The sequence below is a fragment of the Pseudomonas sp. MF08831 genome (assembly GCF_059862645.1).
Genome location: NZ_JCBCUX010000023.1, coordinates 1 through 56361, shown reverse-complemented (window position 1 = coordinate 56361; position 56361 = coordinate 1). Strand labels below are relative to the sequence as shown.

The 56361-nt window shown below is 59.2% G+C and carries 49 protein-coding genes, 6 tRNA genes and 1 pseudogene (1 of these 56 only partly in view); 35 read left to right on the top strand and 21 right to left on the bottom strand.

The annotated features are described in order from the left end of the window. A protein-coding gene (locus AC19YS_RS30975; RefSeq protein ID WP_119735530.1) for an AI-2E family transporter crosses the window boundary here: on the top strand, nucleotides 1-200 show its 3' end. It extends 862 nt beyond the left edge of the window; 200 of the gene's 1062 nt are visible here — the last part of the coding sequence; its start codon lies off the left edge, out of view; the stop codon is at nucleotides 198-200. Here AC19YS_RS30975 and AC19YS_RS30970 read toward each other — a convergent pair. Then, nucleotides 197-1231 (bottom strand): sensor histidine kinase, encoded by a 1035-nt coding sequence (locus tag AC19YS_RS30970; protein ID WP_106580679.1) that lies wholly within the window; start codon nucleotides 1229-1231, stop codon nucleotides 197-199. The genes AC19YS_RS30975 and AC19YS_RS30970 overlap by 4 nt on opposite strands. Beyond that, nucleotides 1231-1995, bottom strand: coding sequence for a response regulator (locus AC19YS_RS30965; RefSeq protein ID WP_106580678.1), 765 nt, complete (start codon nucleotides 1993-1995; stop codon nucleotides 1231-1233). The genes AC19YS_RS30970 and AC19YS_RS30965 overlap by 1 nt, the downstream gene beginning before the upstream one ends. 261 nt (nucleotides 1996-2256) lie before the next feature. Between AC19YS_RS30965 and pyrF the strand changes: the two genes are divergently transcribed. Continuing rightward, complete coding sequence (gene pyrF / locus AC19YS_RS30960; RefSeq protein WP_017734306.1) at nucleotides 2257-2955, top strand: orotidine-5'-phosphate decarboxylase; 699 nt, start codon at nucleotides 2257-2259, stop codon at nucleotides 2953-2955. 122 nt (nucleotides 2956-3077) lie between these two features. Here the strand turns inward: pyrF and AC19YS_RS30955 are convergent, their stop codons facing one another. Further along, nucleotides 3078-4085, bottom strand: a complete 1008-nt coding sequence (locus AC19YS_RS30955) for an NADP-dependent oxidoreductase (RefSeq protein WP_179607061.1) — start codon at nucleotides 4083-4085, stop codon at nucleotides 3078-3080. Nucleotides 4086-4313: 228 nt separating this feature from the next. Between AC19YS_RS30955 and AC19YS_RS30950 the strand changes: the two genes are divergently transcribed. The 3 genes from AC19YS_RS30950 to AC19YS_RS30940 all read left to right on the top strand — a co-directional run bounded on the left by AC19YS_RS30950 (nucleotide 4314) and on the right by AC19YS_RS30940 (nucleotide 8773). Next, nucleotides 4314-5075: an SDR family oxidoreductase gene (locus AC19YS_RS30950; protein ID WP_145164936.1), complete on the top strand. Its 762-nt coding sequence runs from the start codon at nucleotides 4314-4316 to the stop codon at nucleotides 5073-5075. A 203-nt stretch (nucleotides 5076-5278) separates the two neighbouring features. Then, nucleotides 5279-6691 (top strand): aminotransferase-like domain-containing protein, encoded by a 1413-nt coding sequence (locus AC19YS_RS30945; protein WP_500603481.1) that lies wholly within the window; start codon nucleotides 5279-5281, stop codon nucleotides 6689-6691. 114 nt (nucleotides 6692-6805) lie between these two features. Further along, nucleotides 6806-8773 carry a methyl-accepting chemotaxis protein gene (locus AC19YS_RS30940; RefSeq protein WP_500603480.1) on the top strand — a complete coding sequence of 656 codons (1968 nt, stop codon included), beginning with the start codon at nucleotides 6806-6808 and terminating at the stop codon, nucleotides 8771-8773. A gap of 39 nt (nucleotides 8774-8812) precedes the next feature. Here AC19YS_RS30940 and AC19YS_RS30935 read toward each other — a convergent pair whose 3' ends face one another. Beyond that, a complete protein-coding gene (locus tag AC19YS_RS30935) occupies nucleotides 8813-9625 on the bottom strand; it encodes an alpha/beta fold hydrolase (RefSeq protein ID WP_500603479.1) in 813 nt (270 codons plus the stop codon). A 115-nt stretch (nucleotides 9626-9740) separates the two neighbouring features. Continuing rightward, on the bottom strand, nucleotides 9741-10499 hold the full coding sequence (locus AC19YS_RS30930; RefSeq protein ID WP_234452760.1) for a hypothetical protein: 759 nt from the start codon (nucleotides 10497-10499) through the stop codon (nucleotides 9741-9743). 370 nt (nucleotides 10500-10869) lie between these two features. Here AC19YS_RS30930 and AC19YS_RS30925 point away from each other — a divergent pair. The 5 genes from AC19YS_RS30925 to gltS all read left to right on the top strand — a co-directional run bounded on the left by AC19YS_RS30925 (nucleotide 10870) and on the right by gltS (nucleotide 12697). Beyond that, nucleotides 10870-10945: transfer RNA gene (locus AC19YS_RS30925), tRNA-Glu, on the top strand. Nucleotides 10946-10948: 3 nt separating this feature from the next. Next, a tRNA-Gly gene (locus tag AC19YS_RS30920) sits at nucleotides 10949-11024 on the top strand. 105 nt (nucleotides 11025-11129) lie between these two features. Further along, nucleotides 11130-11205, top strand: a tRNA-Glu gene (locus AC19YS_RS30915). 3 nt (nucleotides 11206-11208) lie between these two features. Continuing rightward, nucleotides 11209-11284, top strand: a tRNA-Gly gene (locus AC19YS_RS30910). A gap of 201 nt (nucleotides 11285-11485) precedes the next feature. Continuing rightward, nucleotides 11486-12697, top strand: a complete 1212-nt coding sequence (gltS, locus tag AC19YS_RS30905; protein WP_119735539.1) for a sodium/glutamate symporter — start codon at nucleotides 11486-11488, stop codon at nucleotides 12695-12697. An 11-nt stretch (nucleotides 12698-12708) separates the two neighbouring features. On the opposite strand, the gene AC19YS_RS30900 is transcribed toward gltS, so the two are convergent. Continuing rightward, nucleotides 12709-13500 (bottom strand): helix-turn-helix domain-containing protein, encoded by a 792-nt coding sequence (locus tag AC19YS_RS30900; RefSeq protein ID WP_106580670.1) that lies wholly within the window; start codon nucleotides 13498-13500, stop codon nucleotides 12709-12711. A gap of 138 nt (nucleotides 13501-13638) precedes the next feature. Here AC19YS_RS30900 and AC19YS_RS30895 point away from each other — a divergent pair, with 138 nt between their 5' ends. The 3 genes from AC19YS_RS30895 (at nucleotide 13639) to AC19YS_RS30885 (ending at nucleotide 15304) form a co-directional block, all read left to right on the top strand. Next, nucleotides 13639-14742, top strand: coding sequence for a polyamine ABC transporter substrate-binding protein (locus tag AC19YS_RS30895; protein WP_500603478.1), 1104 nt, complete (start codon nucleotides 13639-13641; stop codon nucleotides 14740-14742). Nucleotides 14743-14780: 38 nt separating this feature from the next. After that, a complete protein-coding gene (locus tag AC19YS_RS30890) occupies nucleotides 14781-14981 on the top strand; it encodes a hypothetical protein (protein WP_169368594.1) in 201 nt (66 codons plus the stop codon). Nucleotides 14982-15058: 77 nt separating this feature from the next. Then, entirely contained in the window at nucleotides 15059-15304 is a 246-nt protein-coding gene (locus AC19YS_RS30885; protein ID WP_106580667.1) for a hypothetical protein, read from the top strand. A 21-nt stretch (nucleotides 15305-15325) separates the two neighbouring features. On the opposite strand, the gene pdxR is transcribed toward AC19YS_RS30885, so the two are convergent. Then, the gene (gene pdxR, locus AC19YS_RS30880) at nucleotides 15326-16807 is read right to left on the bottom strand and encodes a MocR-like pyridoxine biosynthesis transcription factor PdxR (protein ID WP_500603477.1); all 1482 of its coding nucleotides are present in this window, start codon (nucleotides 16805-16807) and stop codon (nucleotides 15326-15328) included. 78 nt (nucleotides 16808-16885) lie between these two features. Here pdxR and AC19YS_RS30875 point away from each other — a divergent pair, with 78 nt between their 5' ends. From AC19YS_RS30875 to AC19YS_RS30860, 4 genes are all read left to right on the top strand, one after another. After that, complete coding sequence (locus AC19YS_RS30875; RefSeq protein WP_500603476.1) at nucleotides 16886-18547, top strand: M24 family metallopeptidase; 1662 nt, start codon at nucleotides 16886-16888, stop codon at nucleotides 18545-18547. 290 nt (nucleotides 18548-18837) lie between these two features. Beyond that, complete coding sequence (locus tag AC19YS_RS30870; protein ID WP_500603475.1) at nucleotides 18838-19152, top strand: hypothetical protein; 315 nt, start codon at nucleotides 18838-18840, stop codon at nucleotides 19150-19152. Beyond that, nucleotides 19149-19469: a hypothetical protein gene (locus AC19YS_RS30865; RefSeq protein ID WP_234452761.1), complete on the top strand. Its 321-nt coding sequence runs from the start codon at nucleotides 19149-19151 to the stop codon at nucleotides 19467-19469. The genes AC19YS_RS30870 and AC19YS_RS30865 overlap by 4 nt, the downstream gene beginning before the upstream one ends. Before the next feature lie 21 nt (nucleotides 19470-19490). Then, nucleotides 19491-20039: a hypothetical protein gene (locus AC19YS_RS30860; RefSeq protein ID WP_500603474.1), complete on the top strand. Its 549-nt coding sequence runs from the start codon at nucleotides 19491-19493 to the stop codon at nucleotides 20037-20039. Between the two features lie 72 nt (nucleotides 20040-20111). Here AC19YS_RS30860 and AC19YS_RS30855 read toward each other — a convergent pair whose 3' ends face one another. From AC19YS_RS30855 to AC19YS_RS30825, 7 genes and pseudogenes are all read right to left on the bottom strand, one after another. Next, the gene (locus tag AC19YS_RS30855; RefSeq protein WP_500603473.1) at nucleotides 20112-21851 is read right to left on the bottom strand and encodes a dipeptidase; all 1740 of its coding nucleotides are present in this window, start codon (nucleotides 21849-21851) and stop codon (nucleotides 20112-20114) included. A gap of 275 nt (nucleotides 21852-22126) precedes the next feature. Continuing rightward, a pseudogene (locus AC19YS_RS30850) lies at nucleotides 22127-22262 on the bottom strand (phospholipase D-like domain-containing protein); the annotation flags it as partial. A gap of 143 nt (nucleotides 22263-22405) precedes the next feature. After that, complete coding sequence (locus AC19YS_RS30845; protein WP_500603472.1) at nucleotides 22406-23623, bottom strand: phospholipase D-like domain-containing protein; 1218 nt, start codon at nucleotides 23621-23623, stop codon at nucleotides 22406-22408. A gap of 55 nt (nucleotides 23624-23678) precedes the next feature. Next, nucleotides 23679-24326, bottom strand: a complete 648-nt coding sequence (locus AC19YS_RS30840; protein WP_106580659.1) for a MotA/TolQ/ExbB proton channel family protein — start codon at nucleotides 24324-24326, stop codon at nucleotides 23679-23681. A gap of 17 nt (nucleotides 24327-24343) precedes the next feature. Beyond that, entirely contained in the window at nucleotides 24344-26629 is a 2286-nt protein-coding gene (locus AC19YS_RS30835; protein WP_119735548.1) for a TonB-dependent receptor, read from the bottom strand. Between the two features lie 24 nt (nucleotides 26630-26653). After that, complete coding sequence (locus tag AC19YS_RS30830; protein WP_200625083.1) at nucleotides 26654-27388, bottom strand: energy transducer TonB family protein; 735 nt, start codon at nucleotides 27386-27388, stop codon at nucleotides 26654-26656. Between the two features lie 2 nt (nucleotides 27389-27390). Next, complete coding sequence (locus AC19YS_RS30825; protein ID WP_106580656.1) at nucleotides 27391-27798, bottom strand: ExbD/TolR family protein; 408 nt, start codon at nucleotides 27796-27798, stop codon at nucleotides 27391-27393. Nucleotides 27799-27988: 190 nt separating this feature from the next. Here AC19YS_RS30825 and AC19YS_RS30820 point away from each other — a divergent pair, with 190 nt between their 5' ends. Both AC19YS_RS30820 and AC19YS_RS30815 read left to right on the top strand, forming a co-directional pair. Beyond that, a complete protein-coding gene (locus AC19YS_RS30820) occupies nucleotides 27989-28543 on the top strand; it encodes a GNAT family N-acetyltransferase (protein WP_500603470.1) in 555 nt (184 codons plus the stop codon). Next, on the top strand, nucleotides 28540-30114 hold the full coding sequence (locus tag AC19YS_RS30815) for an alkaline phosphatase D family protein (protein ID WP_448194827.1): 1575 nt from the start codon (nucleotides 28540-28542) through the stop codon (nucleotides 30112-30114). The genes AC19YS_RS30820 and AC19YS_RS30815 overlap by 4 nt, the downstream gene beginning before the upstream one ends. A gap of 182 nt (nucleotides 30115-30296) precedes the next feature. Here the strand turns inward: AC19YS_RS30815 and AC19YS_RS30810 are convergent, their stop codons facing one another. Further along, nucleotides 30297-30923 (bottom strand): alanyl-tRNA editing protein, encoded by a 627-nt coding sequence (locus AC19YS_RS30810; RefSeq protein WP_106580705.1) that lies wholly within the window; start codon nucleotides 30921-30923, stop codon nucleotides 30297-30299. A gap of 89 nt (nucleotides 30924-31012) precedes the next feature. Between AC19YS_RS30810 and AC19YS_RS30805 the strand changes: the two genes are divergently transcribed. Continuing rightward, nucleotides 31013-31945, top strand: a complete 933-nt coding sequence (locus AC19YS_RS30805) for a LysR family transcriptional regulator (RefSeq protein ID WP_500603467.1) — start codon at nucleotides 31013-31015, stop codon at nucleotides 31943-31945. Between the two features lie 131 nt (nucleotides 31946-32076). Here the strand turns inward: AC19YS_RS30805 and AC19YS_RS30800 are convergent, their stop codons facing one another. Then, nucleotides 32077-32484, bottom strand: coding sequence for a PA2817 family protein (locus tag AC19YS_RS30800; RefSeq protein ID WP_010567536.1), 408 nt, complete (start codon nucleotides 32482-32484; stop codon nucleotides 32077-32079). A gap of 75 nt (nucleotides 32485-32559) precedes the next feature. Next, nucleotides 32560-35007 (bottom strand): acyl-CoA dehydrogenase, encoded by a 2448-nt coding sequence (locus AC19YS_RS30795; protein WP_500603466.1) that lies wholly within the window; start codon nucleotides 35005-35007, stop codon nucleotides 32560-32562. A 191-nt stretch (nucleotides 35008-35198) separates the two neighbouring features. Here AC19YS_RS30795 and AC19YS_RS30790 point away from each other — a divergent pair, with 191 nt between their 5' ends. The 4 genes from AC19YS_RS30790 (at nucleotide 35199) to AC19YS_RS30775 (ending at nucleotide 38375) form a co-directional block, all read left to right on the top strand. Continuing rightward, nucleotides 35199-35858, top strand: a complete 660-nt coding sequence (locus AC19YS_RS30790) for a transglutaminase-like domain-containing protein (RefSeq protein ID WP_119735554.1) — start codon at nucleotides 35199-35201, stop codon at nucleotides 35856-35858. Between the two features lie 56 nt (nucleotides 35859-35914). Further along, a complete protein-coding gene (locus AC19YS_RS30785) occupies nucleotides 35915-36532 on the top strand; it encodes a glutathione S-transferase family protein (RefSeq protein WP_500603465.1) in 618 nt (205 codons plus the stop codon). A 134-nt stretch (nucleotides 36533-36666) separates the two neighbouring features. Next, nucleotides 36667-37599 carry an ABC transporter ATP-binding protein gene (locus tag AC19YS_RS30780; protein WP_106580690.1) on the top strand — a complete coding sequence of 311 codons (933 nt, stop codon included), beginning with the start codon at nucleotides 36667-36669 and terminating at the stop codon, nucleotides 37597-37599. Then, nucleotides 37596-38375 (top strand): ABC transporter permease, encoded by a 780-nt coding sequence (locus AC19YS_RS30775; protein ID WP_106580691.1) that lies wholly within the window; start codon nucleotides 37596-37598, stop codon nucleotides 38373-38375. Before AC19YS_RS30780 ends, AC19YS_RS30775 begins: the two co-directional genes overlap by 4 nt. A gap of 388 nt (nucleotides 38376-38763) precedes the next feature. On the opposite strand, the gene AC19YS_RS30770 is transcribed toward AC19YS_RS30775, so the two are convergent. Then, nucleotides 38764-39309, bottom strand: a complete 546-nt coding sequence (locus AC19YS_RS30770; protein ID WP_106580692.1) for a TetR/AcrR family transcriptional regulator — start codon at nucleotides 39307-39309, stop codon at nucleotides 38764-38766. Nucleotides 39310-39400: 91 nt separating this feature from the next. On the opposite strand from AC19YS_RS30770, the gene AC19YS_RS30765 reads away from it, so the two are divergent. The 3 genes from AC19YS_RS30765 to AC19YS_RS30755 all read left to right on the top strand — a co-directional run bounded on the left by AC19YS_RS30765 (nucleotide 39401) and on the right by AC19YS_RS30755 (nucleotide 43807). Further along, entirely contained in the window at nucleotides 39401-40588 is a 1188-nt protein-coding gene (locus AC19YS_RS30765) for an MFS transporter (protein WP_200625089.1), read from the top strand. 114 nt (nucleotides 40589-40702) lie between these two features. Then, on the top strand, nucleotides 40703-41851 hold the full coding sequence (locus tag AC19YS_RS30760; RefSeq protein ID WP_200625090.1) for a TDT family transporter: 1149 nt from the start codon (nucleotides 40703-40705) through the stop codon (nucleotides 41849-41851). Nucleotides 41852-41932: 81 nt separating this feature from the next. Continuing rightward, complete coding sequence (locus tag AC19YS_RS30755; protein ID WP_500603464.1) at nucleotides 41933-43807, top strand: MFS transporter; 1875 nt, start codon at nucleotides 41933-41935, stop codon at nucleotides 43805-43807. A 116-nt stretch (nucleotides 43808-43923) separates the two neighbouring features. Here the strand turns inward: AC19YS_RS30755 and sugE are convergent, their stop codons facing one another. The 3 genes from sugE to rdgC form a co-directional block, all read right to left on the bottom strand. Further along, nucleotides 43924-44238 carry a quaternary ammonium compound efflux SMR transporter SugE gene (sugE, locus tag AC19YS_RS30750; protein ID WP_010166396.1) on the bottom strand — a complete coding sequence of 105 codons (315 nt, stop codon included), beginning with the start codon at nucleotides 44236-44238 and terminating at the stop codon, nucleotides 43924-43926. A 106-nt stretch (nucleotides 44239-44344) separates the two neighbouring features. Further along, nucleotides 44345-45310, bottom strand: a complete 966-nt coding sequence (locus tag AC19YS_RS30745; RefSeq protein WP_106580696.1) for a bile acid:sodium symporter family protein — start codon at nucleotides 45308-45310, stop codon at nucleotides 44345-44347. A 171-nt stretch (nucleotides 45311-45481) separates the two neighbouring features. Continuing rightward, complete coding sequence (rdgC, locus tag AC19YS_RS30740; protein WP_119735561.1) at nucleotides 45482-46402, bottom strand: recombination-associated protein RdgC; 921 nt, start codon at nucleotides 46400-46402, stop codon at nucleotides 45482-45484. Nucleotides 46403-46561: 159 nt separating this feature from the next. On the opposite strand from rdgC, the gene AC19YS_RS30735 reads away from it, so the two are divergent. The 8 genes from AC19YS_RS30735 (at nucleotide 46562) to AC19YS_RS30700 (ending at nucleotide 55832) form a co-directional block, all read left to right on the top strand. Then, a tRNA-Val gene (locus AC19YS_RS30735) sits at nucleotides 46562-46637 on the top strand. A gap of 19 nt (nucleotides 46638-46656) precedes the next feature. Further along, nucleotides 46657-46733: transfer RNA gene (locus AC19YS_RS30730), tRNA-Asp, on the top strand. Nucleotides 46734-46966: 233 nt separating this feature from the next. Then, entirely contained in the window at nucleotides 46967-48280 is a 1314-nt protein-coding gene (locus AC19YS_RS30725; RefSeq protein WP_010567522.1) for a tyrosine-type recombinase/integrase, read from the top strand. A gap of 630 nt (nucleotides 48281-48910) precedes the next feature. Beyond that, nucleotides 48911-50254, top strand: coding sequence for a metallophosphoesterase (locus AC19YS_RS30720; protein ID WP_042947641.1), 1344 nt, complete (start codon nucleotides 48911-48913; stop codon nucleotides 50252-50254). Next, a complete protein-coding gene (locus AC19YS_RS30715) occupies nucleotides 50251-51285 on the top strand; it encodes a GTPase-associated system all-helical protein GASH (protein ID WP_010567520.1) in 1035 nt (344 codons plus the stop codon). The genes AC19YS_RS30720 and AC19YS_RS30715 overlap by 4 nt, the downstream gene beginning before the upstream one ends. A gap of 53 nt (nucleotides 51286-51338) precedes the next feature. Further along, nucleotides 51339-52340: a TRAFAC clade GTPase domain-containing protein gene (locus tag AC19YS_RS30710; RefSeq protein WP_010567519.1), complete on the top strand. Its 1002-nt coding sequence runs from the start codon at nucleotides 51339-51341 to the stop codon at nucleotides 52338-52340. Beyond that, nucleotides 52277-53188, top strand: coding sequence for a TRAFAC clade GTPase domain-containing protein (locus AC19YS_RS30705; RefSeq protein WP_500603463.1), 912 nt, complete (start codon nucleotides 52277-52279; stop codon nucleotides 53186-53188). Before AC19YS_RS30710 ends, AC19YS_RS30705 begins: the two co-directional genes overlap by 64 nt. 4 nt (nucleotides 53189-53192) lie before the next feature. Then, nucleotides 53193-55832 carry a GAP1-N1 domain-containing protein gene (locus tag AC19YS_RS30700; protein ID WP_081480398.1) on the top strand — a complete coding sequence of 880 codons (2640 nt, stop codon included), beginning with the start codon at nucleotides 53193-53195 and terminating at the stop codon, nucleotides 55830-55832. Nucleotides 55833-56361: the final 529 nt, after the last annotated feature.

The following is a 56361-nucleotide window of genomic DNA, read 5'->3' as shown; positions in this document are numbered from 1 at the left end:
ACGTGCTCAAGCCGTACCTGATCAGCCGCGGCGGCAACCTGCCGCTGGTGATTGTGCTGCTGGGCGTATTTGGCGGGTTGATCGCCTTTGGCTTTATCGGTTTGTTTATCGGCCCGACCTTGCTGGCGGTGGCCTACAGCCTGCTGACGGATTGGAGCGCGACCCAGGCGCAAGTGCGTCGCGAAGACAAACCCCTTTAAGCCCTCGGCAACCACATCACGGCGGTCAGGCCGCCGCCTGGGGTTTCCTCCAGGCTCAGGCTGCCGCCGAGGCGTTCCACCGCTTCCTTGGAAATCGTCATGCCCAGGCCGACGCCGCCGGAGTTGCGGTTACGTGAGCCTTCCAGGCGAAAGAACGGTTCGAATACGGCCTCGCGTTTATCCGCGGCAATCCCCGGCCCGTGGTCGATCACACGGATGACCAAGGCTTCGCGGCTGTCGCTCAGCTCCACCCGCGCCGTACCGGCATAACGCAAAGCATTGTCGATCAGGTTGTTGAGGCACGAGCGCAGTGCCATCGGCTGCACCTGCAAGGGCGCGCAATTGCCCGCGAACTGCACATCGGAGCCTTGATCCTGGGCGTTTTCGCTGAGGGATTCGACCAGCGCCTGCACGTCGAGCCAGTGCCGGGTTTCGCTGGTGCGCTGCTCGTGCAAGTAACTCAGGGTGGAGTCGAGCATGCCGATCATGTCGTCCAGGTCCTGGCGCATCTGACCTTGCAACTTGGTGTCTTCGATCTGCTCCAGACGCAGTTTAAGGCGTGACAGTGGGGTGCGCAGGTCGTGAGAAACGGCGCCGAGCATGCGTGCACGCTGGCTGACTTGCTCGCGGATGCGTTTTTGCATCAGGTTGAAGGTCGATGCAGCCTGCCGCGCCTCGCGAGGCCCCGACTCGTTAAGTGGCGGGCTGTCGAGGTCGAGGCTCAAGCGTTCGGCGGCTGCGCTCAGGCGCTGGATCGGCCGGCTCAGCAGTTTGGCGCCATACCAGGCGGCAATGATCAGCGAGATAAATTGAAACGTCAGCGGCACCACCGGGCCGCCGAACCAGGAGCGATGGTGCTTGGGCAGCGGCTTCATCGTTCCATCCGGCTGCTCGACAAAGGTTTCCTGAGGCGGCGGCGGTGGCGGGCCGTAGTGGTGAAACCAAAAGAACGCCAGCACGTGGGCCAGCACAATGGCCACCAGCAATACGCCGAACAGCCTGCCGAACAGCGTATTGAAGGTGGCGCGCATCAGCCGATATCCCGCGCGTCAAACAGGTAACCTTCGCCGCGGACAGTCTTGATCAACTGCGGTGCCTTGGGGTCATCGCCCAGTTTCTGGCGCAGGCGCGAGACCAGCAAGTCGATGCTGCGATCAAACGCCTCGATGGAACGGCCACGTGCAGCATCGAGCAATTGTTCACGGCTCAGCACGCGACGCGGGCGTTCGATAAACACCCACAGCAGACGAAATTCGGCGTTGGACAGCGGCACCACAAGGCCGTCGTCGGCCACCAGCTGGCGCAGTACGCTGTTGAGGCGCCAGTTGTCGAAACGGATGTTGGCGCGCTGCTCGGTACGGTCATCGCGTACCCGGCGCAGGATGGTCTGGATGCGTGCCACCAGCTCGCGCGGTTCGAAGGGTTTGGACATGTAGTCATCGGCGCCCAGTTCCAGGCCGATAATGCGGTCGGTGGGTTCGCAGCGCGCGGTGAGCATCAGGATCGGGATGTCCGATTCGGTGCGCAGCCAACGGCACAGTGACAGGCCGTCTTCGCCCGGCAGCATCAGGTCGAGCACCACCACATCAAAGGTTTCGGCTTGCATGGCCGTGCGCATGGCGGTGCCGTCGGTGACGCCGACGGCGAGAATATTGAAGCGCGCCAGGTAGTCGATCAGCAGTTCACGAATCGGTAGATCGTCATCGACGATCAACGCACGGGTGTTCCAGCGCTTGTCTTCGGCGATCACCGCGCCTTTTTGCTCTTCGTTTACAGAGACGGTAGGGGTATGCATAGTGCGATCATCTGCCTGGGTTGTTGCTGTCAGCATAGGCGCCCAGCTCCATGGCTGGAAGTGCTGGACGGGCGGTCATGTGCGCGAGGCTAGACGTGGTGCGTGTTGAGGGCATGTCGTGAATGTATCAGCCTTGACACAATTGCTCTAAATGCCGGGTCACGGGCGCTCGATCAGTATTTTACCGATCATCGGATCCCGCAACGGCGCCGCTTGCGCTACAATCCGCGCCGATTTCGACTTGCCTGAGAGCCCATTCCAATGTCCGTCTGCCAGACTCCTATCATCGTCGCCCTGGATTACCCCACTCGTGACGCCGCACTGAAGCTGGCTGACCAGTTGGACCCCAAGCTTTGCCGGGTCAAGGTCGGCAAGGAACTGTTCACCAGTTGCGCCGCCGAAATTGTCGGCACCTTGCGTGACAAAGGCTTCGAAGTGTTCCTCGATTTGAAATTCCATGACATCCCCAACACCACCGCCATGGCAGTCAAGGCCGCGGCTGAGATGGGCGTGTGGATGGTCAATGTGCACTGCTCCGGCGGCCTGCGCATGATGACTGCCTGCCGTGAAGTGCTGGAACAGCGCAGCGGCCCGAAACCGCTGCTGATTGGTGTGACCGTGCTGACCAGCATGGAGCGCGAGGACCTGGCCGGCATCGGCCTGGATATCGAACCTCAGGAGCAGGTATTGCGCCTGGCGGCGCTGGCGCAGAAGGCTGGTCTTGATGGCCTGGTGTGCTCGGCGCTGGAAGCCCAGGCCTTGAAGACCGCTCACCCGTCGCTGCAACTGGTCACCCCAGGCATTCGCCCGGCGGGCAGTGCCCAGGATGACCAGCGCCGCATTCTGACGCCACGTCAGGCCTTGGACGCGGGCTCGGACTACCTGGTGATCGGTCGCCCGATCAGCCAGGCGGCCGATCCGGCGAAGGCGTTGGCCGCTGTTGTCGCCGAAATCGCCTGAATATCGCTGAGCTAAAATGTGGGAGCGGGCTTGCTCGCGAAAGCGGTGTATCAGACACACATCCGGTGACTGACACTCCGCATTCGCGAGCAAGCCCGCTCCCACATTTCGATCCACCGTGGTCAGTTAACTTTTAGAATCAACTTCCCAAAGTTCTCGCCGTTGAACAGCTTCATCAGCGTTTCCGGGAACGTCTCCAGCCCCTCGACAATATCCTCCTTGCTTTTGAGCTTGCCCTGCGCCATCCAGCCGGCCATCTCCTGCCCGGCTGCGGCAAAGTTCGCCGCATGGTCCATCACCACAAAGCCTTCCATTCGCGCGCGATTGACCAGCAACGATAAGTAGTTGGCCGGGCCTTTCACGGCTTCTTTATTGTTGTACTGGCTGATGGCACCGCAAATCACCACCCGCGCCTTTAATGCGAGGCGGCTGAGTACCGCGTCGAGGATGTCGCCGCCGACGTTATCGAAATACACATCCACGCCTTTAGGGCATTCGCGCTTGAGGGCGGCTGGCACGTCTTCGCTTTTGTAGTCGATGGCTGCGTCGAAGCCCAATTCATCCACGAGGAATTTGCACTTGTCGGCGCCGCCGGCGATGCCGACCACGCGGCAGCCTTTGATCTTGGCAATTTGCCCGGCAATGCTGCCCACCGCACCGGCGGCGCCGGAGATCACCACGGTTTCGCCGGCCTTGGGCGCGCCCGTTTCGAGCAGGGCGAAGTAGGCGGTCATGCCCGTCATGCCGAGGGCGGACAGGTAGCGCGGCAGCGGCGCGAGTTCGGGGTCCACCTTATAGAAGCCGCGCGGTTCGCCGAGGAAGTAATCCTGCACGCCCAGCGCGCCATTGACGTAATCACCCACTGCAAATTTCGGGTTGTTCGACGCAATCACCTTGCCCACACCCAGTGCGCGCATCACTTCACCAATGCCGACGGGCGGAATGTAAGACTTGCCCTCGTTCATCCAGCCACGCATGGCCGGGTCCAGGGACAGGTATTCGTTGTGCACCAGCACTTGCCCATCCCCTGGCGTGCCCACCGGCACTTCCTGATAGGTGAAGGTCTCCCGTGTCGCCGCGCCGACCGGGCGTTTGGCGAGCAGGAACTGGCGGTTGGTCTGGGCAGTCATGGCAAAGGACTCTTTAGAAGTGAACCCCAAGTGATAGACCCCTAACGGCCTGAGAGCAAGGTTGTCCGAGAAGCGCGAATGCCCGCCGATAGGCCTGGCTGATAGTGAGGCGGGTGGCCTTATCACTGCGATTAATACACCGCCAACCGGCCTTCTGATAGTGCTGACGCACCCGTCCTGCGGTTGGCTAGACTCGGCCCACGGCTATTTTCCCCACAGGACATCCCCATGAGCATGACGTTTTCCGGCCAGGTCGCCCTGGTCACCGGCGCCGCCGCCGGTATTGGCCGCGCCACCGCGCTGGCATTTGCCGCCGAAGGCTTGAAAGTGGTGGTTGCCGACCTGGACGTGGCGGGCGGCGAGAGCACCGTCGCGCTGATTCAACAGGCGGGCGGCGAGGCGTTGTTCGTGCGCTGCAACGTCACGCTGGAAGCGGACGTGCAGCAGTTGATGGCGCAGACCGTCGCCGCCTATGGTCGGCTGGACTACGCCTTCAACAATGCCGGGATCGAGATCGAGAAGGGCAAGCTGGCCGACGGCAGCCTGGATGAGTTCGACGCGATCATGGGCGTTAACGTCAAGGGCGTGTGGCTGTGCATGAAGCACCAGTTGCCGCTGCTGCTGGCCCAAGGCGGCGGTGCGATCGTTAACACCGCCTCGGTGGCGGGGTTGGGGGCGGCGCCGAAGATGAGCATTTATGCGGCGTCCAAACATGCCGTGATCGGCTTGACCAAATCGGCGGCCATCGAGTACGCGAAAAAGAAAATCCGCGTGAATGCGGTGTGCCCAGCGGTGATCGACACCGACATGTTCCGGCGTGCCTATGAAGCCGACCCGCGCAAGGCAGAGTTTGCCGCGGCCATGCACCCGGTCGGGCGCATCGGCAAAGTCGAGGAAATCGCCAGTGCGGTGCTGTACCTGTGCAGCGACGGTGCCGCGTTCACCACGGGCCAGGCGTTGGCGGTGGACGGTGGCGCGACGGCGATCTAGGACTCGGCGCCACTGCATATTCGAAAAGGCGAGGGGCGCTGTGGGGCGTTTCCAGGGCTGGCACAAGGCCTCGTCAGAATGTGTATCAGTAGGTAAATAATTCAATAAAATCAATACTTTAATAAATTTCGGCGGCAGGTCGAACCCGGCTTCTGTGCTTAACTGTTTGGGGTTGAATAACAGACAGTTGAAGTGAGGGGCTCATGGATTTAGGCATCGATCGACAGGCCCTTGTACCGGTGGTGCAGCAAATCGTCAGCGCGGTGGCGCAATGGATTCGCACAAGCGGGGCAAGCCCGGGCACGCGCTTGCCGTCCATCCGGCAATTGGCCCTCGACAACCTGCTCAGTCAATCCAGCGTCATCGAAGCCTTTGAGCGAATGGTGGCGCAGGGGGTGTTGGTGGCAAAACAGGGCTCGGGGTTTGTAGTGGCCCAACCGCCGGTTTCCCTTGAAAGCCACTGGTATGAAGGCGCCGAGCTGGGCTGGGGCGCCTACGTCGATGGCCCGTTGGGCGAGTTGAAACTGGGCTGCGGCTGGCTGCCGGACGCCTGGCGCGAAAGCGATGATATTTGTTACGCCATACGCGAGGTCAGCCGCACCGACACCGCCGGGCTGTTCAGCTACAGCACGCCGCTGGGGTTGCCGGCGCTGCGTGAGCAACTGCTCAAGCGCCTGACGCAGATGAAAGTGCCCAGCAGTCTCGACTGCATTCTCACCACCCATGGCGCCAGCCATGCACAAGACCTGCTCATACGGACGTTGCTCAAGGCCGGCGATACGGTGGTGGTCGAGACGCCCGGGTATGCCAACCTTTACCGTCAGTTGGAGCGCCATGGCGTCAAGCTGCTGCACGTCCCGCGCACGCTGGGTGGCCCGGATATCCCGGTGTTGGAGACGCTGCTGAAAAGCCATCGGCCCAAATGCCTGTTCATCAACTGCCTGTATCACAACCCGACTGGCACCAGCCTGTGCCGTGCCGTGGCCGAGCGCCTGCTGCAATTGGCGAGCAGCGAGAACTTCCTGATTGTCGAGGAGGACGTCTACGGCGACTTGCAGCACGCCAGTTGCACACGGCTGTCGGCGCTGCCCCATGACGGTCGGGTGATCTATATTTCGAGTTTTTCCAAGACCCTCAGCAGTGCCTTGCGCGTGGGGTATCTCAGCGCCAGCACGGCGATTATTGCGCCCATGGTGACGCTCAAAACGCTGACAGGCATCGGCACTTCGCGGTTTGCCGAGGCGGTGCTGGCCACGCTGCTGGCCAATGGCACCTACCGTAAGTGGGTGCAGCGCCTGCGCAAGCGCTTGAACACACAAATGGCCGCAACCCTGCAGGTGCTGGAGGATGAGGAGTGGGAGGTGTTCTCCGTGCCCGCCGGAGGCATGTTTGTGTGGGCCCGGCCCGGCAGGGACGATCATTCACGGTTGCAGGCCTGTGCCCGACGGCTTGGTGTGTTGTTGTCGCCGGGGGCGCTGTTCAATCCCAAGGGCGAGCACAGCGACTGGCTGCGCATCAACGTGGCCTATGCTGCTGATCAGCGGGCGCTGGCGTTGTTCCGTGCCATGGGGCCTGCCAGATCGACCTCGACCATTCTGAAAACGACGGGCATGTAGCTTTTTGCCATTATTGTGGCGCCAACGTCTTGTGCCGTTGGCTCGTCGTTGCGAATCTCGCTGCATGGAAACCAGGCTCGATGGCATCTGCCGTTGCAAGAGGATTCAAGTGCAATGATTTCAGGCGTGCAACGACGTTTCGCCAACCTCGGTATGGCGAAGAAACTGGGCTTGGGTTTCGTCCTGGTGCTGCTGTTGACGGCGCTGGTGGCGGCCATTGGCGTGTGGTCCCTGCAAACCGTTGGCCAGCGTTTTGAAGGCCTCAAGGCCATGTCATCGCTCAACAGCGGCTTGCTCAAGGTGCGTCTGATCGAGCAGGACTACGCGCTGCACGCCGACCCCAAGTCTGTCGATGCCCTGCATGAAAGTGTCGATGCACTGGCGGCGATGGCCGCCAGCCTCAAGGCCCGGTCAGCCACGAATGTGCCGGTGATGAGCGATGTCGAGCAGGCGTTGGCGGCGTATCGCAAGGCATTCGACGAGTTTGTCGAACTGACCCAGGCCAAGGACCTGGCGCTGGAAATGGCCAGTTGGTCGGTGTCCAGTGTGGCCAATAACCTCGATGTGTTGCAGGCCGGCCTGGCCGACGATGGCGCCTATGGCCTGAAGGAAAGCCCGGGTAAGGATGGCGCCGAGTTTATCGAGCAGGCCGGGCAGGTCAGCCAGGTCTCGCGGTTGATGTTGCAAGCCATGAATGAAGCGCGCGTGCGCCTGGATCAGAGCCGCAAGGCCGATGCCGACAACGCCGATCAAGGCAAGATCGAACAGGCCGATCAGGCCCTGGCGCAAGTCGAACAGCTGAAAACCTCAGTCAAGGATGCGGGTTACCAGACCGTGCTCAATGAAGTCTCCGGGCATATCGCCGCATTCAGCGAAAAACTCGGCGAGTACACCGGGCTGCTGGCCCAGGAAAAAATCGTCTACAAGCAGTTGCATGACCGCGCCGACCAAGTGGTTAGCCGGGTCAACCAGGCGTACGACGCCGAAGACCAGTCCATGCAGGCGCAATTGAAGAAAAGCGCGGTGTTGATCATCGGTTCCTCGGCCCTCGCGCTGCTGGTGGGCTTGATCGCGGCGTGGGTGATCACCCGGTTGATCGTGGCGCCGCTGCGCACTGTGATCGCCGTGGCCCAGCAGATTGCGTCCGGCGACCTGAGCGGGCGGATGGAAGTCAGCCGCCGCGATGAAATCGGCCAGTTGATGCAGGCGATGCAGCAAATGGGCAGCGGCCTGAGCCAGATGGTCAGTGGGCTGCAGGCGGGCATCGAGCAATTGGCCAGTTCGGCGCATTCACTGTCCAGCGTCACTGAGCAGACCAATGTTGAAGTCAGCAGCCAAAAAGAAGAAACCGAACAGGTTGCCACGGCAATGAATCAGATGACCGCCACGGTGCACGACGTGGCGCGTAACGCCGAAGAGGCCGCGCAAGCCGCGCAGACCGCCGACGACAAGGTCGACAGCGGTCAGCAAGTGGTGCGCCAGAGCCTGCAACGGATTGAATTGCTCGCATCCTCCAGCACCAGTGCCAGCGCGAGTATCGAAAGCCTGAGCGCGGAAATCCAGAATATCGGCACGGTACTGGGCGTGATCAAAAGCGTGGCCGAGCAAACCAACCTGCTGGCCCTTAACGCCGCCATCGAAGCGGCCCGCGCCGGCGAGCAGGGCCGAGGGTTTGCAGTGGTGGCCGACGAAGTGCGGGCGTTGGCCAAGCGCACGCAGCAATCGACCGAGGAAATCGAGCGTCTGGTCAGTACGTTGCGCAGCGCGGCGCAGTCGTCGGTGCAGCAGATTCAGCAGAGCGGCGAGCTGGTGAAGTTGGCGGTCAGCGATGCGCTGTCAACGGAGAGCGCGTTGGGCAGCATTGCCGCGGCGGTGTCATTGATCCAGCAAATGAATCAGCAGATTGCCGCGGCGGCCGAGGAGCAAAGCTCGGTGGCCGAAGAGATCAATCGCAGTGTGACCAGCATTCGTGCGAGCGCCGATCAGTCGGCGTTGAGCATGCAGGGCAATGCCGCGTCGAGTATCCAGCTGGCGCAGTTGGGCGCGGAGCTCAAGGGCATGGTGGGGCACTTCCGCCTTTGATCGCGGCGGGTCAGCCGCGAACAAAGGGCAGGGCGCCAATCAGGCGTGGTTGGCGAGGAAGGTCAGCAGCGCTTCATTGACGAAGTCCGGGTTTTCCCGGGCCGAGATATGCCCCGCGTCGGGAATCAGCGTGAGGCTGCAGCCAATCAGTTCAGCCATTTCCTGTGATTCTGCGGGCGGCCGCGGCTTGTCCTGCTCGCCGCACATCACCAGCGTGGTGTCCGAGTCCAGGCGGGGCAACTGGTCCAGAATGTTCTCGCGACTGAAGATCAGGCGGCCCAGTGGCACGATGCTGTTCAGCAGGCGCTCTTTGGGTAAGGCCTGCAACGCCTTGCGAAAATCCTGGTACAGGGCCGACTCGCGGTCGATGCCGGGGCGGAAGAAAATCGGTGCAACCACATCCCTCAACGGCTCGGGGATGGCGCCGGCGTCCTCGATCATCTTGAACAGCGAGAAGTAATACTGGCGCGTGGCGTCGGGCTCGGCGCCCAGGTAGGTGTCCATCAGCACCACGCTGTTGAGGCGCGCCGGTGCCAGCAACGCCAGGCGCGCGCCCCACATGCCGCCGACCGACAGGCCGACCAGATTGATTTGCGCGATATCCAGCTGATCCAGCAGCGCCAGGGCCTGACGCGCGAGGTCGTCGAGAGAGCGGGTTTGCGTCGGCAGCGGGCCGGACTCACCGTGGCCCCACAGTTCCGGCACGATCACGCGGTACTGTTGCGACAGGGCTTCAATTTGCGGGGCCCACATGTCGCGGTCCCACAGGTAACTCGAACCCAGCAGGACGACCGGGCCGGTGCCCTGGTCGACATAGTGCAGCGGTTGTCCATCAATCACGGCAACAGGCATAGCAGGCCTCTAACTTCACGGAGTGAGGGGCACTTTTTTACGCTAGTCGGGGGCGGGGGGATAGGTGCAAAGTGATGGCATGTGGCGACCCGGGGTCGCCACATGGGGCAGGCGATCAGTCGTAGATGACTTTCTTCTTCCATTCGGCGTCGGCGTCGACGACTTTCAGGCCTTCGGTCAGTTCGTTGACTTCGTCTTCGGCCGGCTTGCTGTTGGTCAGCACCGTGGAGTTGGCGCGGGCCAGTTGCGATTCCAGCAATTGCAGTTGTGCACTGTAGAGCACCGGCTCCGGCTGTTTGCGCAAGTACTGCACGCCACGCTCGAACGCCAGGCGTGCCTGGCCAGGCTGGCCTTGTTGCAGGGCGTGCTGGCCCAGGTTGTTGAAGAACTCAATGTGCAGCAACACCAGGATATGGCGAATTTCCTTGATCCAGTGCTTGGCTTCGTTGGTCGGCAGGAAACCGTCCTGGGCCGCACGGGTCACTTGACCGTGCAGCGCCTCGAGCAGGAAACGCACGTCCTTGGCCTTGGCTTCGGTCTGGATCGGCGCGGGCGGGTTGGTCACCGGGATCGATTCGCCCTGACCGATCAGCGCGTTCAGCTCAGCGACACGTGCCTTGAGCGGTGCGCTGGATTTTTTGAGGTGCAACAGGCGCTGGGTGACGTTGAGTTCCAGGCGAGTCAGCAACAGTTTGAGTTTCGGGGTCATCAACTGGCCGGGGAACGTCTCGGTGATCTCACCGCAACGACGCAGCCGATCGTTAAGCTCGATTTCGGTGCGCTGCTTTTCCAGTTTGTTGTTTTCCACCACGTGGTTCATGTAGCCAATGGCGATCAGTATTACGATCCCGGCTATTACCAGCAGGGTGATCATGAGTGGTGTCACCGGTGTGACCTCTTTATAGGGTTTGCTGTGGAGTGTAGTGACTGGGCCATCCGACGGATAGGATTGTTCGACCAGTTGCCCAGGTAGTTTCTGCTATATAGGTAAGCGTTCCCTGCGTGGATGCACATTGCCATCATTTGCCTGGGCGAACTATAGCGCCTTGTCGGGCGCCAGAATATAGGCGTCAAAGCCCGCACGGGCACAATGCCCGCAAAGCCCTGGAAAGCAGGGCGAAGTCATTGATTTAAATAAATTTATCCTTGGGGGTTGACGACCTTTCAATCCATCCATAGAATGCGCGCCACTTACAGCGTAAAGCACACAGCGAAACGCGGTAGGGAGTGAATGTTGTACGTGTGTCCCCTTCGTCTAGTGGCCTAGGACACCGCCCTTTCACGGCGGTAACAGGGGTTCGAGTCCCCTAGGGGACGCCATATGCGGGAATAGCTCAGTTGGTAGAGCACGACCTTGCCAAGGTCGGGGTCGCGAGTTCGAGTCTCGTTTCCCGCTCCAATTTTTAAGCAGTGTTGCCCTCGGGCGGCATTGAGTGAAACCAGGACCAAGTCTTCGGATGAGGCCTCTGGGCACTGAAATACACACCATGTGTTTCAGTAGCGTGTCCCCTTCGTCTAGTGGCCTAGGACACCGCCCTTTCACGGCGGTAACAGGGGTTCGAGTCCCCTAGGGGACGCCATTTGCGGGAATAGCTCAGTTGGTAGAGCACGACCTTGCCAAGGTCGGGGTCGCGAGTTCGAGTCTCGTTTCCCGCTCCATATTTAACGAAAACGCCGATCAGTGATGATCGGCGTTTTTGTTCGTGTCGCTTTTTTGCCGGCAAAACACACCACGCATGTAGGCCATGTGCTGATGTACGTAGGAATAGTCTGTAATCAATGTCGGGTAGCTGTGTACCTGTTCCGCTGTCTCTACTCTGGCCAGCCCCTTTTCCTTGTTTACTTCAAAGGACTGTCCAGATGCTTCAGCTCGATTTCTATTCAACCCTGGTCGCTGCCTCCCTGGTGCTTTTATTGGGCCGTTGGCTGGTGGCCCGGATTGGCTTTCTACGTGTCTACAGCATTCCGGAGCCGGTAGCCGGCGGCCTGTTGGTTGCCGCATTGCTGCTGGCGTTGCGTGCGCTGGCGGATGTCGAGGTTCGCTTCGACACCTCCTTACAAACCCCATTGATGCTGGCGTTTTTCGCCACGATTGGCCTGAACGCAGATTTCGCCAGCCTGAAGCGAGGCGGGCGCGTGCTGGGTATTTTCCTGCTGGTCGTGACGGCCCTGTTGGTGGTGCAAAACGCCATGGGGATCGCGTTGGCCAAGGCGCTGGGGCTTGATCCATTGATGGGCTTGCTGGCGGGCTCCATCACCCTGTCGGGTGGGCACGGCACGGGCGCCGCATGGGGCGCGGTGTTCAGTGAGAAATACGGCGTGGCCTCCGCGTCTGAACTGGCAATTGCTTCGGCGACCTTTGGTTTGGTGCTGGGGGGCTTGATTGGCGGCCCGGTCGCGCGCCTGCTGATCAAGCGTGTCCAGGTACCTGGCGTTGAACACTCGCAGCCGCGGCGGCCCAAAGGCTTTGAGCGCCCCGATCAGGAACGCATGATCACCTCGTTTTCATTTATCGAAACCCTGGCCCTGTTGGCGATCAGCTTGCAGGTTGGCACGTGCCTGAGTGGTGTCATTCAAGGCACCGCCTTCGAGTTGCCCACCTTTGTCTGCGTGCTGTTTGTCGGCGTGGTGCTGCGCAATGGCTTGTCGGCGCTGGGTTGGCATCAGGTGTTTGAGCGCGAAGTGTCGCTGCTGGGTAATGTCAGCCTGTCGTTGTTCCTCGCGATTGCCTTGATGTCGCTCAAGCTCTGGGACCTGGCGGCGCTGGCGTTGCCGATCGTCATCCTGCTGGCGGCACAGGCGCTGTTGATGGCCCTGTTCGCGATTTTCGTGACGTTTCGGGTGATGGGCAGCAACTACGATGCGGCGGTGCTGGCGGCCGGGCATTGCGGTTTCGGATTGGGCGCGACACCCACCGCCATTGCCAATATGCAGGCGGTGACACAGCGCTTTGGCCCCTCGCAGATTGCCTTTCTGGTGGTGCCGATGGTGGGGGCGTTTTTCATTGACATCACCAATGCGGTGGTGATCAAGCTGTTCCTCGCGCTGCCGTTTCTCGGCGCGGCGGGCTGAGCGCCGCGCCTTCAGTTCACCGCGTAGACGTCCTGTTTTGGCATGAAGAAACGCGCAAAGAGTTCGGACTGGGACTTGATGTTCAGCTTGGTGTAAATATTGCGCCGGTGCACTTTCACCGTTTCTGTCGACAGGGACAGTTTGCCGGCGATTTCTTTGTTGGAGAACCCGCTCAACAGCAACTTGAGCACGTCCTTTTCACGCGTTGTGATCTGGCTGCCCAGTTGAACAATTGCCTGCGACCAGGGCGGTGTCTCATTGAGGTTTTTTTCAACGTCGATCTCAAAGCACATACGCTGGTGCATCAATGCCAAAACCCAAGGCTTGATGATATCCAGTGTGGTGATCTGTTCCGGGCTGTAGCGCACGTTACTGCCGAATGAAATACACAACGTCCTGTCCTCATCGAGCTGAACGTTGTACTGCACCTCATCCACCGAGACGTACTGGGCGAAATACTGACGGTAATACTCGGTGGTCAGAAAGTGCTCGGGCGCTATGTCTGACAAGTGAAAAAAGCCACTCTGCGGGTTTTCCCGGTTGGCAATGTAGAACGGGTCCAGCAGGTACAGCCCTTTGAGGTAGCGCTGAGTCAGGGCATCCACCTCCTCGGCATCGGCCACTTCAGTAAAGCTGATGACGTTGACTTGTTGATCGCTGAAAACCAGGACAACCCAGTTGTCGATCTGCACATATTCATTCAACACGCGAACCAGCGAACTCCAGAAAGCCGGGCGATTGAGCTCCATGATCAGCTTGCCGGCCGATCGGTGCCAGGCCAGGTTATGAAGGTCGAGTGACATGTTCTACCCCTTTAGGGTTAGGCGTTCATAGGCGCGAGCTAAGTACTTGTAGGTATTTACTATTAGACGACGCCGGGTATATTCACCTCCCAGCGGATGCAGGCCATGAAGGCCTGTCGTTTTGACAAGGATAGTTATATGAGTCAATCACATTTGCGAGCCATTTTTTTGGCCTCGCTTGTCTATGTAGGTATCAGCGCGCCTGCTGCGGCGGCGCAACCTCAGGTGAATCTGTACAACTGGTTCGGCTTGATCGCGCCAGAGACGCCCAAGGAATTCGAGCAAAAAACCGGCGCGCGCATGCACGTGGATGCCTTCGACAGCGCCGAGATCATGCAGAGCAAGGTCATGGCCGGGCGCACGGGCTATGACGTGGTTGTCGCCACCTCCAATGTCCTGCCAAGCCTGATCAAGGCGGGCGTGCTTGCACCGCTGGACCGCGACCAACTGAGCAACTTCTCCCATATCGACCCAGAGATGTTGGCGCTGCTTTCGGTGAATGATCCGGGCAACCGCTACGCGGTGCCTTACCTGTGGGGCACCACCGGGATTGGCTATGACGTTGATAAAGTCAAAGCCGCGTTGGGTGACAACGCCCCGGTGGACAGCTGGGACCTGATCTTTAAAGAAGAAAACATCAGCAAGCTCAAGTCCTGCGGCGTGGCGATGCTCGACTCGCCCAGCGAGGTCATTTCGATCGCGTTGCATTACCTCGGCCTGCCGAGCAACAGCCAGAACCCTGAGGATTACCAGAAGGCTCAGGCGCTGCTGTTGAAAATCCGTCCCTATATTCTCTACTTCGACTCCTCCAGAACCGACGCCGACTTTGCCGATGGCAATATTTGTGTGGTCGTGGGCTGGGCGAGTGGGGCGCTGACGGCGCAGGCCATCAATGAGAAAAACAACACCGGGCGCAAAATTGCCTACAGCCTGCCTCGTGAGGGCGGGTTGGTGTGGTCGGAAAACTTTGTGCTGCTCAAAGATGCGCCCCATGCCAAGGAAGGTCTGGCGTTTATCAATTACATGCTTGAACCGCAAGTGATTGCCAAGAGCTCGAACCACACGCTTTACCCGAACGCTAACAAGGACGCCACCGAGTTCGTCGAGCAGAAGCTGCGCGACAACCCTTGGATTTATCCTGACAAGCATACGGTTGCCACACTTGTTCCGCTTGAACCACTACCGTTGAAGTTGGAGCGAATCCGCACGCGCGTGTGGACCAAGGTCAAGAGCGGTACATAACCCTGCGTGGCATTCATCTTTATTGGCAGAGGGCTTACATGGCTATTTGCAAAGAAACCAAAGCCGACACTCATCAATTAGTGACGCTGATAAAGATGGTCGAGGCCTATGAGGCGCAAAGCACCCACGGCCTCACGTCACTGGGTAATGAAAAACAACTGCTGAACCGCATCAAGGCATTGCTCCATACGCATGATGGGGGAGTCGCTCGACGAAAGTCGATCAGCGCCGGCGTATGAACGGGGCCATAGCGTCCCAGCGTTAGCCGTCGGCAGACCAAGGGGCTGTCGCAGCGTTTTCAGGGAGGAGAAAAATCATGCGCCAAGCGGCTAACCCATACGTTTTGAAGCCGGACGAATACCAGGCTTACAAGGACATCGAAGAACAGATCGGCCACTGCACGCCCGAACAAGCCTGGGCGATGTATTACGTCTCGAGCGGGATGGTGCGCGAGTTCATCACGCTGGCGGTGATGGAGCATATCGGTCGCGGCAATCGGGCGCTGTTGCTCGAGTTTCCCGACCTTGCCCGGCTTCAAAACAGCGGCCAAGGCGCGCTCTAACGCGTGTCGATGCATGCGTGATCAACGCTTGCTCATCACCCGCGCCAACCGCAGTGTCGCTTCCCGGAGCTCATCCCGATCAAGCGAGGCAAACCCCAGGCGCAGGGCATTTTCCGGCACATTCAGCGGTGAAAACTGACGCGCACTGCGCACCACCACGCCCTGGCCCCGGGCTGTGGCGAGCAACTGATCGACGTCGGTTTCATCCTGGAAGCGAACCCAGAGGGCCAGGCCGCCTTCTGGCTCACGCACCTGGATTCGATCGCCAAATGCGCTGTGCAAACAGCTCTGCAGCACCTCTCGACGCGCCACGTATTCTTTCGAAACACGGCGCAGGTGCTTCTTCAATTCCCCCTGATTGATCAGGTCCGCGAGCATTTTTTGTGCAACCGCGTCGGTGTCGCCTACCACCAGTGCCGCGCTGTTCTGCAGCACCTCAATCACGCTGGCGGGAGCCACCACATAACTGCAACGAAACGTCGACCCCAACGCCTTGGATAGCGAGCCGATGTAGATCACATGGCGTTGCGCGCCATCACTGGCCAGCGGCAGATAGGGGCGTCCGTTGAAGTGATATTCGTGGTCGTAGTCTTCTTCGATCACGCAGAAATTGTGCTGCGCCGCCAACGCCAGCAGGTGTTGCCGACGGGCCGCATGCAGGCTCACCGTGGTGGGAAACTGGTGGTGCGGCGTAAGGTAAATCATCCTTACATCATGTGCGTGGCATAACTGCTCGATGTGGTCCGTGCGACAGCCTTCATCGTCCATGTCGACGGTGATCAAATGTGCGCCGAGCTTGCGGAAAATTTCCCACGCCGGCGGGTAACTCAGACGCTCCACCAACACCACATCACCGGGTTTGATCAGCAGGCTGGCCGTCAGGTACAGCGACACCTGAGTGCCGGGCGTGAGGCAGATATTCTCGGCGCTGACTGCCAGCCCGCGATTGTTGCGCAGCATCTCTGCCAGCGCGCAACGCAATTCATAGCCGGTGCCCTCGCTGCCGTAGCGCACCGAGTTGGACGCAAAACTGCTGCGCAGGGCATTGCGGTAATAGCGGTGTAAAACGGCCTGGGGCAGCAAGCGGTGGTCGCAGGCACCGTTATCGAAAAACAGCGCGTCATGCCGATGCTGCAGGGCGATGACTTGCGCATTCTGCTCGAAATACGGCACCACTGGCTGCGCTAGCACTGCCGGGGCAAAAGAGTGCTGCGCGCGGTTGGACGCGGGCGTTGGCGCCAATTGCGCATTGACGAACGTGCCCCGGCGCGGCTCGCTGATCAGCCAGCCTTTGGTCGACGCTTCCTCGTAAGCCAGGATCACCGTCTTGCGGTTGACGTCGAGCATCTGCGCCATTTCCCGTGTGCCCGGCAGCAGCGTGCCGGGCGGCAGCCGTCCTTCGAGGATGGCCTGCACCAGGCCTTCGGCAATCTTGCGATAGGACGCCTGGGTGGTGCTCTCATCGAGCTTGAGCAGCGGGCGCCATTTACGCATCTGGACCATCTTAAGTATCCAAAACTGGAGGTTTTAATGGGCCTAGTCTAGCGCAACAATCAAGCCTCACTCACCCCTGAGGTTGTTATGAACACACGCCATGTCATCGAACTCGCCCCCTCGGGGAAAACCTTTGAAGCCGGCGATGAGCTGTTGCTCGACGCGATGCTCGCCAGCGGCCTGTCTGTGCCGTTCTCGTGCCGGCGCGGGGCGTGTGGTTCGTGCAAGGTGGTGGTCAAGCAAGGCCACTACCGCGCCAAGCAGCTGGCGCCCGGCGCGCCCGCGCCGTGCTACCCGCTGGCAGCGAATGAAATGCTCTTGTGTCAAAGCCACGCCTGCGCCGACATGCGCCTGGAGATTCCCGGGTGGTCGCTGGACACCCCCGCGCTGGTGGTCGAGGCGACGGTGCTGAGCAAGCGTGACCTCAGCCCCGACATCATTGAGTTGGTGGTGATGCCGGACACGCCGCTGGCCGTAAGGCCGGGCCAGTACCTCAAGTTCCGCCTGGTCGATGGCGACTCGCGCTGTTTCTCGATCGCCAACCTGCCGGCCGACGGCGATGGGCGCCTGGTGTTTCAGATTCGTCGGGTGCGCGGCGGGCTTTTTTCCGAGACCCTCCTGGACAGCCTTGAGGCTGGCGATCTGTTGACGCTGGAGGGGCCTTTTGGTGCCTGCACCTGGCAGGACGATGACGATGCGCCTGTGGTGCTGTTCGCCACAGGCACCGGCTACGCGGGTATCAAGCCGATCCTGCTGAGCGCGTTGAAGCAGGATGTGGAGGTGACGTTTTACTGGGGCGGCGCGCAGGCGGCAGACTTTTACGACCGCGTATTTCTGGACCAGGCGGTCATCGACCACCCGCGTTTTCACTGGCACCCGGTATTGGCAGCGCAGGGCAGGGTGCAGGAAGTGGCGCTGAGTCATGGGCACCGTTGGGCGTCGGCTCAGGTGTATGCCTGCGGTAACGGCGGCATGATCAGCCAGGCGCGTGCCGATTGCCTCGAAGCGGGTTTGCCGAGCCATCGTTTTGTCGCCGAAGCGTTTGTACCCAGTGGCCGGTCGAGCGCCGACACGCTGCTCAATGGACTGGATCAAACCTGGGAAAAGGTCGGCCCGCGGTACTCGCTGGACGGCATGCTCGCCGCGCGTGAAAAAACCATCCGCGCCCTGGCGGCGATTGCCAGCCAGCTCACAGTCGGCATGACCACCGGGCAAGCCCTCGACATGGCCGCCGCGCAATTGCAGGCCATGGGCGCCTCGCACACCTGGCACCCGACTTACATTCGTTTTGGCGACGACACGGTTCGCCCGCCCAGGGAAGGCATTGACCCACTGCGCACGCTGCGTGCCACCGATATTGTGGTGGTCGACCTCGGCCCGGTGTGGGACGGCTACGAGGGCGACTATGGCGACACCTTCGTCTTCGGCGAGTCAGCGCTGCACCGCGATTGCTTCAAGGTCTTGCATGAAGTGTTCGATGAAACCCGCGAGGCCTGGATGCGCGGCCTGACCGGCTGTGAGCTCTATGACTTTGCCGAGGAACGGGCCGTTGCCAAGGGCTGGCGGTTGTCGCGCAACCTGGCCGGCCACCGTATTGCGGATTTCCCCCACGCCTTGTTCGGCAACCAGGAATTGGCTGCGCTTGAGATCACGCCGAGTGAAATGGTGTGGGTGCTGGAGATCCAGCTCTGCCACCCCACCGAGCCGGTCGGCGGTTTCTTTGAAGATATCCTGATGCTTGAGGTTTGAAGGGTTAACCGCAGCCCGCCGCTGCGCGGGTTGCAACTGCCGGTGCTGGCCGCAACGGCCTGAGCTGGAGCGGGCGCTGCTAAAAAACAGCGGATGGCCGGTAAAGTAATCAGTATTTTGTAGGATGTTTCACCAGCCCTGTCGAACGGGCGAACCTGGTCCTCGAGGATGAGGTCCATAACGACGACGCACAGCTGTTACATCTATCGCCGGCAGTCCTGCACACCTTAATGGCCCAAGGGTCGACCCGTGCGGGTGCCGGTGATTGCGCGTAAATAAGGAGATTGATCATGTGGCTTAAACACCTGGCGTTAGGTGTGTTGATTGCACCTTTTGTCACTGCTTGCTTTAGCCAGCCATTCCAGCCCCCCACGGCCGATGCCGACTTATGGGAGAAACCCGGCGCCAGCCACCAGGATGTGGTTGCGTCCATGTTGGCGTGTGGTGAAAAGAATGGTTCCGGCATCGATCCCAATGCGAGCTTCCAGGAGCGGGCGCAGCGCTTTGTGTGTATGAAGCGTGCTGGCTACACGCGGCGTGACGGTTTCGACCTCTGTGCATTGCACCCCAAGGAGCCGTTGAGGGCCTGTGAGTCGGCGCAATGAAACCACAAAAACAACGCTCTGTTTTTAAGGGCTCGGCATTCAACGCGATAGGGACATCACCTGTGAAATATGCCATCTGCGCCACCTTGCTGCTGTCGCTGAGCGGCTGCCTGACCATGTCGGGTGAATACACTGTCACGGCTCACGACGCCTCCGGCGCCCAGATAACCAGGCTCGGCACCTTCACCGCCGAGGGCCATAACATTTACCCCATACGCAATGCGTTCTGCCTCAATGCGCCGGGGGCGACGGTCATCATTCGCGATGCCCGGACCGGCGAGGAACTGCGCAGCGAAAGCCCTTATCACTGCCGTTAAGCCTCAAAAAAAAGGATTTCCATGAGAGCGTTTTTGATAGCAGGCCTGGCCGTGGTCGTGAGTGGCTGCGGCAATATTTCCAATATCCGCGCTTACAACACGCCCTATGTTGAACCCACATCGGGGGATACCGCACGCTTGCGCGTGATCACCAATGGCATGGCGCGCGGTGTGCCGGGCCGTGACTGCATCGACTGGCGTGTGCCTGGCGCCGGGGTGATGGCCGTGTCCGAATCCGGCTTTGCGGGTCAGAATAATGGCCGCAGCCTGGGCATGCCCGAGAGCAACCGCCGGGTGGAGGCGCAAGGCTCGGCGCGTAGCGAACTGAAGGTGCCGGCGAACAAGCCCTTTGCCATGAACTTCCAGAGTGAGGGCTATGTTTCTGGCGGCAATGCCTACAGCTGCAGGCAGAGCTTTCACTTCACCCCCAAGGCCGGGCAAGACTACGAACTGATCCTGCTGGACGGTGGCCAGTGCCTGATTGCGCTGCAGCGCCTGAACCCGACGGGGAAACCGCAGAACGTGCCGGTAGAGAAGGCCAAGCTGTGCAATGCGATGGATATGTTTTAGGTCGCGAGCCAGGCCTGTTTAACCACAACGCCGATCAATCTTGATCGGCGTTGTGGTGTTTACCTTGGCTTATCAGAGCTTCGGCAGTTGCCCCACACGGCCCATCATTTCCGTGACGATCTGCAGGTCCAGCAAGAACTGCTCGACGGTCTTGAACTCACCGTCGGTGTGCCCGGTGTACTTCACGTCCGGCTTCGCCAGGCCGAATTGCACGCCATTGGGCAGATCATGCACGGAAGTCGCGCCGGCCGAGGTGCCGAACGTGTGCTCCATGCCGAGGTTTTCGCTGGCCACGGCCAGCAGGGCTTTGACCCACTCACCTTCAGGGTTGCGGTACATCGGCTCGGCCACCGAGTAGGTGACGTTCATCGCCACTTTGGTGTGCGTGTCCCAGGCGCTGATTTTCTCTTCGATTTCAGTTTTGAGCACCTCCGGCGATTTGCCTTTGGGGATGCGCAGGTTCACCGCCAGCTTGAAGGCTTTGTCATCCTGGCCGACAAACGTCAGCGAGGTGGTCAGTGGTCCCATGAACGCATCGGAGAAGCCCACACCCAACTTGCCGCCCAGGTAATCCAGGCCCCAGTTGTCAGCTGCATAGTGTGCAGCGTCGGTGATGTGGTTGTGCTTCAGCGCGATTTTGCCGTCAATGCTGTGGATCAGTTCCAGCATGCGTGCGACCGGGTTGACGCCCGCTTCCGGCTCGGAGGAGTGAGCCGACACACCGGTGAGCGTCAACTTGACCTCTTTGCCGACCACCTTGGCTGTTACGTCGAAATTGCCACCGTTTTGCTTGACGTAGTCAGCGCCGGCTTTCTGCAGGCTGGCGGCCAGTTCAGCAGGCTTGTCGCTGAGCAGGGTGGCGACCGAGACCGACGGAATCTGGTTGGTGGCCATGCCGCCGGTCATCGAGATAATTTCTGCGCCTTTGCCAGTGCCTTTGCGCACCGGGAAGCTCGCCATGACGGTGCCGTAGCCTTTCTCGGCAATCACGACCGGGTAGCCGCCATCCAGCGCCAGGTTGTATTGCGGCACCGGGTTGTGTTCGAAGTAATAGGGGATCGCGTCGCCCATGGTTTCTTCAGTGGTGTCCACCAACAGTTTGAAGTTGCGCGCCAGCGGCAGCTTCTCTTCCTTGACCACCTTCATGGCATACAGGGCTACCACGATGCCGTTTTTGTCATCCTCGGTGCCGCGGCCATACATGCGATCGCCAATCAGCGTGACCTTGAACGGGTCGAGCTTGGTGCCGTCCTTGAGCACCCAGTTTTCCGGCGTCACCGGCACCACGTCGGCGTGCGCGTGAATGCCGACGACTTCATCGCCGCTGCCTTCCAACGAAATTTCGTACACGCGGTTGTCGATGTTGCGGAAGTTCAGGTTGAAGGCTTTGGCCAGGCTCTGGATCTTGTCGGCGATCTTGAGGAATTCCGGGTTCTTGTACTGCGGCAGGCCGTCGACGTTGAAGGTCGGAATTTCCACCAGCTCGCGCAGGGTTTCGAGCGCGGCTTTGCCGTATTTAACGCGGGTGTAAATACCCAGCAGGCGGTTGATTTCGTTCTGCTGGTCGGCGGTCAGGGTTTTGTTGGCCAGGAAGGCGTCGATGGCCGGGCCGACGTCATCGGTTTTCGCCAGGTCGCTCTTGGCGAGAGTGCCGAGGAAACCCCGGAAATCGCTGGCTGGGGTTTCACTGAAATGTTTGATAATGGTCGCGCTTTGTTCGGCGCTGATGTTGGCGAATGCAGGGGTGGCAATGGCCGAAAAGCTGGCCGCGAACAGGGTGGCAGCCACCAGTTTTTTCAGTGGAAAATGCATGACTAGAGGCATTCCTTTGCAAAAGAGGAGTGGGAAAATTTCTGATCGAAATGTCAGAAACAATTTCACACACTACCATCACGAAGGAGTGGTAGGGGAGACCCGGATGAGGGAAATGTCCTACCTCCGTATTTGAGCCACCAAGCATCAACGGTGGGAGCGGGCTTGCCCGCGAAGGCGGTGTGTCAGTCAGCGCCTACGTTAGCTGACACTCCGCTATCGCGGGCAAGCCCGCTCCCACTTTGCTTTTTTGCGTAGGGAGAATCGAGTTCAGCTCACGGCTTGCCAGGGTACGGGTCCGGGTACTGCGCCGCTACATCCAGCGCTTTTGGCATACGGCCCATCCCACAATTGCGCATGCAGCTCGCCCACCCGCTTGGCCATCGCCGCGTCATGCATCACCACTTCCATTTGAGCCACCAAGCATCAACGGTGGGAGCGGGCTTGCCCGCGAAGGCGGTGTGTCAGTCAGCGCCTAGGTTGGCTGACACTCCGCTATCGCGGGCAAGCCCGCTTCCACTTTGCTTTTTTGCGTAGGAGGAACCGAGTTCAGCTCACGGCTTGCCAGGATGCGGGTCCGGGTACTGCGCCGCTACATCCAGCGCTTTGGCATACGGTCCCTCCCACAATTGCGCATGCAGCTCGCCCACCCGCTTGGCCATCGCTGCGTCATGCATCACCACTTCCAGGTTGCGCGAGTTATCCAGGTACCCGCCCAGCCAGTTGCTGGTGCCGACCCATGCTACTTGCCCGTCAATTTCCATGGTCTTGCTGTGGATCACCCGCGCGTAAGGGATAAACCCCTGCTTGGCCTGCGGCAGCGTGACGATTTTGACCTCTACGTTCGGCAGCACGGCGAGGCTTTTGAGGTAGGGCAGTTCCAGCGAGTCGGTGTTCCAGTTGGACACCATCAGCTTGATCGACACCCCACGCGCGGCGGCGGCGCGCACGGCGTTGTCGATCACCGCGTAGTACGGCCGGGTTCGGTCCGGCCCGTAGGACAGCGGCGCGTAGTCGAGCAGTTGCACGCGCACTTCTTTCCTGGCCTCGCTCAACAGGCGCGGCAGTTCCAGCTGTGAATCGCCTACGCCGGGCGGGTTGTAGCGTTGCGGGCTGGCCACCAGATAGTTACCGGTGCGTGCCGGCTCCTGGCCCGCAGCCGGCAGCGGCACGGGTTGCTTATCTGCAAGCGCGGCCTGGGCCTGCCAGTCCTGATTGAAGATCGCCTGCACCTGGCTGACCACGGTGGCATCGCTGATGCGCAAACCGGTCTCGTGGATATGTTCCAGCGAACGCCAATCGAAGTTCTGGCTGCCGACAAACGCCTGCTTGCCGTCCACCACCATGTACTTGGCGTGGATAATCCCGCCGCTCAACTGCCCATAGGCCAGCACACGGAAGGTCAGGTTGGGAATCGCGCGCAGGCGTTCCAGGGTAGAAGCCTCCGACAGCCGAATGCCTTTTTCCTCAAGCAAAAAGCGAATCTTCACACCACGTTTGCCGGCAGCTTCCAGATGCTCAATCACCGTGTCCATCACCGAGCCAGGATGGTCGGCGGCGTAGAACTGGCCGATATCAATGCTGTTTTTTGCGCCATCAAACAAGGCGATCCACACCGGCCCCGGCTGGCGCAAATCGGCCGTGCCCAGCGTGGTATCCACCGGCACGGTGTGCACCAGTTCAAAGCCTGGAATTGAAAAGTCCGCCTGGGCCAGCGGACTGAGGAGCAAGCCGGTGAGGCCGGCAATACGCAACTTCATCGAAAGGGACATAGGCGTCTCATCGGGCAAAAAACGGCGGGCGCAGGTTGCGCCCGCCGTGGGAGGGTCACGCCGTGCGGCTGTGCAACGGCGTCGGCACCAGGTGCGGCACTTCACTCTGCACGCGGGCACCGGTGGCAGCACGAATCAGCAGGATTTTCAGCTGGTCGTTGATGCGCTCCAGGCTGTCCTGAAAGAAGTTGTGGAACACCACGCAGAACAGCGCGATGGCGATGCCCAACCCGGTGGCGAACAACGCCGTCCCGATGCCACCGGAGATCTGGCCTGGGTCGGACACGCCGGCACTGGCCAGCGCCTTGAAGGTGTCGATGATGCCCAGGATGGTGCCCAGCAGGCCGAGCAGCGGCGCGGCGGTGGTGATGGTCTCGATGATCCACAGGCTGCGCGACAGCGGCGCGCGGGTCTTCAGGTACTGGGTTTCGATTTCGTCGTCCAGGTCCTTGCGCGAACCCTGAGAAGCCTTTTGCGCCAGCACCGGCAGCACCATGTTCAGTGGCAGGCTGTCGCGACGGGTCAAGCCTTGCGGCAAGTCGCGCTCGCTGTGCACGTTGGCGCCCAGCACCTCGGTCAAGGCCCGCGCCTGGCGACGCACGTAGGCGAAGTAAATGCCGCGTTCGATGGTGATGAAAATCGCAATCGCCATGGCGGCGTACATCACATAAAAGGTGATGTCGTGAAGCAGGTTCATGTCCATGATCTATAGCCTCGCAGTTAGAAATTCGCTTCCAGAGAAACAGTGACGGTACGGTCCAGGCCAACGATGTAGGCCGGGTCGCCATCGCGGAAACCGCTGTAGCTCGCCGCGTTGGTTTTGGTGGTGTACACGCCGTCCAGGTACTTCTTGTCGAACAGGTTGTCGACGTTCAGGCGCAGGGTCGCGTCCTTGACGACTTTTTTATCCACGGGCAGGTAGATACCGGCGCCGAGGTTGAAAATGGTGCGCGCCGAGATGGCTTCGTCGTTGGTCAGGTCGCCATAAAGCTTGCTGGTGAACTTGCCGCCGAAGGTGCCGTAGAAACGCCCGTCGTCGTAGCCGACGTTGGCCGCCAGCATGTTGGTCGGTACGTTGGCGAACTGCTTGCCACTGGTGGGCAGCACGATGGGTTTGCCGGCGCTGAAGACGGTCAGGTCGTCCTGCTGCTTGGAGCTGGTGTAGGTGTAGGAGGTGTAGTAATTGAAGTTGTGGGGCAGCTTGCCGCTCCACTCCAGTTCCAGGCCTTTGTTGATCACGGTGCCGGCGTTGATGTCGGCCGAATCCCCGTTGCTGTCCAGGGACGTGAGCTGGCGGTTCTTGAACTGCATGTAGAACAAGGTGGCGGCCAGGGTCATGTCTTCGCCGGTGTAGCGCCAGCCCAGTTCCTGGTTCCAGCTCAGTTCCGGTTTGGAGTCCAGCGAGCCGACGCCTTTGTCATACAGCACGTAGTTCTGCGGAATTCGCATGTTGCGCGACAGGCTGTAGAACAGTTGGTCACGCTCGTCGAGCTGGTACTTCAGGCCGGCATTGGGCAGCAATTTGTTGTAGGTCTGGTCGGCTTTGCCTGGTTGCTCGGTGAGGCTGCCGTGGTTGGTGCCTTCACGCTCGACATTCATGTAGGCAAGGCCGGCGATCAGGGTCCAGTCCGAATTGATGTACCAGGTGTCCTGGGCCCAGACTTTTTGCGCAGGCGTCACGGTGTAGCGGTCGCGGCCTTGTACGGTGTTGCCGTTGGCATCGACCACCGAGTCGCCATCCGGCCAGGTGTCGCTGGGCTTGCCGCTGTTTTTGAGGGCAATGAACGGCTGGGTCTGGCTTTGGCGCGCGCGTTCGTACCAGTAGCCGAACTGCAGGCTGTGGTCGCCCAGGTCCCAGTTGAGTTTGGTGGTGATGCCCGGGCGCCAGGTCTGTGTGCGCGAAGGGCGGTAGTAAACGCCCGTGGTGGACGAACCGTCGGCGTTGTACTGGGCCGCCGTCGGCAGGTTGCCGAGGTCGAAAACGCCGCCCTTGTTCGAGCCGCTGTTGAGCGCATAGGCAGAGGAGCCCACGCCGCTGCCGTTGCCGTAGTAGTAATACGGGATCACCGACAGCGCCAGGTTGTCGCTCAGCTTGTACTGGGTGTTGAGCACGGCGGTAAAGGTCTGGAACGGGTTCTGCGCGAGGTCGTAGTAGCTGCTGATCTTGCCGTTGGCGCCCAGCGCCGGCTTGGCCGGGTACGGGTCATATTTGCGGCCGAACTGCTGGAACTGCGCCTTGGTCAGCTGGCTGTAACTGTTGTTGTCCTGCTCGTGGTACTTGAGGATCAGGTTGGCGGTGTTGCCGTTGCCAGCGTCGAAAAAGCTGTTCCACTCCACCTTGTCCGCCCGCACGGCGCCCGAGCCACGCCACATCTGGCCTTCGGTGTGGGACGCCGACAACCAGTTGCTCAGGCCGTTGACCTCACCGGTGTTGAGGCGCGCAAAGGTCTTGCGTGTGGCGTTGCTGCCGACCACTTGTTTAACGAAGGCCCCGGTTTCCTTGGTCGGGCGAATGGTCACGATGCCGATGTTGCCACCGCTGGAACCGATATGCGGGCCATCCGCTTCCGACGAACCCTGGGTGACAAAAATCTGCTCGATGTTTTCCGGGTCGCCCAACAGGTTGGAATACAGCGCGTAGTTGCCGGAGTCGTTGATCGGCATGCCGTCGACCGACATGCCGACCTGGTCGGAGTTCATGCCGCGCATGGTGAAGCGAAAGCCCGACAGACCGGTATTGTCCTCGCTGGAAATGTTCAGGCCCGGCGTGTACTTGAGCTTGTCGATGGCGTTGCCGGTGGCGGTTTGCTTGTCCAACGCTTCCTTGGTGACGGTCGAGCGACCCTTGGCGCTCTCTTCCTGGACCATGTAACCGCCCCCCGCGGTTGCCTTGCCCCCCTGTACCCCAATAGTCCCGACGTCACTGTCACTGGTATCTGCCATGACCACTCCGTGGCTCATGCTAGTCGCGGCAACGAGTGCCAGATGAATACGGGTGAACCTCATCACTGTCGTCCTGGTGTCGGGTGCTTATTGCACGCTGTAGTTGAAGGTGGCGGTGAAGCGTTGCTCGTTACGTCCACCGAAGGCTTGTTCGGGGAACGGCTTGACCTGCTTGATGCGACGCAGGCTATTGGTGGCGGCCCGATTGAGCAGCATGCTCGGCGCCGGGGTCTGGATCCCGGCATCGAGCACGCGACCTTGTCGGTCCACCATCAACCAGACCACCACCTCGCCACTGGGGCGTTCGAGAGATGCCTGGCGGCCGGTGGGGTATTGCTTGTACGTATCCAGCTCGTTGCGCAGGCCTTTGAGGTAGCCGCCTTCCAGTGCCTGGCCATCGACTTTGGGCGGCGCCGGCGGGGCGGGTGGCGCAGGTGTCGGCGCTACGGCGGCCTGTACCGGCTTGGCGGCAACCGGCGCCACTGGCGCTGGCGCTGGCGTCGGTTTGGCGGCGACCACCGGCTTGGGCTTGGGCACCGGCTTGGGTTTGGGTTCAGGTTTTGGCAACGGTTTGGGCGGTGGCGGCGGCGGGGCCGGTTCGGCCTCTTCATCCTCGATCACCGGCGGCGGTGGCTCCTGCTCCACCACGGGCTCGGGCACCACTTCTGGCTCGGGCTCGACCAGGGCAAGTTCAACCGCCGACTCGTCATACTGCGGCTGGATTTTCAGGGGTTGGGACTGGATACCCAGTGCAATCAGCACCAGGGCGATCAGGGCCGGGACACTGCCCAGCAGCCGACGCGCACGAAACAGGGCATACATGATCAGGACTTACGCGTGGCGATGGACACGGAGGTAAAGCCACCCAGGCGCAGGGTGTCCATGACTTCCACCAGGCGCGCAACTTCCACGCCTTTGTCGCTGTTGACGATGATGGTCGACTTGGTATCCGGCTTTTCAGCGGCCTTCAACGCAGGGACCAGGGCGTCGACCGTGAGGTCCTTGCCATCGAGTTGCAGCTGGCCTTGCAGGCCCAGCGTGAGGATGAATTTGTTCTGCGGCTTGAGTTGCTGCGCGCTGCTTGCGCTGGGCAGTTGAGTCTTCATGCCGAGTGCCGGAATCACGTTCAAACTCACCAGTACGAAAAACACCAGGAGGAACATCATCACGTCGATCATCGGGATCAGCTCGATGTGCGCCTTGCGTTTCTTGGGTTCATCCCAGGTTCTCATTCTGTTGCCCCGTCATTGAATTAGGGGCGACACGCTAACAACCAAAAATGACCGAATGGTTAACTTTAATTGACGTTTTGAAGGCTCTAGGACGCGTCTTTCAGGGGATTTGCCTTGCAGTTTTATGACGTAATGCAATTGACATGAAGGCCATACATTCTTGAAGAATTTATCTCCAGAGCCTGCTCGTATGCCCACTGCATTGCCGCATTTACCCACCTCGCGACTACTATTGCGCGCGCTGCAAATGGACCAGGCCGAGGTGCTTTACAGGCTCGCCAATGGGCCGAAAATTGCTGACAACACGGCCAATATTCCGTCGCCCTATACCTTGCAGACCGCCCAGGACTTTATTGCCGGGATCGCCGAAAAATACCGTGCGGGTGAGGTGCTGAACCTGGGGATGCATGTGCGAGCAACCGGCGAGCTGATCGGCATGGTCAGCCTGCGTCTGAATGCCCGTCATCACGCCGGGCATTTGGGTGGCTGGGTGGCGGCGCACGCTCGCAACCAGGGGTATGCGGCGGAAGCGGCGAACGCGGTGATGGACTTCGGGTTTGCCACGCTGGGGCTGCAGCGCGTCGGCAGCCAGTGTTTTGGTCGCAACAAGGAGTCGGCGCGGGTCATGCAGAAAATTGGCCTGCACTATGAAGGCTGCCTGCGCGAAGCGTTTTTCAAGAATGGTGTGTACGAGGATTTGCTGACATTCGCCAGCGTGCGCAGCGACTGGGAGCGAGCGTTGTGAGTGGCGCAGTGGATCATGATCGGCGCCGGCTGCTCGCCGGGCTGGCGGTTGCCACCGCGTTTTCGATCCTCAGCCCGTTTGCGCGCAGCGCCGGTGTGGATTACCCGTTCACCCTCGGCGTGGCCTCCGGCGACCCGTTGCCGGATGGCTTTGTGATCTGGACGCGCTTGGCGCCGCTGTTTAATGCTGCGGACGGGCGCGGCGGGTTGAGCCGCGCCGTGCCGGTGCGTTGGCGCGTGGCCAGTGATGCGGCGATGACGCGTATCGTCAAGCAAGGCGAGGTGATGGCAACGCAGCATTTTGCTCACTCGGTGCATGTCGAGGTGGCGGGGCTGGAGGCTGGCAGGCCTTACTGGTACCAATTCGACGGCCTCGGCGCACAGAGCCCGGTGGGCCAGGCACGTACCGCGCCGCCGCTGCACGCGATGGCGGCGGCCACCGTGGGGTTTGTCTCCTGCTCGCACTGGGAGCGCGGTTATTTCAGTGCCTATCGCCACCTGGCGGCGGAGCAACCCGACTTGGTGTTTTTCCTCGGCGACTACATCTACGACAGCTCGTACGCAGCGGACTCAGGCAAGATCATCCGCCCGCACGGCAGCGGCAATGCCGTGAGCCTGAGTGATTACCGCAACCGCTACGCGCTGTATAAAACCGACCCGGACCTGCAGGCTTTGCACGCGGCAGCACCCAGCGTGGCCACGTGGGACGACCATGAGGTGCAGAATGACTACGCCAACCGCTGGTCACAGGACCCGAAGATTCCGGTTGAGCAGTTTTTAAGGCAACGGGCGGTGGCGTACCAGGCGTTTTACGAACATATGCCACTGCGTGTCAGCAGTGTGCCGAAAGGGCCGGACATGCGTATTTACCGGCGCCTCGATTATGGCCGGCTGGCGCGTTTTCATGTGCTTGATGGCCGCCAATACCGCTCCGAGCAGCCGTGTATTCAGGCTAACGGCAGTCACCAGGGGCATATCGCCGCCAACACCTGCAAGGACCTGCGCGACCCCGGCCGCACGATGCTTGGCTGGCAACAGGAAGCCTGGCTCGACCAGGGTTTTGCCCAGTCGAAAGCGCAGTGGAATGTGATCGCCCAGGACTTGCTGGTGGCGCCGCTGATCCAGCGTGACCTGACCAGCCATCAGGTCGGGCATTGGACGGATGGCTGGGACGGCTACATGGCCAACCGTACTCGGATGCTGGCGTCCATCACGCGCAATCAGGTCAAGAACCCGGTGTTCTGGGGCGGTGATATCCATTCGTTCTGGACCACCGACCTGCATGCCGATGGCAACAACCCGGACTCGCCCATCGTCGCAACCGAATTTGTCGGCAGCTCGGTGACCTCCGACGGCCCGCCCTTTGACGCCTTCAGTCAGATCTTGCCGCTCAATCCGCACGTGAAGTTCTTCGACAGTCGCCAGCGTGGGTATGTGTCGGTGAAGCTTGAGGCGTCAAAGATGCTGACGAACTTCCGGGTGATCACTGACCCACGTGACCCGGCGGCGACGGTGTCGACGCTCAAGTCGTTTGTGGTGGAGCCGGGGAGGGCGGGGGCGATTGCGGTTTGATGCACAGTGGGGTGTGTGCAGGTTGGGTGTGGCGAGCGGGCTTGCCCCGCGTTGGGCTGCGAAGCAGCCCCCAAAACCTGACAATTACCTCTTTCCGAAAAATGCGGTGACTGTATGGGGGCCGCTTCGCGCCCCAACGCGGGGCAAGCCCGCTCGCCACAGGAGGCCCTGTCGCTGGGATTTTAGTCGAGGCTGTAACGCACCGACAGCGCGCCCTTTTTCTCCGACAAGGCCAGGATGGTCACCTGGCCCAGCTCGCTCAACGCTTGCACGTGCGTGCCGCCACAGGCGTAGGCCGGCAATGCACCGAAACCGACTTCGCGGGTGCCGTCTTCCAGTCTCATGTGGCGCGGGTAGTCGGCGGCGATCCATTGGTCGATTCGGGTTTGAAACGCCTCGGCGTCCACGGCTTGCGCCGCTTGCCCGCGGATAAAGGTGATTTTGCATTCGCCCGGCCAGTGATGAGCTTTGATCGGCATCCAGCCCAAGCTTTCCCCGGCATTGCCAATCAGATGCCCGGCCGAATGCAGGCGCGTGTACAGGGCGCGGCGCTGTTCATCGACCCGTGCGGTGATCGGGCCGGGCGCCACGGGGCGGTCAACATAGTGCACGACGCGATCGGCTTCCTGGGTGACGCGCACCACCTGGCTGTCGCCGAGCCAGCCGGTGTCGAACGGTTGCCCGCCGCCCTGCGGGTGGAAGAGGGTTGACTGCAGCGTGACGGCAAACTGGTCCTCGTGCGGCGTACAGGTCAGCACTTCAAGCTCGGCGGTCAGGTGGTCATGGGTAAAAAACAGGCGCTCGGTCATCATCTACATCCGCATCAGGGTTCTACGGGCAGTATAAATAGTGCGTAGATGGGTGATAATCCGTTCAATTATCAATGGACCTGTGCGTCATGAACATCAATCTTCCTCTGTCCCTGCTGGGTGAAATGGCGATTTTCGTCAAAGTCGTGGAAACCGGCAGCTTCTCTGAAGCCGCGCGGCAACTGAGCGTTTCACCCTCGGCGGTGAGCCGCAGTATTTCGCGTCTCGAACAGGCCCTGGCCACGCGGTTGCTGCAACGCACTACGCGCAAACTGCGCCTGAGCGAGGGGGGTGAAGAGGTGTTCAAGCGTTGCCAGGAAATGGTCAACGCGGCGCGTTCGGTGATGGAAATCAGCGGCCAGTTTACCCATGAAGCCGAAGGGCTGGTGCGGGTCAGCGTGCCCAAGGCGGTCGGGCGATTCGTGGTGCATCCGCACATGCCGGAGTTCTTGCGCCGCTATCCCAAAGTCGATGTGCAGCTGATTCTTGAAGACCGCCACGTGGACTTGATCGATGACAATGTCGACCTGAGTATCCGCATCACCGACAGCCCACCGCCTGGGTTGGTCGGCCGACAATTGTTGCCCATTGAGCATTTGCTGTGCGCGACGCCGCAGTACCTGGCCGAGCACGGCACACCGGGCCATCCGCATGATTTACTCGAGCACAGCTGCATTTACCTGGGTGAAACCCCAGGCGATTCGCGCTGGAAATTCCGCCAGGGCGCCAAGGCGGTGACGGTCGGCGTGCGCGGGCGGTATGCGGCGAATCACACCGGGGTCCGGCTGGACGCGGTGTTGCAGCATGTGGGCATTGGCAGCTTGCCGTACTTCACTGCGCGGCATGCGTTGGAGGAGGGGCGTTTGGTGCAGGTGTTGCCGGCGTGGGATTTTATTGCCTCTTATCATGGCGAGGCGTGGTTGCTGCATTCGCCGACGCGGTATCTGCCGCCGAAGTTGCGAGTGTTTATTGATTATCTGGTCGCGTGTATGGCACGCGAACCGACACTGCGTCGAAGGTAGGGAACGCGGTAGAAAGGTGGGAGCGGGCTTGCCCGCGATGGCGGCGTGCCAGTCAACGTTTTCAGCGACTGATCCGTAGCCTTCGCGAGCAAGCCCGCTCCCACATTCAGAGGGGCAGCGGTCTGAAAAAATCAGTGCTTGCTCTGGTCTTGCGGCATGGCCAGCAGCTGCTTTTCCTGGTTCCAGTCGAACGGTTCGTCGTTCTGTTCGGCCTCGAAGCGCCGCTCTTCCAGGGCCTGGTACAGGTCCAGTTCTTCATCCGGCATGAAATGCAGGCAATCACCGCCAAAAAACCACAGCAGGTCGCGCGGCACCAGGTGGGCGATCTGCGGGTAGCGCAGGATGACTTGGCTCATCAGGTCCTGGCCCAGGTACTGGCTCTCGATCGGGTCGATCGGCAGCAGGGCGCGCAATTCGTCGAAGCGCTCCAGAAATAGTGTGTGGCTTTCCTCGGGCACCTGTTCGGCTTCGCCGACGGCAACCAGGATGCTGCGCAAGTGGTCGAGCAAGACGAGATGATCGGCAACGACGTTGGACACGAGATAAGTCCTCTAAAGCAAAAACGGGCGCGAGAGTATATAGCTCAAGCGCCCGTTTTTATATGACCGCTGGTATCAGCGGACTTTACCCTCAGCCTGGGTCAGCTCTTCCTTGCTGAAATCGTCCACGTCGATCACCTTGCGCCGTGCAGCTTCGGCGTCGCGCAGGGTTTGCGCTTCGCCCGGTTGCAGCACGCCGGCCTGCAGGGCGGCGTCGATGACGTGTTCGCCAGCGGTGGGTTTGACCTGACCGCTTTTGAGCGCCGCGTGGAGTTTTTTCTGCAGCGGATGGCTGGCACCGAGCAGGTCGTAGGCGTGTTGCAGGGCGCCGACCGGGTCTTCTGCCGATTGCGGGCGGTAGCAGCCCGCCAGCAGCTCTTCGAGGGTCGGGTCGCCTTTGGCACGCCCAATCACCGCGGCCACCTCGGCGTCCAGTGCGTCGGACGGTCCGGTGTGGCGGCGCCCGAACGGGAACACAATGACCCGCAGCAGGCAACCGAGCAGCCGGTTCGGGAAGTTGCTCAGCAGCTCATCCAGCGCACGCTCCGACTCGCCAAGGCTTTCTTCCATGGCCCAGGCGAACAGCGGTTCCAGATGGTCCGGCGAATCCAGGTCGTGGTAACGCTTGAGCGCCGCCGACGCCAGGTACATATGGCTCAGCACATCGCCCAGGCGTGCCGACAGGCGTTCGCGACGTTTCAACTCGCCGCCCAGCAGCATCATGCTCAAGTCAGCGAGCAGGGCGAACGCGGCAGCCTGGCGGTTCAGTGCGCGGAAGTAACTCTGGCTCAGGCGGTTGCCCGGCGCTTTCTCGAAGTGACCTACGCCCAGGTTCAGCACCAGCGTACTGGCGGCGTTGCTCACGGCAAAGCCGATGTGTTGCATCAGCAGGCCGTCGAATTCCTTCAATGCCTGATCGCGGTCTTCGCGGCCCGCCAGGGCCATTTCCTTGAGCACGAACGGATGGCAGCGAATCGCGCCCTGGCCGAAGATCATCAGGTTGCGCGAAAGAATATTCGCGCCTTCCACGGTGATGAAGATCGGTGCGCCCTGCCAGTTACGGCCCAGGTAGTTGTTGGGGCCCATGATGATGCCCTTGCCGCCGTGCACGTCCATGGCGTGGCTGATGCATTCGCGGCCGCGCTCGGTGAGGTGGTACTTGAGAATGGCCGACAGCACCGAGGGTTTCTCCCCCAGGTCGACTGCATTGGCGGTGAGGATGCGTGCGCTGTCCATCAGCCAGGCGTTGCCGCCAATGCGCGCCAGGGCTTCCTGGATACCTTCGAACGCCGACAGCGGCACGTTGAACTGCTCACGCACCTGGGCGTATTGGCCCGTTACCAGGCTGGTGAACTTGGCCGCACCGGTGCCGACCGCAGGCAGGGAGATCGAGCGGCCCACCGACAGGCAGTTCATCAGCATCATCCAGCCCTTGCCGAGCATTTCCTGTCCACCGATGAGGAACTCCAGGGGGATGAACACGTCTTTGCCGGAGTTGGGGCCGTTCATGAACGCAGCGCCCAGCGGCAAGTGACGACGGCCGATTTCCACGCCGGGGGTATCGGTCGGGATCAGCGCCAGGCTGATGCCCAAGTCTTCCTTGTCGCCCAGCAGGTGGTCCGGGTCATGCGCCTTGAATGCCAGCCCCAGCAGGGTCGCGACCGGGCCGAGGGTGATGTAGCGTTTCTCCCAGTTCAGGCGCAGGCCAAGGGTTTCCTTGCCTTCCCATTCACCTTTGCAGATCACGCCGGTGTCGGGCATGGCGCCGGCGTCGGAGCCAGCCAGCGGGCCTGTCAGCGCAAAGCATGGGATGTCATCGCCACGCGCCAGGCGCGGCAGGTAGTGGTTACGTTGCTCGTCAGTGCCGTAATGCAGCAGCAGCTCGGCCGGGCCGAGGGAGTTGGGCACCATCACGGTGGACGCCAGGTCGCCGCTGCGGGTCGCGAGTTTCATCGCAACCTGGGAGTGGGCATAGGCGGAGAAGCCCTTGCCGCCGTATTCCTTGGGAATGATCAGGGCGAAGAAGCCGTGGGTCTTGATGTGCTCCCAGGCGGCGGGCGGCAGGTCCATGGCCTGGCCGATTTCCCAGTCGCTGACCATCGCGCAGAGTTCTTCGGTGGGGCCGTCGATGAAGGCCTGTTCTTCTTCGGTCAGTTGCGCTTTGGGGTAGGCCAGCAACTTGTCCCAATCAGGGCGGCCGCTGAACAGTTCGCCATCCCACCACACGGTGCCGGCGTCAATCGCGTCGCGCTCGGTCTGGGACATCGGCGGCAGGACTTTCTGGAACCAGCTGAACAGCGGCTTGGTGAAATATTGGCGGCGCAGGTCGGGCAGCAGCAAGGGCAGGGCCACGGCCGCGATCAACACCCAGAAGACCAGCAGCAGCCAACCCGGTGCGTGGCTCCAGGCGCCCATCGCCAGCAGGTAAACGGCGACCACGCCCAGGGCGGGCAGGGGCGCAGTGCGGCGGTGTGCCAGGTAGGCAATCCCGACCACCAGAACCAGTATCCACAACAACAGCATATTCAATCCTCCGTGAAACCAGGGGCGAAACCACCATGGAGCTTAGTCGGCATCCGAAAAAGCGCGGTGATCAGGGTGTAACGAGTTGTACGCGAAGCACCGACCACCAGGCGCCGACATTTGGCCGAATCGTCGTTATCTCTGCGCCAAATCAGTCGTTAGACTCAAGGCTTCCTTCGGAGATAACGCGCATGGATACGTACCTGAGTCCCAGCCGCTTCATCGATAGTGACCACCCTGCGGTGGTGGAGTTCGCCGAAAAACATCGCGGCCCGAGCGCGGATTTACGTGACCAGGCAGTCAGTCTTTATTACGCCGTGCGTGAGGCGATTCGCTACAACCCTTACACCTTCAGCCGCGACCCAGGCACTTTGAGCGCCAGCTTCGCCCTCGCCGCCGGTGAGAGCTACTGCGTGCCCAAGGCCACCCTGCTGGCCGCGTGTGCCCGCCACTGCGGCATCCCCGCACGCATCGGCCTGGCGGATGTGCGCAATCACCTCTCGACACCGCGCCTGATCGCCCTGCTCAAAAGCGATGTGTTCGCCATGCACGGCTACACCGAGTTGTACCTGCGTGGCCGTTGGGTCAAGGCCACGCCGGCGTTCAACCAGCAGCTGTGCGAGGTGTTTGATGTACCGCCGCTGGAATTCGATGGGATCAACGACAGCGTGTTTCATGCCTTCAACCGCCAGGGCCGGCGCTCGATGGAGTACGTGCGGGACCATGGGCAGTTTTCCGACGTGCCGGAGGGTTTTTTCTTCGCGCATATTCAGCAGTGTTACCCGCACCTGTTTGCCGAGGACATGCCGACCCTGCTGGGGGACATGCAGAGCGATTTAAGCCGTGCCTGAACCGGCGTATGCTGCTGCGTTCATCAAGCCATGTTCATCAACGATAAGGCGCGGTCATGCTGAAAATCTGGGGTCGTAAAAATTCATCAAACGTCAGGAAAGCACTGTGGTGCGCCGAGGAACTCGGCCTGGACTATGAAGCAATTGATGCGGGCGGGGCATTTGGTGTGGTCGATACACCGCAATACCGCGCGCTGAACCCCAATGGCCGAGTGCCGATGATCGAAGATGGCGACTTCGTGCTGTGGGAGTCCAACACCATCGTGCGTTATCTCTGCGCCAAGCAGGCGTCGAGCTGGTACCCAATCGACCTGCAAGCCCGGGCGAATGCCGAAAAGTGGATGGACTGGACCACTTCAACTCTCGCCGAACCGTTCAAGGCGGTGTTCTGGGGCATCCTGCGCACCCCGGCTGAAAAACAGAACTGGGACAGCATCAATGCCGGGCGCCAGGCCTGTATCGACGCATTAGGCACCGTGGATAAGGCCCTGGCAGAGCAACCTTACCTGTCGGGCAACGAAATCGGCATGGGTGATATCCCACTCGGCAGCTTTATCTATGCCTGGTTCGAAATGCCTATCGAACGGCCTTCGATGCCCCATCTAGAGGCCTGGTATCACCGTCTGCAGCAACGGCCGGCGTACCGCAAAGCGGTGATGACCGCGTTGACTTAATACCCACTATTAATACGGGTGACTGTACTTGTGCGGCGCGGGCAAGCACCATGCCTGTCATGCGCCGCCGTTGAACTACCTGGGCTGCGCCCTCATCTATTGTTTCTATTCCCTTCTTTGGTGCGTATTCCGATATGAGTTCCGCTCTGTCCATCCGGCAGCTAACCAAAACCTACGGCAACGGTTTCCAGGCCCTGAGTGGTATCGATCTGGATGTTGCCGAAGGTGACTTCTTCGCCTTGCTCGGCCCTAACGGCGCCGGCAAATCCACCACCATCGGTATCCTCTCGACGTTGGTCAACAAGACCAGCGGCACGGTGAATATCTTTGGTCATGACCTGGACAAATCCCCGGCGGCGCTCAAGCGTTCCATCGGCGTGGTGCCCCAGGAATTCAACTTCAACCAGTTTGAAAAGACCTTCGACATCGTCGTGACCCAGGCTGGCTACTACGGCATCCCGGCGAAAATCGCCAAGGAGCGCGCCGAGCAGTACCTGACCCAGCTGGGCCTGTGGGACAAGCGCGACGTGCCTTCGCGTTCGCTGTCCGGCGGCATGAAGCGCCGCCTGATGATCGCCCGCGCGCTGGTGCACGAACCGCGCCTGCTGATCCTCGACGAGCCCACCGCAGGTGTGGACATTGAGTTGCGTCGCTCGATGTGGACCTTCCTCACCGAGCTGAACGAGAAGGGCATCACCATCATCCTCACCACCCATTACCTGGAAGAGGCTGAGCAGCTGTGCCGCAACATCGGCATCATCGACCACGGCACCATCGTCGAGAACACCAGCATGCGTAACCTGCTGGGCCAGCTGCATGTGGAAACCTTCCTGCTCGACCTGAAAAACAACCTGTCGGTGGCGCCGCAGCTGCTTGGCTACCCAAGCCGGCTGGTCGATGGTCATACCCTGGAAGTCCAGGTGGACAAGGCCATGGGCATCACCGCGCTGTTCACCCAATTGGCCGCCCAGAACATCGAAGTGCTGAGCCTGCGTAATAAAACCAATCGCCTTGAGGAGTTGTTCGTGTCCCTGGTGGAGAAAAATCTGGCGAAGGTGGCGGTATGAGTTCCGAACTGCAACCCAACATTGTCGCGCTGCAGACCATCGTCTACCGCGAAGTGAAGCGCTTTACCCGGATCTGGCCGCAGACGCTGCTGCCGCCGGCGATCACCATGGTCCTGTACTTCGTGATCTTCGGTAACCTGATCGGCCGTCAGATCGGCGACATGGGTGGCTTCACCTACATGGAGTACATCGTGCCGGGCCTGATCATGATGTCGGTGATCACCAACTCCTACGGCAACGTGGTCTCCAGCTTTTTCGGCAGCAAGTTCCAGCGTTCCATCGAAGAGTTGATGGTGTCGCCGGTGTCGCCGCACACCATCCTGATCGGCTACACCCTCGGCGGCGTGCTGCGGGGCTTGATGGTGGGGGTGATTGTGACCTTGCTGTCGCTGTTCTTCACTCATCTGCAAGTGCATCACCTGGGCGTCACCATTTTGGTGGTGGTGCTGACGGCGACGATCTTTTCGCTGCTGGGCTTTATCAACGCGGTGTTTGCACGCAATTTCGATGATATTTCGATCATCCCGACCTTCGTGCTGACGCCGCTGACGTACTTGGGCGGGGTGTTCTACTCCATCACCTTGCTGCCGCCGTTTTGGCAGACCGTGTCGCTGGCCAACCCGGTGCTGCACATGGTCAATGCCTTCCGCTACGGCATCCTGGGCGTGTCGGATATCAAGATCAGCGTGGCGATCACCTTCATGCTGGTGGCCACCGTGGTGCTGTATGTCGGCTGCGCGCGGTTGCTGGTGAGCGGGCGCGGGATGCGAACGTAAGCAGTCAGTTGCCATAAAAAAAGGCCTCTTTATGAGGCCCTTTTTTTTGGCGTGCAGAAAAGCCCTGTGGGCGCTGGCTTGCCTGCGTTCGGCCACTGGGGTTGACGGGGCCTATCAGATCAAAAGCAAGATCAAAAGCAGAGCACGGCGGCCTGGTAGCCGACCTGAGTGGTAGAAGCGAAAGCAGCACAACACCACATCAACCTGATACACAGAGATCCAAATGTGGGAACGGGCTTGCCCGCGAATACGGTGTGTCAGCTACACATGAGCGACTGACCGACCGCCTTCGCGAGCAAGCCCGCTCCCACAATTTAATCGAGTTCAGCGCTCAAGATCAGTGGGCTGTCAGGCTGCCGAGCTCTGCTTTTCTGTAGGCGCTGGGCCCTTAGTCTTTCAGAGCCAGCTCGATCAGTTCATGCAGTTCTTCAACCGGTAGCGGCGCACTGGCAAACAGGCTGCGGTAAACCGTGGGCGCGGCGATCAGGTTGAGCAACCGGTCCAGGCTCGGCAGTGCGTCGTGGGTGCTCTGGTAGCGGTCGAGAATGACCTGCATCTGGCCCATCAGGATGTTGCTGCAGTAGTCCCGGGGATGGCTGCACTGCACGTCGCGCATCATGTTGCGCCCAAGCTCGGAACTCATTTCGTCCAGGTATTGCTCGCCCCACGCACGCAAATCGCCGCGCAGGCTGCCGGTGTTGGCGGGTTCACTGTCTGGGCGCAGGCGTTCCAGCGCCACGTCGGCGAGCAGCGCAGACAAGTCACCCCAGCGGCGGTAGATGGTCGACGGCGTGACGCCCGCGCGCGCAGCGATCATCGGCACGGTGACGCTGGAACGCTCATGGGCTTCTAGCAGTTCGCGCGCGGCGTTATGCACTGATTCTTGAACCCGGGCACTGCGGCCCCCCGGGCGAAGGCCTTCTTTAATCGCCATGCGTAAAACCTTAACACAAAGAATTTGCTTTAAGCGCTTGCGGGTAGCACACTCTGCAAAAGCAAAATATTAGCTTTAGCGGAGTGTGCACATGTCTAGCGTCATTTCTCAACGTTCCAGCCTGGCGTTCCTGGTCATCACGATGTTGACCTTTCTGGCTGCGTCCAGCGCGCCGACGCCGTTGTATCAGGTGTATCAGGACAACCTGCATTTCTCCGCAGCAATGCTCACGGTGATCTTCGGCGTGTACGCCGTGAGCTTGCTGGCGGCGCTGTTGAGCGTCGGTTCGCTGTCGGACCACGTGGGGCGCAAGCCGGTGATTTTCGCCGCGTTGCTGCTGAATATTGTGGCGATGCTGCTGTTTATCAATGCTGACAGCACCGCCTGCCTGATTGCCGCTCGGGCGCTGCAAGGTTTCGCCACCGGCACGGCAACTGCAGTGTTGGCGGCAACGCTGCTGGACACCGACCGCCTGCGCGGGCCGATGCTCAATAGCCTCGCGCCGCTGTTGGGCATGGCCAGCGGCGCCTTGGGCAGTGGCTTGCTGGTGGAATACGCGCCACGCCCGACCCAATTGATCTACTTCACGCTGCTAGGCCTGATGGTGCTGCAGGCGCTTTACGTGTGGCGCATGCCTGAAACCGTCAGCCGCATTCCGGGTGCCTTGAGGTCGTTGGCGCCCACCCTGCATGTGCCTGCGCAGGCGCGCCGGGCCTTGTGGCTGGCGATGCCGCTGAATGTGGCAGTGTGGGCGCTGGGCGGGTTCTTTTCATCGCTGGCGCCTTCGCTGGTGCGAGCGGCGACGGGCTCGACCTCGCATTTGATCGGCGGCGGCCTGGTCGCAGTCGTGACCTTGAGCGGTGCGGTGATGATTTACAGCCTGCGCGATCACCCGGCACACAAGGTCATGCGTCTGTCGGCGGTCCTGCTGGCGGTGGGCGTGGCGTTGTTACTGGTCGCGGTGCAGAGCGCCAGCCTGTGGCTGTTCTTTGTTGCCAGTGTGATAGCAGGCTTTGGCTTCGGCGGTGGGTTCATGGGCAGTGTGCGCAGCATCGTCAGCTTGGCGTTGCCCCATGAGCGGGCCGGGTTGATGTCAGCTTTTTATGTGCTGAGCTACCTGGCGTTCTGCGTGCCGTCACTGCTGGCGGGCAACCTGAGCCGCGTGTTTGGCCTGATCGCCACCACCGATGGTTATGGCGCAGTGCTCATCGTGTTGGCGCTCGGCGCGCTGGCAGGCTTGCTGATGCAAGGGGCGGCGCGGGCCAAGGCTACGGTTTAGCCGACCTCCCTATATTGGCAAAGTAGATAACAGATAGAGATATTACCCGTTATATAGATATTCAATCCGGCTCTATGATGGTCTCAACCTCATGCGAGGAAGAGGATTGCCATCATGACCTGCTCAACTGCCATTACTTACAAACCCTTCAGTCACCTGGCCCGTCCACGGGAAGTGATTCGCCAGTTCACGCCCAACTGGTTTGCCGCCACCATGGGCACCGGCGTGCTGGCCCTTGCGCTGGCCCAAGTGCCGGCCCACTTGCCCGGCCTGCACACCATTGCCGAAGGGCTGTGGATGTTCACCGTCGGCCTGTTCGTGCTGTTCAGCGTGTTGTACGCGGCCCGTTGGCTGATGTTTTTCCACGAGGCGCGGCGGATTTTCGGGCACTCCACCGTCTCGATGTTCTTTGGCACCATCCCCATGGGCCTGGCGACGATTATCAATGGTTTGCTGTTGTTTGGGCTGCCGCGCTGGGGCGCCAATGTGGTGCCGTTGGCCGAAGCCTTATGGTGGCTGGACGTGGCGATGGCCCTGGCCTGCGGCGTGCTGATCCCATTCATGATGTTCACGCGTCAGCAGCACAGCATCGACCAGATGACCGCCGTGTGGCTGTTGCCGGTGGTCGCCGCTGAAGTCGCTGCCGCCAGCGGTGGCCTGCTGGCGCCGCACCTGGCCGACGCTCACTCGCAACTGGTGATGCTGGTGACCAGCTATGTGCTGTGGGCGTTTTCCCTGCCGGTAGCCTTCAGCATCCTGACCATCCTGATGCTGCGCATGGCCTTGCACAAACTGCCTCACGCCAACATGGCCGCGTCCAGCTGGCTGGCCCTCGGCCCTATCGGCACCGGTGCATTGGGTATGTTGTTGCTGGGCGGCGACGCACCGACGATCTTCGCGGCCAACGGTTTGCCAGGCGTAGGGGAGATGGCCAACGGCCTCGGCCTGGTGGCCGGCATTACCCTGTGGGGCTTTGGCCTGTGGTGGATGCTGATCGCCGTGTTGATCACCCTGCGTTACTTGCGCGCCGGCATTCCGTTCAACCTGGGCTGGTGGGGTTTTACGTTCCCGCTGGGGGTTTATGCCTTGGCCACACTGAAGCTTGCGAGCCTGCTGCACCTGGGGTTCTTCAGTGTGTTCGGGTGCGTGCTGGTGGTGGCGTTGGCGCTGATGTGGCTGATCGTTGCCACGCGCACTGTGCAGGGCGCCTACAAAGGTGAGCTTTTTGTATCGCCCTGCATTGCAGGACTAGGGAATAAGTAAGCGGGATTAGGTAAAGTCGTGGCCTGTCTTTTTATAAAAAACCGGCAATCAAGCCTACCAGGCCACGCAGGAACACGGACGATGAGCCACCCCTCACAATTTACCTTGCTGCGCACACGGCGTTTCCTGCCGTTTTTCATCACCCAGTTGCTGGGCGCCTTCAACGACAACATCTTCAAGCAATCGCTGATCCTGGCCATTCTCTACAAGCTCACCATCGACGGTGACCGCTCGATCTGGGTCAACCTGTGCGCATTGTTGTTTATCCTGCCGTTCTTCCTGTTCTCGGCGCTGGCGGGGCAATTCGGCGAGAAATTCAACAAGGACGCACTGATCCGCGCGATCAAGATCGGTGAGATCGTGATCATGAGCGTCGGCGCCACCGGGTTCCTGTTCAACCACCTGGAGCTGATGCTGCTGGCGCTGTTTGCCATGGGCACGCATTCGGCGCTGTTCGGGCCGGTGAAGTATTCGATCATGCCCCAAGCCCTGCACGACGATGAATTGGTGGGCGGTAACGGCCTGGTGGAAATGGGCACGTTTCTGGCGATCCTGGCCGGCACCATTGGCGCCGGGATCATGATGTCTTCGACCCATTACGCACCGATCGTGGCCGTGGCAATTGTCGGTGTGGCGGTGCTGGGTTATTTGGCCAGCCGCAGTATTCCGCGCGCGGCGGCGTCTACCCCAGGGCTGCGCCTGAACTGGAACATATTCAGCGAATCGTGGGCCACCTTGCGCCTGGGCTTGGGGCAGACCCCGGCGGTGTCGCGTTCGATTGTCGGCAACTCGTGGTTCTGGTTTGTCGGCGCGATTTACCTGACGCAAATCCCGGCCTACGCCAAGGAGTGGTTGTACGGCGATGAAACTGTAGTGACCTTGATCCTCACGGTGTTCTCGGTCGGTATCGCCCTGGGCTCGATGCTCTGTGAAAAGCTCTCCGGGCGTAAAGTGGAAATCGGCCTGGTGCCCTTTGGCTCATTTGGCCTGACAGTGTTCGGGCTGCTGCTGTGGTGGCACTCCGGCGGCTTCCCGCAAAGTGCTCAGGAACATGACTGGCTCGGCGTACTCGGCTACGGCCAGGCCTGGTGGGTGTTGTTCGATATCCTCGGGCTGGGCGTGTTCGGCGGCTTCTATATCGTGCCGCTGTATGCGCTGATCCAGTCGCGCACCGCTGAAAACGAGCGTGCGCGGGTGATCGCGGCCAACAACATTCTCAATGCGCTGTTCATGGTGGTGTCGGCCATCGTGTCGATCCTGCTGCTGAGCGTGGCCAAGCTGTCGATTCCCGAATTGTTCCTGGTGGTGTCGCTGCTCAATATCGCGGTCAACACCTACATCTTCAGGATCGTCCCCGAGTTCACCATGCGTTTCATGATCTGGCTGCTCAGCCATTCCATGTACCGCGTGGAGCACCGCAACCTTGAGCTGATTCCAGACGAGGGCGCGGCGTTGCTGGTGTGCAACCACGTGTCGTTTGTCGATGCGCTGTTGATCGGCGGCGCAGTGCGTCGGCCGATTCGCTTTGTCATGTACTACAAAATCTACCGTTTGCCGGTGCTCAATTTCATCTTCCGCACTGCGGGGGCGATTCCGATTGCCGGGCGTCATGAGGATATCCAGATCTACGAAAAGGCCTTCGCGCGAATTGCCCAGTACTTGAAGGAAGGCGAGTTGGTGTGCATTTTTCCGGAAGGCAAGCTCACCGGGGACGGTGAGATGAATGAGTTCCGCGGGGGCGTGACGCGCATTCTGGAAGAAACGCCGGTGCCGGTGATTCCAATGGCGTTGCAGGGCTTGTGGGGGAGTTTTTTCAGTCGTGATCCGAACAAGGGGTTCTTCCACCGGATCTGGTCGCGGGTGGTGCTGCTAGCGGGTGAGCCGGTGACGGTCGAGGCGGCGACGCCTGCGCAGTTGCAGGAACGGGTGGGGGTATTGCGGGGGAGTGTCAGGTAGTTTTTTACTGACTGTTCGGGCTTCTTCGCGAGCAAGCCCGCTCCCACCGTTGACCGAGTTGTTCAAGCGAACGCGGTTTAATATGGGAGCTGGCTTGCTGCGACAGCGACAGTGAATTAGGCGCTGATCTTAAGGCCAATCAGCCCGCAGATAATCAACGCCACACTGGCCAACCGGAACAACGCCATGGACTCGCCAAACAGGATGATCCCGGCGATCACCGTGCCCACCGCGCCGACACCGGTCCAGATGGCATAGGCGGTGCCCAGCGGCAGTTCTTTCATGGCAAGGCCCAGCAGGCCGAGGCTGATGGCCATGGCGGCAATCGTCAGGGCGGTGGGCAATGGCTTGCTGAAACCATCGGTGTACTTCAAACCGACCGCCCAGCCCACTTCAAACAGCCCGGCAAAAAACAGGATGATCCAGGACATGATGACCTCTCTTCTAAAAGTGGGGTCGTCCCCTGGAATAGCGCTCGACAGCGTCGCGGGGTCGTCCCCGCGAAGCTCGGTAGAGTGCCGAATATCGATCAGGCGATCAAGTTTTCGGCGTGTTTTCCAATACCCGGCGGTCTTCCTTTTCGCTCATGCGGCGGAAGTAGGTCGACAACAACGCCCCGGAAATATTGTGCCAGACGCTGAACAGCGCGCTGGGTACCGCCGCCAATGGCGAAAAATGCGCACTGGCCAACGCGGCGCCCAGCCCGGAGTTCTGCATGCCGACTTCCAGCGCCAGCGACTTGCGCTGGGCCAGTGGCAGTTTGAACAACCGGCCGGTGAAGTAACCCAGTAAGTAGCCGAAGCTGTTGTGCAGCATCACCACGGCCATGATCAACAGGCCCGATTCGGCGATCTTGGCCTGACTCGCCGCCACCACGGCCGCAACGATGATCACGATGCTCACCACCGACACCAGTGGCAGTACTTGCACCGCATGGCGCACGCGCTCGCCGAGCACACGTTGCGCGATCACGCCGAGCACAATCGGCAGCAGCACCACTTGCAGGATCGACCAGAACAACTCCATGAACGACACCGGCAGCCAGGCCGACGCCAGCAGCCAGATCAGCGCCGGCGTGAGCAGCGGGGCGAGAAGGGTGGTAACGGCGGCAATCGCCACCGACAGCGCCAGGTCACCACGGGCAAGCCAGGTCATCACGTTGGACGAGGTGCCGCTTGGGCAGCACCCGACAAGGATCACGCCGACGGCAATTTCCGGCGGCAGGTGGAAGGCCTGGCACAGCAACCACGCCATGCCCGGCATGATCACAAAGTGCGCGACCACACCCAGGGCCACGCGCCACGGATGGCGGGCAACCTCGGCGAAGTCTTCAAGTTTCAAGGTCAGCCCCATGCCGAACATCACCAGTCCCAGCAGCGGCACAATGGCGCCTTTCAGGCCAATGAACCAGCCGGGCTCAAGGAAGGCGAGCACCGCGAAAATCAACACCCAGTAGGCGAAGGTATTGCCGACGAAACGGCTCAAGGCGGCGAGTGCGCGCATGGGGATGTCCTTGTTATTAGTTAAGTTCGGTAACGCGGATGTCTGCTTGGAAACCCAATCAAATGTGGGAGCGGGGTTGCTCGCGAATGTTGTGAATCAGTCAACCTATCCAGTGACTGACCCACCGCATTCGCGAGCAAGCCCGCTCCCACATGTTGACCTTGAGTCGACTTAGATGCCCTGAGGGGTTTCTTCGCCGCCCAGTGCCTCAACCAGCGCCGGCAGAAATTCGCCGAACGTCAGCATCATCAGGGTAAAGCTGGCGTCCAGTTGGCCCAGGGCTTCGTCGCCGCCGTCCTGTTCGGCCTGGTCTTGCAGCAGGTCTTCGAACTTCAGGCGCTTGACGGTCATTTTGTCGTCGAGCATGAAGGACAACTTGTCCTGCCAGGCCAGTGACAGTTGGGTCACGACTTTGCCCGTGGTCAAGTGCAGCTGGATTTCTTCACCGGTCAGGTCCTGGCGCTTGCAGCGCACAATGCCGCCGTCTTCATGGGTGTCGCGCAGTTCGCATTCGTCGAGGACGAAGAAGTCATCGGCCGGTTTCTGCGTGGTAACCCAATCGGTCATGATCGCGGTTGGCGCGGTTTTTACCGTGAGTGGGCGAACCGGCAGGGTGCCGATCACTTCACGCAGGGTCGACAGCAGGTCTTCGGCGCGCTTGGGGCTTGCCGAGTTGACCAGGATCAGGCCCTGTTTCGGCGCAATGGCGGCGAAGGTCGACGAGCGACGGATAAAGGCGCGCGGCAGGAAGGCCTGGATGATTTCATCCTTGATCTGGTCGCGTTCCTTTTTATAGACCTTGCGCATTTGCTCGGCTTCGATCTCTTCGACTTTCTCTTTGACTGCGTCGCGCACCACGCTACCCGGCAGGATGCGTTCTTCCTTGCGCGCGGCGATCAGCAGGAAGTCACCGCTGACGTGAACCAGGGGAGCGTCTTCACCCTTACCAAAAGGGGCGACGAAACCGTAAGTGGTCAACTCCTGGCTTGCACAAGGGCGCGCCAGTTTGGTGGCCATGGCCGCTTCCAACGCCTCGGCATCAACAGGCAGATCTTGGGTCAGGCGATAGATAAGCAGGTTCTTGAACCACATGGGGTGAGTCTCTCCTTTATACAAAGGGGGGCATTATTCTCTTGATAGCGCTCGAGGCCAACCCTGCCTAAGCCATTGGAAGGGCTGAAAAAAAAGATTTAAGAAAGTGCTTGCCAGACCTAGGGTCGCTCCGTAGAATGCGCGCCACACCGAAACGAAGGGTGATTAGCTCAGCTGGGAGAGCATCTGCCTTACAAGCAGAGGGTCGGCGGTTCGATCCCGTCATCACCCACCATTCGCTTCATGTGTTACGCGCAGCGGTAGTTCAGTCGGTTAGAATACCGGCCTGTCACGCCGGGGGTCGCGGGTTCGAGTCCCGTCCGCTGCGCCATATTTGCTTCCACTAAGGCCCACTGAACGCCTGGAAGCTACGGAAATAGCGGCCTTGAGCCGCTTTTTTCGTTTTCTGAATTCCATTGGAATCCATCTCCAGCCACGGTTTTTAAGTACACATTTAAGTACACCGCTGGCACAGCCTTTTACGATTCCTTGCGCATCAATTTTCTTATTGGTCCGTCTACCGCTGGGTTGTATTCCCCTCCTTGATGCAAAAGGAGGTGTCTGATGGCTCTGACAGATACAGCGATCAAGCAAGCCAAGCCCGCCAGCAAGCCTTACACGTTAACTGATGGGGATGGCTTATCTCTGCAAGTGCCCACGACGGGTTCGAAGCGCTGGCATTTCCGCTTCTATTGGCATGACAAGCAATTGCGTATTTCCCTTGGCATCTATCCCGACGTCAGTCTCAAGGAGGCTCGCCAGCGGAGAGAGGCTGCACGCGCGCTGGTGGCCAACAATATCGATCCCCGCTCACATCGTCGCGCCGAGCGCCAAAAAGCCTCTCACGCCGCCAACAACACGTTTGAAGCGGTTGCTGGTCGCTGGCATGAGTTCCGAAGTAAAAAGCTGACGAAAAGTAAGAGGGGCAGTGCAGGGCAAGCGAGCAAATACCTGAAGAAGGACATGCTGCCGTGTTTGGGCGATCTTCCGATCTCAGATATTTCTCGTGGTGACGTGCTGGAGCTCATTAGGCGAATTGAGCGCAGAGGGGCGCTGGTCTCTGCTCGAAAGGTGCGCACCTGGCTCAACCAGATCTTCCGTTTTGCCATGGCGGAAGGGCTCCTTGATGTGAACCCAGCAGCAGATCTTGATATCGTTGCCGAGACGCCGCGGCCAGTTCGCCATAATCCTTTCCTCCAGGTAAATGAACTTCCAGGACTGCTAAGGACCGTAACCAACTATGGGTGTGCAGAAGCGACACGACTTGGTATCCGTCTATTGCTGTTGACAGGGGTGCGTACAGGAGAGCTACGTGCGGCGACGCCAGACCAATTCGACCTCGACAAGGGGATCTGGCTGGTGCCGCCGGAGGGTGTCAAGCAACTCCGGAGTCGTGTTCGAACCCAGGGGAATGAGATCCCACCTTATGTAATTCCACTGTCTACCCAAGCAATTGCAATTGTGCAGCGGCTAATGCAGCTAAGGGCGCGCGGTGCGCGGTACCTGCTGGTTCACCGATACGAATCGCAGGAAATGATCAGTGAAAATACCCTTAACACCGCGATTAGCCGTATGGGTTACAAAGGAAGGCTCACCGGTCATGGCATCAGGGCTACCATCTCCACGGCGCTTAATGAGGTTGGCTTTGTAGAAGAGTGGATTGAGGCGCAGCTTTCACACGCTGATACCAACCAAATTCGGGCTGCATACAATCATGCAGAATACGTCGAGCCGAGACGTAGGATGATGCAATATTGGGCGGATTTATTAGATGCGCTAGAGGGCGGCGTTTCTCCGCCTACGCCCGAAGCATACATGCCGCATACCGGGCGAATTTCAATGGGGTGTCTGAGTGCACAGCGGGAGTCGGCTGATTAATAGTATCGGGTGCTAGGGGTCGAGTGTTCGAATCACTCCGTCCCGGCCATATTCTATGACTTAGCCCAATCTTCACCGGTTGGGCTTTTTCATGTCTAAAAAATACTCCCACGGATATTTTGGATCTGGATAGCGTTGCCATTCCGAAGGCGCAATTGTGTTCTGATCTCATGTCCGGAGGCTCTCCGTGCCAAGGCGATGCTCTGAAGTGGCAAGTGCGTTCGTCTACTGCATTGCCCATATCGGAGGTCCGAGAGGCGAGCACCGGGGGATGGGTATTGGCGGGTGATAGTCTCGGTTGCTGCGGAGGCCATTCAGACAATCTCTCAGGCCGGCAGAGGTATTAGGTATCACGCAGTTTCAGCGGCGTGACGTGGAGAGGGCTGATCAAGCATGATCCCGCTCAGCGAGCCGCAACCATCAGCAGCAACCACGGGTGGACGTGGGTATAGCATTTTGCTAGCTTCGATTCATTTTCCGTTACTCCCTAGGTGACCTTTTCGGCGTCGACTGACCCGTTTTACAGCTCTGTTGGGTACAACCAAGTACCGCCTAGGGTTGAGATCGCGCGCAAGGACAGTCTTCCAGCCCCTTTCACATCAGTTGCGTGAGGCAAACAAGGAGTTCAGTTTGGCGGCCGTATTTATCCACCTCTCCGATATTCACTTCGGACAAGAAAAAGCTAGCAGCATTCGGATAGTCAACGAGGACGCTCGCAGGCAGTTAATCGAAGATGCGGCCGCACACGTGGCTACACTACCTACCAGAACAGCTTCGGGCATCTTAGTGACGGGAGACATCGCATATGCGGGCAAACGTCATGAGTATGACGCAGCTGGATTGTGGCTTGATGAACTTGCCTCCCGCGTTGGTTGTACGGCAGCTGATATTCAAATGGTCCCAGGAAATCACGATGTCGATCGAGATCAGATCAAAGGATTGACTGAAATGATGCTCGCGGCGATCGGTAACGAAGGTGAAGCGAAGCTGGATGACTTTCTTGAAGAGGCGGTGGCAAGAGAGGTCCTTTATCGTCGCTTTGAAGAGTACCGACGCTTCGCCGACGCTTACCAGTGTCCGCTCGACTGCAGCGGCAATAGCAGTGCAGAGCGTAGGGTGGAGCTCGCCAATGGACGAGCGATTCGCTTTGTCCGACTAAACTCCGCTTTGATTTGTTCGAGGCGTAAAGACGAAAAGGGAAATTTGCTTCTGGGAGCCCGCCAGCGGGTTATGAATGAGGCGATCGGCGAAGAGCTGGTGGTGCTAACTCATCATCCACTTGATTGGTACGCCGACTCGGCTGAGACCAAGAGGTTCTTAAGAAGCCGAGCTCGAGTTTTCATTTCCGGCCATGAGCACCTGGCAGCAGTAGATGTCCAAAACGTAGAACCTGGGCGCGACCTCATGATGCTTGCCGCTGGAGCTACGACACCTGATAGCTTCGATGACACCTACACTTATGCTTACAACATTATCCAGTTTGACTGGGATGAGAACGACGATGCTCTTGCCGTAACACTGTACGCCCGAGCATGGAACGACGACATGAAGCGGTTCGAGTCGGACGATATGCGTCTTGGTGGGCATGGGCAACGAACCGTTTTAGGTTCACCCAATTTTCTTAAGGCAACAAGGCCTTCCATCGGCACCAGGGTCAAAACAGGCCAGGATATGGAGCCGGCGCCGGTCGAGATTATCTTACCGCCGGAGGAAGAGATGGCCGGCAACTCGCGCGTTGATGAGACGGAGTATCAGAATCTCCATTTGCGTTTCTTCCGCGATCTTACAGAGGGCGAACGACTTCGTATTTTGGTGGAGCTTGACGCCGTACCTAATGAAAATATGGATCATTTTACTCACGAGACGGAAAGCAAACTTTTCCGAAATATCGCTAAAATGAATCGTTTCGATCAACTGCGCGAAAAGGTGGAAGAAGCCCTCACCAAGCGTAAAACCAACAAGGACAATCAATGAGCAACATGGCCGAATATGCTCGTATTTTTGATACTGGTACTGACGACGGATTGGTGGAGAAACGATTAAAAGCTGTGGCTGAAATCAAAGCGTGGTTTGAAAGTCTCACCCCGGATTTGGCCATTAGTACGGCGAGTCGTATTTCATCCTCATTCGGCACCAGCACATGTCTTCCCGATGAAATTGCAGTCATTGGTGAAGAAATAATTCAGCGGCATGCTGTCTCATTTGTTCGGTCCGCTAATCCAGATGATCTGCAAATCAAGGTGGTTTTGGCAGTCGCCGCAATCGACGTTTTTCAAAGTGTCACTGCTAAAAGCGGTGGAACTTCGGTGGATGCTCTGGCGGCGGCCTTCTGGTCAGCCCTTGCGTTTCAGCGCCCTCTTGAATTGGAGAAGGTTGAACGCCTTCGTCAAGACTTGCTGACAGCCAGCCGCACGCATGCGCTGAAAATTGCCGATGCCGCGCGTGCGCGGCAGACGGTGCCATCAATCGGTCTCGTGTCCATCAGTCAGGATTCAACACAGCCGTCTAGAGTCAATAAAGCCTTTAGCCAGGCCGTAGAGCCAATGATCTCGGCGATGCGTGAAAATGCTGTACTCGACCGTGAAGAGCTGGACTTTATGTGGTGGCTCCTCTCCGGGCGGAGCGAGTTGCTGGACGAGCCGCTCGATAGCTTGCCGGGTGCAGTTCGCGCCGTCGCCGCCGGATTGGATGGGGCGCTCAAATTGAGAAGACTTCCAGCAGACGCTCACCGCAACATCGTTCTGCGTAATATTGAGAATGGCGAACCGTTGTCACTCATGGAGCTTATCGAGCTTTTAGGTGAGCGCCGTACTAAATTAGCCACAAATTTTGGTTCGATTAAGGCTGATGAATCCGCGGTATTTCCGCTTATGGCGGCGATTAAAACCGGGAGTACTGATGCTTGCGCATCGGAGGAAAAGAGGACCGCTTGGGAATGGGGGGGCCGCGCATTACTGGAGGGGGCAATTCAGCATTTGCGTAAAGGGACGGCCAACGGACTATGACCGAGCCAGTGTGTACAGTCCCGGAATGCACATACTCACAGACTGGGGTATGCATGCAGAGCTATGCCACGCTTGAGGAGTGCCCAGCTCATCACGCATTTTTGTCCGTGACTGACGATTTGGACCTCTTGAGGGATGAGACGAGCACCGATTATGAGGGGAAGACGGTCTATGAAATTAAGGCAGACCTTGGTCTAGGCGAGGCCGTCCTAAATGCGCCCATGCACAAGGCTCAGTTGCCACGCAGTGGCACACTTGGATTAGCAGAGGCTGATCTACTGATGAGCGAGAGATACGTCAACCTGATCGGCATTGTTGGTCTACCCGATGCCGGTAAAACAGCCTGTATTGCAAGCCTTTATCTACAACTGGCTCATGACTCCCTCGAGGGCTTCAGCTATGCAGATAGCATGACGCTCATGGCGTTGGAGGAGATTTCCCGCGGTTCACGACGCTGGAATGATGGCCGTCCTCCTAGACAGATGACGGTCCATACAGAACTGCCCGATGACAGGCAGGCGGGCTTTTTACATCTGAGGTTGCGACGCCATTCAGACGCTCACAAATTCGATGTTTTGATGCCTGACCTCCCAGGCGAATGGTCTCGGAGCCTGATTCAATCTGGCGATTCAGAGAGATTCACCTTTCTCCAGGCCGCCGAGGTTGTTTGGATTATGGTGAACGGCCGAGACTTTCTTGACGTTAAAACTCGCGAACTGGCAATCCATAGGACGACGAATCTCCTCGAGCGTCTTTCTTTGCTGCTTCCAGTCTCACGGCCAAAAATTATTCTCGTCGCCAGTTGGCGAGACAGCGGAAGCATCCCTGAGCAGGTATTAAAGCGCGTGCAGGACTCGGGCGGAGAATTTGGTTTCAAGATTGAGCTTGCTTCGATCGCATCTTTTTCTGAGAGTCACGAAGTAGCACCGGGTTCTGGTTTTGCTGAGCTAATTAGTCGGTCGCTTAAGCTTTCAGAGAAAACTCCGGATCCATGGCCTATGGACCAAGCGTCAAATTCGCATCGGGCGTTTCTCAACTTCGGAAAGAATTTATGAATCGGAAGTCTATAATTCTTGTAGGCGGGCCTGACTCCGGTAAGAGCAATTACGTAGGGAGGCTTTGGGCCGCGCTGAAAGCTGGCAAAGGGCAACTGCAACGCGCAGGTATGCCGCAAAATATTGAGTATGTAGAGAGCATCTGCGAAAACTTGCTTCAAGGCGAATTCGCTGGTCGAACGGATACCAATACTGAGCGGCAGGATTTTTGTGTACCGCTCAAACTTGAGCAGAGTAATAATCCGACTGAATTAATCGTCCCGGATTTTACTGGTGAGCTTTGGCGAGACGCTGTGAAAAACTCAGACATCCCACGTGAATGGTTGGACACGTTGGAGAGCGCTGAGGGTGCGCTGCTCTTTGTGCGAGTACTTTCACCCCTGAACGTGCAACCGCTCGACTGGGTGGCCACACGAAGTGCCCTTAGCTTCATCGGAGAGGGGAACGAGGAGGTGGAGCTGCCTACTCAAGTGATTCTTTGTGAGCTCTTACGTCTCTTGCAGCAGCGTCTCTCTATGAGACCAGATGGTAAAAAACCACGAGTGGCCATTGTTGTGACTGCTTGGGATAAGTTAGACGCTGCTAGCCAAGAAGCTGGTCCGCAGGCCTATTTACGTAAGCAATTTCCATTATTTGCTGGGGCGCTAGAGGATGCTCGGCGAGTCGAGGCGCGAGTCTACGGGGTCAGCATCGTGGGCGGAGATCTGCAGTACGACCCTGACTTTCAGGAAAAATATCAGAGTATGATCATGGCTGAGAGTGGTTCCGTTACTCTCGAGCGTGATGGCGCATGGTATCAAGATGCTGATGTCACAATACCTGTAGCTTGGGCGATTGGCGCCCAATGAAATCATGACAATTTTAGATCAGCAGCTACATGGCTACCGTAATGGGCATCAGCTCCTCTCTTCTTCGGCCAAGCTGTCAAAGGCCGATCAGGATTTGGTTGACCGCCTATCTGACGTGGCCGGACCGCTTCGACCTGGCGAGCATTTTGATTCCTACCTCACCTGCTACCCACTTCCATCGGGATCGTACTACGTCATTGCACGAACATGGCAGGACTTGGATGCGCCGAGAGCGGGTTGTGTTCGAACCCGAAGTTATTTCATTCCGGTACCGGATTGGACCACTAATGTTGACATTCTGGCATTGGTTAAATCGCTTACTCTCGAAGGACCCACTGCGCCCGCTAAGCGAATTCATCTTGCTCGAGAAACTGGTACGTTTGCGTCAGTTGACGCCTCTGAATGCATCGAATTGGTCGAAGCGTTGTTCCTTGAGGATCGTAAACCGATTGTCGTTTTCGACGCTTCTAAGCCGGAAGGAATTACGCTTCGGCTTCTGACAGCGCTATGGCCGTCTTTGCGAACAAGATTTGCTGTCTCCACTTTTGCTCTATCACCTCGATCCATCGGCAGCATCAGCTTTGACCTAGTGTTCGCGCCCAAGAATGCCAGGTCTCGCTTCAGTGATTGGCCGGGTCGTCGCATTGATGGGCGCAATTTTGCTGAAGGCCGTCACCGATGGTCTCGAAAAATTGTGCAGAGCGTATTTCAGGATCAGCCGCCTGTTCTGCTGAGCGACGACGTGTTGGGTGAGCTATCGACAGCTCAAGGTGGAACCGAGGCGGATTTGAGGATATCTCTTCTTTGGAACGAGCTGTACGAAAAGCTGGAAGTTTCACCCAACGCAGCATTGGGACTGTTGGACATTGCAAATAGCCGATCTCCTCGTAATATCAGGGCAATTAAGCGACTTGAGCCGGAACTCGGTAGTGCGGCAATACGTGCCGCTGAAACGCTCCCGTCCACCGACGCTTGGCGCTTTTTATTAGCACTTACGGAAAAGCTGAATGGCGTACGGCTAAAGCTTTCATCGGCCAAGGCTATCCGGAATGCGGCGATGAACTTAGCCGCGAAGTCCCCAAACGATGCTATTCGCAGTGTCGAAATGCTTGCTTCTAGTCGAGGTCGTAAGCTGCTGATTGGTGCGATTGGAGACGGATTGTCCCAGCGGTTTGACACTGATGTTGCTGAAGGGATAGCCGCGCTTCAGCCGGCGAATGTACTTCAACTCTTATTGCTAAGCTCCCCGCTCTCTAAAGTGGCCCTAAAAAAATTTCCGAGCCTCTCAGAACCGCTTGCGACGGCAATTGCTAACGCATCGAAATCAACTCGTGACTTAGCGACGCGGCGTATTCTGAAATACTTAGTCGAAGAACTATATGCTCCGGCCGCGCGGTCCTTGATCGCTGAACTTGATGAAGAAGAACTGTTGGCGGAAACCAGCTTACTCTTTGAGGCAAACCGTCTCGCTGCTGAGAGCCTGCACCGACCTTTGGCTGAAAGGGCAAAGGAAATAGGCGCACTATCTCCTTTACGCACCCTGACCGCTAGTTTTCCAGAGAGTGCGGGAGCAGATGCGCTCCTTACTCATCTTATAGCGCCAGTCAGGGAAGACCTCGAATGGATGATGACTCTTAGTCTGATCACGGATCAGCGACGGCTTCAACATGTATCCCGATTGTTGCAGTCAGCCAGTTTAGGTCAACTAAGATCTATGCTCGGAGGTGTGAACGAAGCTGACGTGTTAGAACTATTGATGAAGGATCTTAGTGAAAACGTCGATATTGTTAAACGGATCCTGAACGCCAATGTTCTGTCTGCGTCTTCAACGATCAATATGACGCTGCATCTGCTGCCATATGCAGCTGGTGATGATGTCGCAAGGCTGGCTTCGCGCGCGGTGGAGGTTATTCTAGCGCGCGAAGCGGGTGAGGTTGACAGTACTGCATTAGCATTGTTACTTCAGACCGCCGGTGATTGCCTGGACGGGCGCAGAGCTATCTTCATTGGATTGAACAGGAAGACATCGGCTAATGTATTTGCAGGGCATTTATCAGCCTTTAATCATTCATCGAGTGAAGTTCGCCAGCAAATAATGTCTGCAATTCCCGAACTTGCTACAGCTATTATCGCGAGAGGACGAATTGATTATCCGGAGTCGGCGGTCTTGGATGCGGCCAACTTGCTTTGGGATTCTGGTGCCCGCCACCAGCGCGGGTTTCTCGACGCATCTGCGGCGTTAATGCCATTCCTATTGCAAGCGAGGCACGATCCTGTTTCGCCACTGATAGCGGCTGCATTTCCACCAGTTTACAAGTTGTTGATGAAAGAAAATAACGCACCTGACATCCTGAAGTTTTTTCTTTTCGCTGATTGGGACAAGTGCAAAACTGCGCGCCATCATTTGGTAGATGCGTTTATGCATTCAAATTGGCGCGCTACGGACATAGCGCTGGCTGCCGCACGTGCAGGAGATCTCGACAAGATACTTCATCGCATCGCTGAACAAGCTGGGGGAGGGCAGCGAATTTTAGAGATTGAACGCGATCTATTACTCATCCCCAATCCATGGTCAAACCAAATCCGAGGAGCATTGAGATTTCTGACTCGCGATGACTCGTTATCAGATGGACCGAGTTTTTAAGTTTGTCAACTTCTCGCAGGAAACTGGTCAGAACCTGGATTTTCTTTGGGCCTCCCTAACCTTGGCGCATTGTTGAAGGTGGTGTGTCAGCCGGAAGACTTCGGGAGGTATCAAATGACTGACCGACGCCCTTCAACAAGGGCGTCACCTCCATACGCGGCAGTTGTTGGCCGCTTGCTGCCTATGCTTAAGGTCGGTAAAGGACCCGTTGAGGCCCGCCATGAGTGGCTGTGCCATAACATTTTTATCGGTCGCTAAAGGGTATCCGTCCGGCCAACTCACCTTCCGAACTCCAGCATTAAGGGTAAGCGATCCATAAACCCCACCTATCCCAAGGTGGGTCAACGGTTTACCGTGGCATCTCCGGTGAGCAGTTCCACGGCAGCAAGGCTTCGTAGTCTTGTAACCGATCCATCACTCACACATTCAAAGCCGCCCATTGAAGCCCGATGCTGCGCTCCCGATCTCTTTCTGGAGCCAGCACCTCATGATGCGTCCCGACGCCAAAGTCGAAAAAGTTTACCTTTAC

Excerpts from the sequence above, each read along its gene's own strand:
- AC19YS_RS30970 (WP_106580679.1), bottom strand. The coding sequence starts at position 1,231 with ATGCGCGCCACCTTCAATACGCTGTTCGGCAGGCTGTTCGGCGTATTG.
- AC19YS_RS30965 (WP_106580678.1), bottom strand. The coding sequence starts at position 1,995 with ATGCATACCCCTACCGTCTCTGTAAACGAAGAGCAAAAAGGCGCGGTG.
- pyrF (WP_017734306.1), top strand. The coding sequence starts at position 2,257 with ATGTCCGTCTGCCAGACTCCTATCATCGTCGCCCTGGATTACCCCACT.
- AC19YS_RS30955 (WP_179607061.1), bottom strand. The coding sequence starts at position 4,085 with ATGACTGCCCAGACCAACCGCCAGTTCCTGCTCGCCAAACGCCCGGTC.
- AC19YS_RS30950 (WP_145164936.1), top strand. The coding sequence starts at position 4,314 with ATGAGCATGACGTTTTCCGGCCAGGTCGCCCTGGTCACCGGCGCCGCC.
- AC19YS_RS30945 (WP_500603481.1), top strand. The coding sequence starts at position 5,279 with ATGGATTTAGGCATCGATCGACAGGCCCTTGTACCGGTGGTGCAGCAA.
- AC19YS_RS30940 (WP_500603480.1), top strand. The coding sequence starts at position 6,806 with ATGATTTCAGGCGTGCAACGACGTTTCGCCAACCTCGGTATGGCGAAG.
- AC19YS_RS30935 (WP_500603479.1), bottom strand. The coding sequence starts at position 9,625 with ATGCCTGTTGCCGTGATTGATGGACAACCGCTGCACTATGTCGACCAG.
- AC19YS_RS30930 (WP_234452760.1), bottom strand. The coding sequence starts at position 10,499 with ATGATCACCCTGCTGGTAATAGCCGGGATCGTAATACTGATCGCCATT.
- gltS (WP_119735539.1), top strand. The coding sequence starts at position 11,486 with ATGCTTCAGCTCGATTTCTATTCAACCCTGGTCGCTGCCTCCCTGGTG.
- AC19YS_RS30900 (WP_106580670.1), bottom strand. The coding sequence starts at position 13,500 with ATGTCACTCGACCTTCATAACCTGGCCTGGCACCGATCGGCCGGCAAG.
- AC19YS_RS30895 (WP_500603478.1), top strand. The coding sequence starts at position 13,639 with ATGAGTCAATCACATTTGCGAGCCATTTTTTTGGCCTCGCTTGTCTAT.
- AC19YS_RS30890 (WP_169368594.1), top strand. The coding sequence starts at position 14,781 with ATGGCTATTTGCAAAGAAACCAAAGCCGACACTCATCAATTAGTGACG.
- AC19YS_RS30885 (WP_106580667.1), top strand. The coding sequence starts at position 15,059 with ATGCGCCAAGCGGCTAACCCATACGTTTTGAAGCCGGACGAATACCAG.
- pdxR (WP_500603477.1), bottom strand. The coding sequence starts at position 16,807 with ATGGTCCAGATGCGTAAATGGCGCCCGCTGCTCAAGCTCGATGAGAGC.
- AC19YS_RS30875 (WP_500603476.1), top strand. The coding sequence starts at position 16,886 with ATGAACACACGCCATGTCATCGAACTCGCCCCCTCGGGGAAAACCTTT.
- AC19YS_RS30870 (WP_500603475.1), top strand. The coding sequence starts at position 18,838 with ATGTGGCTTAAACACCTGGCGTTAGGTGTGTTGATTGCACCTTTTGTC.
- AC19YS_RS30865 (WP_234452761.1), top strand. The coding sequence starts at position 19,149 with ATGAAACCACAAAAACAACGCTCTGTTTTTAAGGGCTCGGCATTCAAC.
- AC19YS_RS30860 (WP_500603474.1), top strand. The coding sequence starts at position 19,491 with ATGAGAGCGTTTTTGATAGCAGGCCTGGCCGTGGTCGTGAGTGGCTGC.
- AC19YS_RS30855 (WP_500603473.1), bottom strand. The coding sequence starts at position 21,851 with ATGCATTTTCCACTGAAAAAACTGGTGGCTGCCACCCTGTTCGCGGCC.
- AC19YS_RS30845 (WP_500603472.1), bottom strand. The coding sequence starts at position 23,623 with ATGTCCCTTTCGATGAAGTTGCGTATTGCCGGCCTCACCGGCTTGCTC.
- AC19YS_RS30840 (WP_106580659.1), bottom strand. The coding sequence starts at position 24,326 with ATGGACATGAACCTGCTTCACGACATCACCTTTTATGTGATGTACGCC.
- AC19YS_RS30835 (WP_119735548.1), bottom strand. The coding sequence starts at position 26,629 with ATGAGGTTCACCCGTATTCATCTGGCACTCGTTGCCGCGACTAGCATG.
- AC19YS_RS30830 (WP_200625083.1), bottom strand. The coding sequence starts at position 27,388 with ATGTATGCCCTGTTTCGTGCGCGTCGGCTGCTGGGCAGTGTCCCGGCC.
- AC19YS_RS30825 (WP_106580656.1), bottom strand. The coding sequence starts at position 27,798 with ATGAGAACCTGGGATGAACCCAAGAAACGCAAGGCGCACATCGAGCTG.
- AC19YS_RS30820 (WP_500603470.1), top strand. The coding sequence starts at position 27,989 with ATGCCCACTGCATTGCCGCATTTACCCACCTCGCGACTACTATTGCGC.
- AC19YS_RS30810 (WP_106580705.1), bottom strand. The coding sequence starts at position 30,923 with ATGACCGAGCGCCTGTTTTTTACCCATGACCACCTGACCGCCGAGCTT.
- AC19YS_RS30805 (WP_500603467.1), top strand. The coding sequence starts at position 31,013 with ATGAACATCAATCTTCCTCTGTCCCTGCTGGGTGAAATGGCGATTTTC.
- AC19YS_RS30795 (WP_500603466.1), bottom strand. The coding sequence starts at position 35,007 with ATGCTGTTGTTGTGGATACTGGTTCTGGTGGTCGGGATTGCCTACCTG.
- AC19YS_RS30790 (WP_119735554.1), top strand. The coding sequence starts at position 35,199 with ATGGATACGTACCTGAGTCCCAGCCGCTTCATCGATAGTGACCACCCT.
- AC19YS_RS30785 (WP_500603465.1), top strand. The coding sequence starts at position 35,915 with ATGCTGAAAATCTGGGGTCGTAAAAATTCATCAAACGTCAGGAAAGCA.
- AC19YS_RS30780 (WP_106580690.1), top strand. The coding sequence starts at position 36,667 with ATGAGTTCCGCTCTGTCCATCCGGCAGCTAACCAAAACCTACGGCAAC.
- AC19YS_RS30775 (WP_106580691.1), top strand. The coding sequence starts at position 37,596 with ATGAGTTCCGAACTGCAACCCAACATTGTCGCGCTGCAGACCATCGTC.
- AC19YS_RS30770 (WP_106580692.1), bottom strand. The coding sequence starts at position 39,309 with ATGGCGATTAAAGAAGGCCTTCGCCCGGGGGGCCGCAGTGCCCGGGTT.
- AC19YS_RS30765 (WP_200625089.1), top strand. The coding sequence starts at position 39,401 with ATGTCTAGCGTCATTTCTCAACGTTCCAGCCTGGCGTTCCTGGTCATC.
- AC19YS_RS30760 (WP_200625090.1), top strand. The coding sequence starts at position 40,703 with ATGACCTGCTCAACTGCCATTACTTACAAACCCTTCAGTCACCTGGCC.
- AC19YS_RS30755 (WP_500603464.1), top strand. The coding sequence starts at position 41,933 with ATGAGCCACCCCTCACAATTTACCTTGCTGCGCACACGGCGTTTCCTG.
- sugE (WP_010166396.1), bottom strand. The coding sequence starts at position 44,238 with ATGTCCTGGATCATCCTGTTTTTTGCCGGGCTGTTTGAAGTGGGCTGG.
- AC19YS_RS30745 (WP_106580696.1), bottom strand. The coding sequence starts at position 45,310 with ATGCGCGCACTCGCCGCCTTGAGCCGTTTCGTCGGCAATACCTTCGCC.
- rdgC (WP_119735561.1), bottom strand. The coding sequence starts at position 46,402 with ATGTGGTTCAAGAACCTGCTTATCTATCGCCTGACCCAAGATCTGCCT.
- AC19YS_RS30725 (WP_010567522.1), top strand. The coding sequence starts at position 46,967 with ATGGCTCTGACAGATACAGCGATCAAGCAAGCCAAGCCCGCCAGCAAG.
- AC19YS_RS30715 (WP_010567520.1), top strand. The coding sequence starts at position 50,251 with ATGAGCAACATGGCCGAATATGCTCGTATTTTTGATACTGGTACTGAC.
- AC19YS_RS30710 (WP_010567519.1), top strand. The coding sequence starts at position 51,339 with ATGCAGAGCTATGCCACGCTTGAGGAGTGCCCAGCTCATCACGCATTT.
- AC19YS_RS30705 (WP_500603463.1), top strand. The coding sequence starts at position 52,277 with ATGGCCTATGGACCAAGCGTCAAATTCGCATCGGGCGTTTCTCAACTT.
- AC19YS_RS30700 (WP_081480398.1), top strand. The coding sequence starts at position 53,193 with ATGACAATTTTAGATCAGCAGCTACATGGCTACCGTAATGGGCATCAG.